The sequence below is a fragment of the Acinetobacter sp. HR7 genome (assembly GCF_000773685.1).
Taxonomy (GTDB): Bacteria; Pseudomonadota; Gammaproteobacteria; order Pseudomonadales; family Moraxellaceae; genus Acinetobacter; species Acinetobacter thermotolerans.
Window position 1 is genome coordinate 1 of the sequence record NZ_JPQO01000200.1, and the last position, 47,640, is coordinate 47,640.

Here is a 47,640-nt window from a genome sequence, read left to right on the forward strand (position 1 = left end):
CACTCATTTTTACTACATTTTGCTAATATTTGCTTAACTGACTGGCATTACCCCAATGGAGTGCTTTTAAAAGACCTGTTTCAGTCATTAACTGAGATGTTCACCAAATAAACCCAGCGCTTCTTCAGCGGTAAAAGTGTAGTGGCTATTACAGAACTGGCAGTTCATTTCAATCGGATTCTGGAATTCCAGGGTCTCACGTACTGCTTCTGCACCAATCTGCTGTAGGGCAAGGGCACAACGCTCTTTGGAACAGGTACAGCCGAATTTCAAATGTTCGACTTCCGGTAAACGTACCTGTTCTTCGTTATACAGGCGATACAGGATTTCATTGGCATCCAGACCAATCAGCTCTTCGGCTTTCAATGTTTCGGTCAGCATGGTCAGACGTGGCCACAGGTCTTCATCGACACGGCGTTGCTCTTCTTCGCTGTTACGTGGCAACAGCTGGATCAGCAGACCGCCAGAGCGTTTCAGGTCACTCGCCAATACAATATGGGTCGGAATCTGGGCAGACAGGTCATAGTATTGCATCAGGCAACCAGCCAGCGTGTCACGATCCAGCGGAACAATCCCCTGATAACGTTCACCAAATTCTGGTTCGATATTGATAAATAGCACCGGATTGGTCAGGGATTTTAAAACGGTACTGCTGTCTTCAGCGACCTGAAAACGTGGGTCTTCTTCATAATCTGCCAACGCACGGACTTCACCCAGATGGTTACATTCAGCCATGGCCCATTTAAAGGTACCCGAAGCCTGAATCTGCAGACTGATACGGCCCTTGATTTTCAGGGTGCTAGCCAGTAGCGCCGTCGCACTGAGCATTTCACCAATCAGGATTTGTACCGCAGGGGCGTAGTTACGCTGTGCCAGAATGGTTTGTAAAGTTTCCTGAAGATGCACTACTTCACCACGAACAGGGCTATCTTCAATAAAAAAGCGTTGGCGTAAATCAGACATAAAATTCTCCATAACCCTGCTTTAATGGTGGCACTATTGTAAAACACAAGTTATGACAGATCATCTGTTAAAGCATCAATTCCTGTGCCGTTTGAATTCTGTTGTTTCTGTATTAGCTTGTTGATGGTTTTGCCATGCTGATCCTGTTCAAATAGATGGCTGAGTTCAGCCATGCTGCTGTGGTGCTGTTCATATAGTGGGGCAGAACCCGGTTCAGCTTGCTGCTGAGCTGTAAGCAAAGCTTCATCGTGTTTTTTGAATTTTAAAACTGCCTGTTTGGCGTCCTCGACAGACTGAATGGTTTCGGTCAGAAATGCTTGGGTCAGCGCCAAGGCAGAGAGATAGGTTTCCCGGAAAATCTGTTCCACACCCAGTTCACTCAGCAAATGTGCATGATGACGATCCCGGGCACGTACCCATAATTTCAGATCGGGATAATTCCAGCGTAGATGACGTACGACCAGTAGCGAGTCTTCAATATCATCAATCGCAACGATGATCTGCTGTTTAGAATCAATATCAACTAACTGTAATGAAGTGGGTTCAGTTGCATCAGCCTGATAAAAGGGAATGCCTTGTTCTTTGAGTAGATTAGAGGCTTCCACGCTATTGTCCATGACGCTAAAGCTCAGACCTTGTTGATGCAGAATCCGTCCGATGATCTGCCCAAAACGGCCAAAGCCGATCAATAGAATCGGCGTAGTAGGCAGACTTTCACTCTGCTGTTCAAAGTCTGTGACCAGATAAGATGGCTTGTTCAGTCGGGGCAAAATTTGACGATCCAGCAGCCAGTATAAGAGTGGCGTAAACAGCATGGACAATGAAACTATTGCCAGCAATAGGGACAGTAATTGTTGATCCAGTATTTGATGGTTTATGGCAATGATCAAGGCAACAAAGGCAAATTCACCACCCTGTGCCAGACTGGCGGCCATCAAGCTGCTGGTGCGCCAGCTGTTTTGGTAATAACGGGCAATCGCCAGACTCAGTGCAAATTTACATAGAACCAGCAGCAAAGTACCGCCAATGATCAGTCCCGGTATGTTCAGTACATCGGGTAACTGAATCGCTAGACCGATACTAATAAAACATAATCCGATCAGTAAGCCTTGAAATGGCTGTACCGCATGATCAACATGGGATTTAAATTCAGAATCTGCTAACAGGATACCGGCAAATAGAGCACCCAGATAGAGATTCAGTCCCAGAGTTTGCATTAGAACTAGCAGCCCTAGCGTTACAGAAATCGCGACGACTGCATGTAGGTCATGACTGTGGCTACGGGCGATCCAGCGATAGAGGGGCTGCATCAAATAACGATTGCACAGGAATAACCCGGTAAAGGTCGCGATGATCGCAGCAAAATAGGCCACGCCATGTTCGGTAGAGTTCATGCCCGCAAACAGGGGAATCACAGCGATTAAAGGAATCACGAGCAGTGCCTGAATCAGCAGGCTGCTATAGCTGAGCTGTCCATGGCTGGTATTGAGCTGATCCTGACGTATCAGCTGCTGAATACTTAGGCTCATGGCAGACAAGCTGCCTGCTAGCCCAATGACCACACTACTGACCAGACTTTGCTGTAGCAATAGAGCAGCTAATAGGGTGAATACTGTCGCGGAACCAAAGACTAGGACTGCCGTTGAAATCCAGGTCGATTGCTTGATCTGGAGAAAGCGTTGTGGCTGTAGCTGCAGGCCCACCCAGAATAATAATGTCAAAATGCTGACTTCGAGTAATCTAGATTGCAGGGCAGGATCAATTTCTAGCCCTAATACACCGGAACCCAGCAACAGTCCAACCAGTAAATAGCTAAGTACCGCAGGCAATTTCAGATATCGGGCTATGGGAACGAACAGCAGGGCCATCGCCAGAATCAGGGTCATTTGCAACAGTATCGACATTTCTAACCTTAAATTTTATTTCATGTACCACAGACAGGCTTAGCTCAGCTCTTGAGGATCGACATCTAGCGTGAGTTTCATGGAAGAGGGTTTATCCTGCAGCATGGCCTGCCACCATGCCCGGACATAATAGTGCAAGCGGGCACGCTCAGCAGAGAGCAGTACCATATGCGACTGGTAACGTCCCGCCTTGCGTTCCATGGGGGCCGGAATTGGTCCCCAGATCTCTAGATCAAGGTCCTGATATTGCCTCAACAGCGCTGCATGTTTCTGTAGGAATTCAGTATTTAAGTTCTGGTCACGTGATTCACAGCGGATCATCACCGCATAGCGATAGGGTGGCATGCGGGCAATTTGCCGCTGTGCCAATGTCTGTTTGGCGAAAGCACGGTAATTTTCATTGACCAGAGTATTCAGCAAGGCATGATCGGGACGCAAGGTCTGTAAATAGACATCGCCTTTACGTTCACCACGGCCAGCACGGCCCGCCACCTGTACAATCAGCTGGGCGGTACGTTCCGTGGCTCGAAAATCGACACTCAGCAGGCCAGAGTCAATATCCAGGATTGCCACCAGCGTCACATAAGGGAAATGGTGACCTTTGGCCAACATTTGGGTGCCGAGCAGAATTGCCGGTTCGCTTTTCTGAATCTTGTCATAGATTTTCTGCCAGCTGCCGACCCGGCTGGTCGAGTCGCGATCGACCCGGATCACCTCATGATTCGGGAAGAGTTCATTCAGCTGTTCTTCAACCTTGCCGGTGCCCATGCCTAGGGTTTTTAGTTCGGTATGGTTACAGCTCGGACAATGATCCGGCATGCGGTGAATGGTACCACAGTGGTGGCAATGCAGATGCTGATAAGGCTGGCGGTGCACCGTGAAATTCGCATCACAATGCGGGCATTGCGCCTGCCAGCCGCAGCTGTCACAGATCAGTACCGGTGCATAACCACGACGGTTCAGGAAAACCAATACCTGTTCCTTTTTATCCAGCCGTTTCTGCATTTCCTGAATCAAATGCAGACTGATGCCATGCTGCTTCTGAGCAACTTTCAGGTCCAGAATATGCAGTTTTGGCATCAATGCCGCACCGGCACGCTGGTTCAGTTCCAGCACCTGCATCTTGCCATTTTCCACTAATGCATAACTGTCGATGCTTGGCGTGGCAGAACCGAGCACGACGGGACATTGCTGTAAATGTCCACGATACAGGGCCACGTCCCGAGCATGATAGCGGAAGCCTTCCTGCTGTTTAAAAGACAGGTCGTGTTCTTCATCCAGAATAATCAGGCCCAGATTCGGCATTGGGGTATAAATTGCAGAACGGGTGCCGAGTACGATCGAGGCTTTACCGGTTTCTGCGGCCTGCCAGGCTTGCAGACGTTTCGAGTCATTCAGGCCAGAATGCAGCAGGGCAATATGGCAATGGAAGCGTGATTGGAAACGACTGATGGTTTGCGGGGTCAGGCCAATTTCCGGTACCAGTACCAGCACTTGTTTGCCCTGTTTCAGTACCTTTCCCATGATCTGTAAATAGACTTCGGTCTTGCCGCTGCCGGTCAGGCCATCCAGCAAAAAAGCCTGGTATTTATTTTTGTATTTTAATACCTGCTGAATGGCATGCTGCTGTTCCGGGTTTGCAGTCAGTGGCATCTGTGCCAGCTGAACAGGTGGTGGGCTAAAATCCTGCGCTTCCAGCACACATTCACAAATACCTTTTTTCTCTAAAGCCTTCAGGGTTGCGGTATCAACACCCGCCAGATTCAATATGGTTTCTGTAGTACCGACAGGATGCAGTTTTAAAATCTTATAGGCTTCTTGCTGACGTTCGGAACGACGAACTTTGGCTTCAGCCTGATCATCCAGCAGTTTCCAGGTACGTGCCAGCAGGTTATAAGGTTTGCCTTGACGGAGTAATGTTGGTAGGGCACTTTGCACCACTTCACCAATCGGGAACTGATAATACTGCGCCGACCAGTTCAGCAGATTGAGTACTTTGGCATCAATAATCGCCCGATCATCCAGCAGCTCGGTAATGTCTTTGAGCTTGAAACTGCTATCCAATGGAGCATCTGGAGGCAATTTTTCCATAATTACCCCAACCAGATGCTGCCGACCAAAAGATACTGCCACGCGTGCGCCAACTTCGGCCTGCTGGTATTGTCCTGCACTTAGGCTGTAATCAAAACAGTCAAACAGATGTACAGGCACGGCGACACGGACGCGATAAATCGGAGCAGGGGAAACAGGCTGATCGGGCATGGGTAAATGAGGCATCCTGATGAATTTTCGTCGTGCTGAAAAGTCAGTTGTGTTAGAGTGAGCAGATAATTTATATCTAAGAATATGAATGATTTTGATGGTCTGACGCAACTGCGTTAGCGCAATTTTTGGGAAAATTAGAGCATTACAATGCCTGCATATCAATTTATCGCGCTTGATGCCTCGGGCAAGCAGCAAAAAGGCGTGCTTGAAGGAGACTCTGCACGTCAGATCCGTCAGCAATTACGTGACAAAGATCTGATTCCGGTCTCCGTCGATCCGGTCGAGCAGAAAGACAAGCACTACCGGCCACGCTGGTTTGAAAAAAGCATCACGGCTTATGATCTGGCACTGATGACCCGACAATTATCGGTGCTGGTGGCTGCCGGTATTCCGCTGGAAGAAGCGATTCGTGCCGTGGGCAAGCAGAGCGAAAAGGTGCATGTGCAGAACCTGCTGATGTCCGTGCGTTCCAAGGTGCTGGAAGGGCACAGTCTCGCGCAGGGTTTGCAGCAATCTGGACGGTTTCCGGAACTATATATTGCCACCATTGCGGCGGGTGAGCGTTCTGGACATCTGGATCTGATCATGGATCAGCTGGCGGACTATACCGAAAACCGCTTTGCCATGCAGAAAAAAATTCAGGGCGCGATGATCTATCCGATCATTTTGCTGCTGATGTCCTTTGCCATTGTCATGGGACTGATGACTTATGTGGTACCGGACATTGTCAAAACCTTTGACCAGAGTAAAGATGCCTTGCCGTGGATCACCGTGGCTTTAATGAAAGCCAGCGATTTTATTCGGATGGCTTGGCCTTTTCTATTAGCGGGTAGCGCCGTCGGTATTTTCCTGTTAATCCGTTTTCTGCGGACGACAGCAGGGCATTATGCCTTTGACCGGCTGACTCTAAAATTACCGCTGTTTGGGAAATTATCGCGTGGCATTAATGCCGCACGTTTTGCCAGTACCTTATCGATTCTGACCCGTTCTGGCGTACCACTGGTTGATGCACTAAAGATTGGTGCAGCGGTAAGTAATAACTGGGTGATTCGCGATGCAGTGAATCTGGCAGCAGAAAAAGTGACTGAAGGTGGCAATTTGGCGACTCAGCTGGAGCGTAGTGGTTATTTCCCACCGATGATGGTACAAATGATTCGCAGTGGTGAATCTTCCGGTGAGCTGGACCGGATGCTGGAGCGGGCATCGACTATGCAGGACCGCGAAGTGACCACACTGATTTCGACTTTACTGGCTTTGCTGGAACCACTGATGTTGGTGCTGATGGCGAGTATTGTATTGGTGATCGTGATTGCAGTGATGCTACCAATTGTAAATATGAATAATATGATTTAAACCGGATATGGGTAAAATTCCAATTATAGAAAGCCCAAACAGATTTTTGAAATTAAGCAATGAGAGACATTGAATGAAAAGGACTGACATGATGAATCAACAGCTAGGTTCTTCAAAAGTAGGTGCATGTATGACGCGTATCAAACATGCTTCAGGTTTTACCCTGATTGAAGTGATGGTAGTGATCGTGATTCTTGGCGTACTGGCTGCACTGATCGTACCAAATGTGATGGGCCGTGGTGAAAAAGCCAAAGTCGATACAACTGTCATTAAGCTGCAAAGCGTGGCTGGTTCACTGGACCAGTACAAGCTCGACAATGGCAAATATCCAAGCATGCAGGATGGTGGTCTAGATGCTTTAGTGAATAAACCAGCTTCAGCAAAAAACTGGCTGCCAGGTGGCTATGTCAAAGGCGGTTATCCGAAAGACAGCTGGGATAATGACCTGCAATATGTGATTCCGGGCACCAATGGTCGTCCATTTGATCTGTACTCATTTGGTGCCGATGGTCAGTCTGGTGGCGAAGATACTGATGCTGATATTTATTATCAGCCTTAACTGAGAATCATTATAAATTTCCAGTAATGGAATATATCACTTCACTTGATTGGATATCTCAATTTTAAGTGAAGTGATAATAACTCTTAATTATAAAATATAATCTAAAATTTTGAATCTTATATAAATTTTATAATAAGCTTTATTTGAGAGTTATAATAAGAATTATTCCCATATTGATTGATTACAAATATCGTAAAATATGGAGATATATAGACTTTTCATTTTTCTAAAAAAGCTCATAATGATCTCAATGGCACTTATTTAGCCAAAGGAGATGAGTATGAAAGCATTAATTTTAGGAGATGAAATAAACCAGTTTCATTGGTCAATGCTGAAATCTGTCCTTTTGGTTTTGAGTATTCTTCCAGTCAGCCAAGGGATGTTGTATCTATGGCAAAGCACTGAAGGTAGCAGCCAGATTATGGTAGGTTTCTTTGCCTTGAGCCTGATGAGTAGCCTGTTGGCTTTGTGTTTCTGGTCTGCCTTAAAAGCTAGTGTGAGCTATGTACATCAGGAAGATGTATCATCTTTTGAGCGTACCATCGTTCAACTCTATCGTTACCTGCCGATGCTGTCTTTGGCGAGTATGATGTCTTATCTCACTACACAGATTTAATCATCTCTCCCAATAAAAAAAAACCGAGGATTGCGCCTCGGTTTTTTTATAGCTCCTCCCTTTTAAAAAGGGTGAGAAGCAATGCTTCGTAAAGGAGGGATTAAAAATAAGCTATAAATTTAATCCCCCTAAATCCCCCTTTGATAAAGGGGGACTTCATAGGTGAATTACCTTCTCGACTTAAAGCTGACATCTACTTTACGCGGACGGAAACGCCATCCAATCAATAGCAACAGTGCCGAGAAGATCAGTACCGGCCAGTCGCTCAGTTTCATATACAGGGTTTCACCCTGCATGGCAGGCAACTCACCACGTAACACAGCTTCTTTGTCCATTGGTGCGCGTTTTACGATATGCCCGTTATGGTCAATAAAGGCAGTCACACCGGTGTTGGTTGCTCGGATAAACCAGCGGCCATTTTCCTTGGCACGCATCTGTACCATTTGTAAATGCTGCTGTGGACCAGCAGTCCCGGTAAACCAGGCATCATTGGAAACGGTTACCAGAAAATCACTCTGGCGGGCATTGCGACGGGTCAGGTTTGGATAAGCCACTTCATAGCAGATCGCAGAACCGAGGTGATGCTGTTTCACATTTAACGGTTTTTGATCCCGTGCACCACGCGAGAAACCACTCATAGAGGGGTCATTCTGCAAGGCAGGTAGTACCCAACTGAGCGCACCAGAAAGTGGAATATATTCCCCGAAAGGTACCAAGCGTTGTTTCTTGTATAGACCACTCGCTTCATCACCGCTGGCCATGATGCTGTTGTAGTACATCGGACGGCCTTCAGCTTTGGTCTCCGCCAGATCCCAATATGGCAGGCCCGTCACCCAGGAGGTTCCAGATTTTTCTGCCTGATTTTTCATGGCATCCAGAAAATCTGGAATATCGGTCTGGAACATGGGAATCGAAGATTCCGGCCAGACAATCAGGTCACGTCCCCATTCAGTCTTGGTCAGGTTGGCGTAGATCAGCAGGGTTTTGATCTGATATTCGGTCAACCATTTCAAATCTTGCGGAATATTGCCCTGAATCAGAGAAACACTCAGTGGTTTGCTGCCGGCCTTTTGTTCCACAAAATTCAGCTGAGAAGCACCCCATGCACCCAATAATAGAAGTACAGAAGGCACCGCCCAGAACACACGGCGATTCAGGATTTCCACCAGTGCACAGGCCAAGGTAATGACTACAAAGGACACCCCAAACACGCCGAACAGTGGTGCATAACCATCAAGGAAGCGTTCGGTGAAGGCATAGCCGGCAAACAGCCATGGGAAGCCGGTAAACACCCAGGTTTTTGCCCATTCAAATAACACCCAGAGTGGGGCAAAGGTCAGCGGAGTTTCCGGGAAAAAGCGACGGTAAAGAAAGGTCTGTACCGCGGTAAACAGTCCCATCACCAGTGCCATGATCAGGATCATCAGCACGCTGAGAGTTGAGCTGGTATCCCCATATTCATGGATCGAGGTATACAGCCAGAAGGCACCGACAAACCAGAGACCAATCCCGTATGCCCAACCAATTCCAAAAGCTTGTTTGGCAGAGCGCTGACGCAGGCAGGCATACAGCAGTGCTGGAGACAGAATTGCCAGCCACCAGTAATGATAGGGTGCCAGGGCAAGGCTAAAGATTGCACCTGCCAGAAGAGACAGCAGCAGTGGGTAAATCAGCGGAAGCTGTTTGGAGTCTTCGGACAGCTTGAGCAGTTTGTCAAAATGTGCCCTCATTGACGCACAGCCCGGATCGAGTGAATGGAGCGTGCATCTGCTTCCAGAATGGTAAATGCCCAGTTATCCAGTTCCACGACCTGACCTTCCAGATCACTCACCAGGCCAATTTCCTGTAACAGCAAGCCACCCATGGTTTCGACTTCATCATCCGGGAAATTGGCATCCAGCAGATCATTAAAATATTCAATTGGTGTTAAGGCTTGCACGATCCAAGTGTTAGCCGTTTTGGAATCATTATCTGGAACAATGTATTGTGCTTCTTCATCAGCAATATCGTGCTCATCTTCAATTTCGCCGACAATCTCTTCCAGAATATCTTCCAGGGTGACTAGACCAGAAGTCGCACCATATTCATCAATTACGATCGCAATATGGGTCTGGGTGTTTTTCAGCATACGCAGAACCTGGTCAGAACGGGCACTTTCTGGCACGAATAGAGGCTGGCGCATCAAGGCACGAATATCCACCTTAGACGTTGGTTCGGTCAGGAACGGTAACAGGTCTTTGGCCAGCAGGATGCCGACAACATTATCCGGCTGATCGGCGGAAAAGACTGGGAAGCGGGAATGAGCAGATTCCACCAGCACATGCAGGATATCCAGCAGTTGGTCATCTTCCTGCAGACTGATCATGGAAGTTCGTGGAGTCATCACTTCACGAATCTTGGTCGCTGGAAGGTCGAGTACACCTTCCAGCATCGCAACTGTATCGGGTTCTAAAAATCGACGTGAATCTTGTACTAATTTTAACAGTTCGTCGCGGGTTTCGGGTGCAGTTCCCAGCCATTTGCGTAAGCCGCGCATGCCCCACGACGGGCCTGATTCCTCGTGCATGATTTTTCCTAAAGACTCTTAATATCTAAAAAAACGTGATTTTATCATACCGCAGAAAACGTGCTTGTCTATCGCAATTATTGAGGTGCTTTGTGACCATTACAGTCAGGTCTTCTTAGCTAGAATAGCGGGGAAATGCAGGCATGGGTACAAGCACAGGTTTATGCTAAAATAGGCCCGTCTTTCTTTCTGAGCATGCTAATGTCTGACGCTGAAATTACCCCAAGCCTACAATTGAATACCCGTGGTTTACGCTGTCCTGAGCCAGTCATGATGCTGCATCAGGCGATCCGTAAGTCCAAGTCAGGTGATGTAGTTGAGGTCTTTGCAACGGATAATTCAACGTCATGGGATATTCCAAAATTCTGTATGCATTTGGGGCACGAATTATTGCTGCAGGAAGAGCGTTTGGATGAAAATGGCAATAAAGAGTTTCATTATCTGGTGAAGAAAGGCTAATTCTTTTTAATTCAGATATAAAAAATCCCTGCACTTGGCAGGGATTTTTTTATGGCTTAAGAAAAATCACAGATTTTTCTCTTGCGTGATGACCGAGCAGTGCTCAATCATCACTCATATCCAAATTACATATTAGGGTAGTTCGGACCACCCGCACCCTCAGGGGTTACCCAAGTGATGTTTTGAGATGGGTCTTTGATGTCACAGGTCTTGCAGTGTACACAGTTCGCTGCATTGATCTGGAAGCGTTTCGAACCGTCATCATTTTCCATGATTTCATAAACGCCGGCAGGGCAGTAGCGCTGAGCAGGCTCATCCCATTTTGGCAGGTTTACGTTCACTGGAATTGAAGGATCAGTCAGTTTCAGGTGAGCAGGCTGGTTCTCTTCATGTACCGTATTCGAAATAAACACTGACGACAGACGGTCAAAGGTCAGTTTGCCATCCGGTTTCGGATAATTCGGTTTGAAGTTCACTGCATCAACAGTTTTCAGCGTCTTGAAGTCTGGCACCAGGTCATGCAGGGTAAATGGAACCTTGAAGACGTTCTGGTCAATAAAGTTGAATGCACCACCGATCCATTGACCAAACTTGTGCATTGCAGGGCCGAAGTTACGCGCGCTATAAAGCTCTTCTTTTAGCCAGCTGTTGTTGAACTTGTCGGTATAAGCAGTCAGTTCTTTTTCGAAGAAGTCTTCACCTTCAGTCACACGAGCAACCGCAAGGTCACCACCTTTTTCTACACCAGCCTTAATTGCTTCAAACACTGCTTCACCACACAGCATGCCTGATTTCATCGCAGTGTGTGAGCCTTTGATCTTGGCAAAGTTCAGGAAGCCAGCATCATCACCGATTAAGCAGCCGCCTGGGAAGGTAAATTTAGGCAGAGAGTTGAAACCACCTTTGACTACTGCACGCGCACCATAAGAAATACGTTTACCGCCTTCCAGATACTGTTTAATCAGTGGATGGGTTTTCCAGCGCTGCATTTCCATGAATGGATACATATGTGGGTTTTCATAAGAAAGATCCACGATCATGCCCAGAGTCACCTGGTTGTTTTCAGCGTGGTACAGCCACCAGCCGCCTGAAGAACCGGTTTCAGATAAAGGCCAGCCGGCACCGTGCATCACCAGACCTGGTTTGTGCTTGGCAGGATCGATTTCCCACAGTTCTTTAATCCCGATACCGTAGTGCTGAGGATCAGCATCTTTGTCCAGATTGAATTTCTGGATCAGGCGTTTACCGAGATGACCACGGCAGCCTTCAGCGAATAAAGTATATTTCGCATGCAGTTCATAACCTGGAGCAAAGTTATGGGTTGGTTCACCATCTTTACCAATGCCCATATCACCAGTCTGGATGCCTTTCACTGAACCATCTTCATGGTACAGAATTTCAGCAGCAGCAAAGCCCGGGAAGATTGATACTTCCAGCTCTTCCGCTTTCTGGCCTAACCAGCGAACTACGTTACCCAGTGAGATCACGTAGTTACCATCGTTATGCATGGTTTTTGGCACCATCCAGTGCGGTGCTTCTTTATAAGTAGTTTCAGACAGGGTGAAGTAGGTTCTGTCTTCGGTCACAGGAACATTCAGCGGAGCGCCTTCTTCTTTCCAGTTCGGGAAAAGTTCATTGATCGCACGCGGTTCCAGCACAGCACCGGAAAGAATATGAGCACCCACTTCGGAGCCTTTTTCCACGACACAAACGGACAGATCATTCAGGTTGTTTTCAATTGCAAGCTGACGGATTTTGATCGCCGCAGAAAGACCCGCAGGGCCTGCACCTACGATGACTACGTCAAACTCCATCGATTCGCGTTCGATGTGCTCCATGTAGGACTCCTCATATTACATTCGGTGGCAACCAAAATCGGGGTGATCAGGTGCTGCCATGAGTATTTATAATTCCTGGACACAAAAAGCTTAGTGTCTTTAATCTTGTGGGCTAGTATAGTTTTAAACCCAGTTGAAGCCAATTGGCTGAAACATATTATTTTTCCGTCATTAAGGTCTTCTACGATGAATAACGCAGCAGAGAACAATCATTCGACGAAAAATCCAGCCATGAGCGATGATAAAAATTTAACGAATATTGCACAATACATAAAAAATGCACAGGGCAGTCACAAAAGGTCAATCCCCCCTCTAGAGCAGTGGCATCCAAAGCATTGTGGGGCAATGGATCTCAAGGTTTTTGCTAATGGAGAATGGTGGCACGAAGGTCAATTGATCAAACGCCAGGCCATGATTGACCTGTTCTCGACTGTACTGTGGAAGGAAGATGGCAAGTTTTACCTGAAAACTCCGGTTGAGCAGATCGAAATTGAAGTGGAAGATGAACCGCTGTTTGTCAATCAGGTGGATCAGGTTGAGATTGAAGGGAAGACTTATCTCCAGCTCACTACGACAACGCAGGATGTGATTATTGTAGATCAAGAGCATCCGATTTTTATGCGGGCTTTTGGTGATGAATTGCGTCCTTATGTGCATGTGCGTTTCGGCATCAATGCATTGATCCAGCGTGCTGCCTTTTTACACCTGGTGGAAATGGGGGAGCTCAGTGAAAATTCGGATGGAGCGACAGTTTTAAGCTTGAAAAGTGGAGATTTAGACTTGCAATTAAGCACCTGAGGTTTAAGCTTTGTGGCATGTCCGTCCACTTGAGCACATAGCCCCGGTATGAGCGCCATTTATCCGATTTCTTCAACACTTGATCCCGTCCTTGATGTTACTGCAGACGCACCCATTGGGATTTTTGATTCAGGAATCGGAGGACTGTCAGTGGCGCTCGAAATTGCGCGATATTTACCGAATGAGCGCTTCGTTTATTATGCCGATACTGCCAATGTACCCTACGGTCCGCGTGAAGATCAGGACATTCGTGAGCTGACTGCGCATGCAATTGAATGGCTGTATCGTCGTGGCTGTAAAGCCGCTGTAGTGGCTTGTAATACCGCTTCAGCCTTTAGTCTGGATTATCTACGTGCCCATTATGGTGAACGTTTTCCCATTATTGGACTGGTACCCGCTTTAAAACCCGCAGTCCTGGCGACCAAATCGAAAACAGTGGCAGTGCTTGCCACTCCGGCGACCTTTCGCGGCAAGCTGATTAAAGATGTCATGACCCGTTTTGCCGAGCCGGCACAGGTGAAAGTCATTCCGGTGACCTGTCTGGATCTGGTGCCCTTTGTGGAGGCCGGAGAACAGATGAGTCCCGCGTGTCTAGCGACATTACGCCTGCTTTTACAACCAGTTGTGGACCAGGGCGCGGATTATTTGGTGCTTGGATGTACACATTACCCCTTCCTAAAATCGTCAATTCAGTATATTTTTGGTCATAAAATGACATTGATTGACTCTGGTTTGGCAGTTGCGAGACAAACTGCCCGCGTTCTGATCAAAAATGAGCTATTATTTGGAAGCGAACGTGAAGAAAACGTGCGGATTGAACTGTTTGTCAGTGGTCAAAATGCTGAGCAAATGCAACCGATTATCCAGCGCCTGATTCCAGACGATATTTCGTGGTCTGTGAATAATATTGAAGCTTGAATTTAGTTTAGTTGTCAGTCAGTGAATTACATTATTTTAAAATTTGATATTTTTAATTGGGGCACGCTTGTGCAACAGCTCATGGAGTTAGAGGTGAACTGTGCACATTCGCGGTAATTGGAGAGGGTTCGCAATGCTCGATAAACGCTATCAGGTCTTTATATCGACCTCTGGTCAGGATATGCAGCCGGAGCGCATCATCTTGGCACAGACGTTGGTGGGTATGGGGTTCTTCTCCTGGGGCCTAGAGCAGCGTACACCTCTTAGTACAGCCTTTGCTCGTCGTCAGATTGATGACTGTGATTATGTGGTAATTCTGCTCGGTAGCCAGTACGGTGAACAGTCCGTCTCTGGCGTAGGTTATATGCATCTTGAATATATCTATGCAGTGAGCAAGCAGAAACCGGTGATAGTGTTTATGCATGATGACCCGGATTCACGGGATGAATCGCTGCATGATGCCAAACCGGAACTACGTGAAAAATTCAATGAATTCCGTAAACTGCTGCAAAACGAAGTTGACCAGATCTTTACCTACCGCAGCCTGCGTGACTTGGAAATGGCTGTTCGCCTGAACATGCCGCAAATGCTGGAGCGTTATCCAGTCACGGGTTGGGTTCGTCCGCAAAATACGCAAGCGTTACATGATGAAATTGATGAACTGAAAGCTAAGATCGCGCAGATGGAAGCGGATGCCGATAAAAGCGAACCGGATCCGTTCCTGACTTTGCCGAAAGTGTCGATGCATGAAGTATTTTCCTTTGAATACCGCATGCATGCCTATCAGGACGGGAATTTCAAGGAATTAAAAGTTCAGAAAAAACTGACCTGGGCAGAATTGCTGGTCATTCTTGGCGATACCTTTATCAATCCGACACCAGAAGAATTTTTCTCTAAGCGCATGAATGAATATCTGAATGAAACTGGTCTGGAAGATGCACGGGTGGAAATGCCTCGTGCCCATGCTGTTGCCCGTGCCCAGATGAACATTCGTGCCTTGCATAGTCTGAAATTGCAAATGCGTCAGAATGACTGGATTGTGCCAACCGGCCGGGATGACCGTCAGCGTCTGCTGTGGCAACTGACCTCAAAGGCGCAAAAATTGATGGAAAGTAATTTGCTGGATAAAGATCGTCTTCTTCCATATAAATCAGCATATTAATCTATACTGTAAATACATAGAAAGCTGTTAAAGTACAGAGGTTGACCCTTAAGACGGAAGATCTGCATGTTAGCCAAACCGAAAGTCACCATTATTCTGGCCAATCTCGGTACTCCGGATGCACCTACGGTTCCCGCAGTACGTGCATTTTTGCAGGAATTTCTGTCCGATCAGCGCGTTATTGAAATTCCAAAACCAATCTGGCAGATCATTCTGCGTCTGTTTATCTTGCCATTCCGTCCTAAACGCGTAGCCCATGCCTATGCAGCCGTCTGGGGCAAGGATTCACCGATGCGTGAAATCCTGTCGCAGCAGGTTGAAGCCGTTAAGGCTGAACTCATTTCACGCTATCCGCAGTTTGAACTCAATATTGTTCCTGCCATGACCTATGGCAATCCAAATATTCGGGCAGTACTGAACCAGCTCAGTGCCAATCCGCAGGATCATGTCATTCTGTTGCCGTTGTTCCCCCAATATTCAGCCACTTCGACTGCACCACTTTACGATGCTGTAGCGAAATGGGTCCTGACCCAGCGTAACCTGCCAGGTCTTTCCATCATTCGGGATTATTATCAGCATCCGCTATTTATTCAGGCACTAGCGCAAAGTGTACGAGACTATCAGGCCGTGCATGGTAAGCCGGAAAAGCTGCTGATGTCTTTCCATGGTATTCCACAGCCTTATGCTGATAAGGGAGATCCGTATGCGGATCGTTGCCGCATTACTGGAAAATTGGTGGCAGAAGCTTTGAGGCTATCTGATGATGAATATGGCATCAGTTTCCAGTCACGTTTTGGCAAGCAGGAATGGGTCAAGCCTTATACTGATGCCTTAATTGAAGACTGGGCCAAGCAGGGTGTGAAATCGATTCAGGTGATGAGTCCGGCATTTTCTGCGGACTGCCTGGAAACGCTGGAAGAATTGGCCATGCAAAATGCAGAGACTTTTAAAGCCCATGGTGGTGAGCAGTATAGTTATATTCCGGCTCTGAACAGCCGTGAAGATCATTTGCAATTGCTCAATTCCCTGCTACAGGCTAATCTTGACGCATTAACCCATACTCTTGCTCACTAATTTGAGGTTTTGCAGCCTATGCTCCAAGTCAAAATTGTTCCTGTCACTGCCTTCCAGCAAAACTGTTCTATTCTTTGGGATACAGACAGTAAAGAAGCAGTTTTGATTGATGCGGGTGGTGAGCCGGAAAAACTGAAAGCCGAAGTTGAAGCGCTAGGACTGAAAGTCAAAGCCCTGTGGCTGACCCATGGCCATTTAGACCATGCCGGAGCAGTGGGTGTCCTGAAAAAAGCTTGGAATGTACCGGTGATCGGTCCACATAAAGACGATGCTTTCTGGCTGGATATGATTCAGGAAGTATCTGCCCGTTACGGCTTCCCGATTCCGGAAAAAGTGGAAGTGACCGAATGGCTGCAGGGCGGTGAAGTGCTGAAACTGGGTGATGAAGAATTTGAAGTCCGTTTTGCACCCGGCCATACCCCCGGGCATGTGATGTTCTATAACCAGAAACATAGTTTGCTCTGGACCGGGGATGTACTGTTTAAAGGTTCGATTGGCCGTACCGATTTCCCGCGTGGTAATCACCAGCAACTTTTGGATTCGATCCAGCGCGAATGCTTTAGCCTGCCGGATGACACTCAGTTTATTTCTGGACATGGTCCAATGAGTACTATTGGTTTTGAAAAGCAGCATAATCCCTTTGTGGCGGGTACCGCGGGTTAATACCTAGCTTAGCGGATAAAAAAAGGAATCTTATATAGATTCCTTTTTTATTTCAGTTTGTGCTTAATACTGATCCTCTTCACTGCCACCATCCGCTTGAGGTGCATCCTGGGTTGGCAGTTTGTATTCCTCATTGGCCCAGGCACCAAAATCAATCAGCTTGCAACGCTCGGAACAGAAAGGGCGGAACGCATTGTCTTCCCAGGTGGTCAGTTCACCGCAGCGTGGGCAGGTTAAGGTGGTTGGCATCGACAACACTCCAACAAAAATCCAGGAATCAATTAGGCAAATATAGCCGCACTTGTTAGACTTATGCGGTTTTCCTTAGTTTGATCTGATTATGCCAATTCGTCAATTTCAAGCGCAGCGCATGCATGCCCCTCGTGATTTTCAAAGCATCAGCCCTGAACCGATTTGTGTAGAAATTGGAGCTGGCAAAGGGAAGCATGCATTGCTCTTTACCCGGAACAATCCGGAGCGTCAACTGATCGCGATTGAACGTACCCGGGAAAAATTCCTGGCGATGCAGAAGCAGCATGTGCTGGAAGGGCAGAAGAATCTACAAACCGTACATGCCGATGCCTTGCCGTGGGTGGTGCATGCGCTTTATCCGGCACAGGTGGAACAGTTTTTTATTCTGTATCCAAATCCGGAACCGCATAATCCGGCACAGCGCTGGGCCAATATGCCATTCTTTGAATTCCTGCTCTCACGTCTGCAAACGGGCGGCACAATTACCTTGGCCAGCAATATTCCGGAATATATCGATGAAGCAGAACAGCAGATGCAGGAACTGTGGAAGCTACCTTATGTGAAAGAGGGGATTCCAAAAGATTCTGCCCGTACCCATTTTGAAATCAAATATCTGGAACGGGGTGAACTGTGCCAGCAGCTGATTATTACCAAGCCGGAAGGCTATAGCACCCGTTTTGATGAATTCCAGCCTCTGCAGGGGCAAAAAATGCAACAGCTGCGGAATAAGCCATGAGCAAACGCATTGCAATCGTGGGTGCAGGGCCTGCTGGATTAATGGCGGCAGAAGTGTTGAGCCAGCAGGATTTTGAGATTCATGTCTATGAGCAGAAACCTTCAGCGGCCCGTAAATTCCTGATGGCGGGAAAAACTGGACTGAATATTTCCCATGCTGAGCCAGTAGAACAGTTCATCCAGCGTTATGATCAGCCGGAATGGCTGGCACCATGGGTGAAACGTTGGGATGCCGTCTGGATCCAGCAGTGGATGCAGGACTTAGGCATTGAACCTTATATTGGCTCATCTGGCAGGGTATTCCCAACCGAAATGAAAGCGGCTCCGCTGCTACGTGCCTGGTTAAAACGTCTGACTAAACAGGGTGTGCAGTTCCATTATCGTCATCAAGTGACACAGCTTGAGCAGAATCAGTTGTGGCTACTTGACCTAAAAACAGATGAGTCACGAACTGAATCTTTTGATGCGATTATTCTGGCCTGTGGGGCTGTGTCTTGGTCCCGACTCGGCAGTGATGGCAAATGGCAAGCTTGGCTGCAGCCGGATGACATTCAACCGTTTCAGGCCAGCAATGCCGGGGTGGAATATCCATGGTCCAAGTTTATGCAGTCGGTGTTTGGTCAGCCGCTGAAACGGGTTGCAGCCTGGGTGGAAGGCGGTGACAAGACTATGGGCGATATCGTCATCAGTCATTATGGTCTGGAAAGCGGCTTGGTCTATAAACAGGGTAGAGGTCTACGCGAACAGGTCAAACGCGGTCAGCCAATGCAACTGTATCTGGATTTATTCCCGGATCAAACAGCAACACAACTAGCCAAAAAACTGCAGCCGAGCAAAAAACAGTCTTTAAGTAATGTCTGGCGCAAGGCCGGGTTAGAGGGGGCCAAAGCCGCACTGGTACGCGAGCTGGTGCCAAAAAATCTTTGGCAGGATGCGGAACAGCTAGCGCAGCAAATCAAGCAGTTGATGATTCCTTTAACTAGTTTTCGTCCCATTGAAGAAGTCATCAGTTGTGCCGGTGGGGTAAAGCGTGAAGCACTCACTGAACAGCTGCAATTAAAATTCAATCCGCATGTATTTCTGTGTGGGGAAATGCTGGACTGGGATGCTCCAACGGGGGGATATCTGCTGACCGCCTGTATGGCCACTGGTCGTGCTGCAGGGGAAGGCGTAGTGGCTTATCTGAACGAAAAGTCTTAAATTTTCTTTAGTTTAAGATATTCACGCCCGTTCTAGGTTTGCGTTATATTGAACAAAAATCATGCATCAGGATGTTTTTGCTTATGTCTACGCAAGCGCATTATGCCGGGAGCTGTCTTTGTGGTGGAATTCAGTATGAGATTCGTGGGCCACTTGGCGATATAATGCAGTGTCATTGCCGCCGTTGCCGAAAAGCCAATGGCAGTGCTTTTGCTGCGAATAGCCCGATTGCCAAGACAGATTTTCAGCTGTTACAGGGTGAGCAGTTGCTCAAAGCTTTTAATCCGAATACTGGCGTGATCCGCTATTTCTGTAGTGACTGTGGTTCCCCGATCTATAGTGTTAGAACCGATGTACCAGACATCTATCGCTTACGCATCGGCACGCTGGATACTCCAATCGAGCAGAAGCCGGTCTGTCATATCTTTACCGGCTCCAAAGCGGAATGGGAAGACATCTGCGATGCCTTACCGCAATATACCGAGCGTCCTTAAGGCTGGATAGTTTCTAGCTTCTTATTTCCTGGTTTGGGTTTGGCCATACTGGCTACGCCAGTGGTCTAGCTGTTCCTGTGCCTGAATATATTGTCCCAAACCTTTCACGGTTTCTTTAGCATCATTCTGGCTAGCCGGTTCTGAAGCTGGCGAACTCAGAAATTTTTCCTGCTGTTCCCAATATTTATACATCAGACCCTGAATATAGCGGCCCTGTTCGGTTTTCAGTTCCAGACTCTTGAGCAGGGCCAAAGCGCCCTGTACATGATCGAGTTGACGCTGCTCGACCATCTCTTCATTCAAATTGCCTTCACTGCGGATCCGGGCCATTTCCGTTTCAATTTCATCATTCAGGGTCTGCATGCGCTGTTCATAATCATCCAGTACGGCAATATCATGCTGGTCATCCGCCGTTTTCGGGAAGTCTTTGACTGGCTCGGTCTTTAATTCCCTCATCATTTCTTCAGCCGCTCCATCCTGCTGAGTGGCTTCCTGCTTGGACGCATCTTTCTGGTTACAGGCAGCCAATAGCAGGGCAGAGACCAGCAGGCTGATACGGCTAAGATTTTGAAGTTTTGGCATGATTAATCCTTTAATAATTTATAAGCTTTTAAATTTTCTGAAAAATATAGGCATGGGTGACATACGGAAAGTCGATATGGTCTTGTGGCTGCTTGCCGGTATATTTTTCGACGATCTGTTCAAACTGCTGTTTAAGTAGCTGCTGTTCCTGTTCAGGCTGTGCGGCAATAAAACTGGTCGAGAGCAGACGTTTGGACACGACCTGCTCCACCGTGCCGGAATGAACGTGTTGCAAGGTGGTTTCTGCAAACGGCTGAAACAGGTTTTGATCCTGAAAGGCTTCGCGCCATTTTCCGCTATGGTAACGCGGTGTATCGCCTTCCATCGGCAGGATAAAGTCTGCCAGTGCCTTGACCCAGTCCACGGTAACATCACGCTGGTTCCAGACCAGTACCAGATAGCCTTGATTCTTAAGTACCCGATGAATTTCTTTCAGGCTGTCCAGATGGGCAAACCAGTGAAAGGATTGTGCACAGAATACCGCATCAATCGAGGCATCCTCTAACGGTAGTGCATCACTCATCGCTTCTAGGGTCGTAATCTCTGGATGTGCCAGCTTGAGTTGCGCTAACATTTCCGCCACAGGATCAACTGCCAGAATATTCGGGCTTAGCTGTTTTAAATGCGGCAGGAATTTACCGGTACCAGCACCGAGGTCGAGCAGTTGGGCATCTTGAGTTAATGCAAGTTGCTGTTGCAACCAGGGCATCAATGCTTCAGGATAGCTCGGTCGCACCTGCTGATAGCGTTCAGCAGCTGTACTAAAACCCTGTTTTGCAGCGGGATGCAGTGATTGTGTCATTTTTTGCGCTTTTTAATCCTGGTCTTCGCTATAAAATAGCATATTCATTTGGGCGGTAGATTTCGCCGCAGAAATTGTATTGGAAGCGTTCGTTTAACAGGCACGGGAAAGTTATGGAAAAACAAATCGTCTTTGAAGATGAGCATATACGCGCAATCTTTATGCCGGGATCATCTTCAGAACTGATCTTTTCTTTTGGAGATCTGATTACCCGTGCCAAGGGCCTAACCATTAATGCCGAGAAGTCATTACAGAAATTTGACTTCAATGTGCTCGGGATTATGCCCAAGGACAAGTCCTGGTTCCCGCAAGGTTCCATGTGGAACATGCTGGAAGCTGTGACAGAACTGATCGCGCCATTTAAAAAACGTATTGCCTATGGCGGTTCCATGGGCGGTTATGCCGCAATCAAATATTCCAATCTGCTGGATGTGCAGCGCGCCGTGGCGATGGTGCCGCAGTATTCGATTGACCCGGAAGATGTGCATGATGCGCGCTACAACATGTTCTTTCAGTCGGAACTGAATGCGGATATGCGCGTTAAGCCGGAAGATGTCAGTAGCAAACGCGAATACATCATCATTTATGACCCACACTATGCCCAAGACCGCGCGCATTACCAGAAACTGAAAGAAGTCCTGCCAGCGCATCATGTATTGCATCTGGCTTTTACCAATCACGATGCCATTGCCGTACTGGCCAGCTCGGAGCTGGTCAATGATTTCCTACTGCATGAATTTGACGCCAGCTATTTCTACCAGAAAATGCGCCGGGTGAAAAAAAACAGCAAATTCTATTACCGCAAGGTGATTGAAAACCTGCTGCCACGGCATCGCATGGCACTGGGCCGGATTCTAAAGAATAATGACCTGCAGCTGGATGCACAGTTCTTTGATGCCAGCCAGAAACAGACCATTCTGCGTGAGCTGCTCAGTAACAAGCAGGTCGATCAGTATGACCTGATGAAGCTTGGCATCCAGCTGAATTTGCCACAAGAAAACCGCCAGATCTTGCTGGACTGCTATGGGCATGGTCTGGTTTTTAATGTGATTAGTAACAAAATTGAGAGCTATGCCGATCAGGCCATCGCACTGAATCACAAGTTCCTGATCCCGATTTATGCGCGAGGGAACGGGCTATTAACCATCACCTTGAATGACGAACGTTATCTGGTAGTGATGAATGACCGGCATATTATGAAGCTGGTCAAGGAACGGGATGCACTTTCGGTCGGAATGCACCCAATTTTGATGAAACGTTATGCAGATTACTATATGTTCAGTTATAAGGAACTGAATCTCAGAACTGATGAATACGGGGCTGCGACATTCGTTGACGACAGTGACAAAAATACGCACTTTGTGACACGCAGTGAAGCGAATTAACTTAAAATAACACTAAAAAACAATAACTTGACTTATTGTTTTGTCATCATAAGATGTACTTATGCGGTACTTAAATAGACGGTATCGCACGCGGTGATTTTCGTGAAGGAGGGGTACATCTTATGCAATCCAAATCATTTGTTGCTGCATGTTTTATGTTGATGTCAGGTCTGCCTAATCTGGCTTATGCCCGGGATCACGTTCACCCAACCATTATTTTTCTGAGTGCGACCATCATCTTTCTGATGATTCTAACTGTGTATATCGTGTTTAAAATTCGCCGTTCTTTACGTAACGATTTAGACAAGCCGGCAAATTAAAATTGCCTAGATAAATTTTAAAAATCATTTAAAAAATAAAATTAAAACACTGCTTCGGAAAATATGATTGCAAAGCTGTCCTGAGTTGCTTTAAATGGTCTACCAATAAGATCTAGTAATGCGAGGGGACTGTGAAAGCGGTATATCTGGATTATAAATCCTTGGATCAAGATGATTTAAACTTGCAGGGTCTAGAGGCTGTTTTTGACGAGCTAACCCTGTATCCAAGCACTGCCAAGGCGGATGTCCTTTCTCGTGTGCAAGATGTGGATGTGATCATTACCAATAAGGTGCTGATCGATGCCGATCTTATTGCACAGTGTCCAAATTTAAAAATGATTCAAGTATCTGCCACCGGTACCAATAATGTCGATTCAGCCGTAGCCAAAGCACGTGGCATTGTCGTGTGTAACTGCCAGGCTTATGGCACGGCAGCAGTGGCGCAGCATACCATCATGCTGATGTTGAACCTGGCGACTTCCTTCCTGCGTTACCAGCAAAAAGTGCAGCAAGGTGAATGGCAGAAGACTGACCAGTTCTGCCTGCTGGATGCACCGATTGTCGAGCTGTCCGGAAAAACTTTAGGAATTGTAGGCTATGGCGAGCTGGGTAAAGCCGTTGCTAAACTGGCAGAAGCCTTTGGCATGAACATCATCGTAGGTGCATTACCGAACCGTCCGGGCGATGCTTCACGTGTGCCATTTCAGGAATTATTGCCACAGGTAGATTTCCTTAGCCTGCACTGTCCACTGACTGAAGAAACCCGTGATCTGATCAGCCATGCTGAGCTGGACGCGATGAAATCAGGTGCATTCCTGATTAACTGTGCGCGGGGTGGAGTGATCAATGAAGCGGCACTAGCTCAAGCCTTGCGTGAAGGCAAAATTGCTGGAGCAGCAGTGGATGTGCTGACTGTAGAGCCGCCAAAAGAAGGCAACGTGCTGCTCGATCCAAGCATTCCGAATTTGATTGTCACTCCGCACAATGCCTGGGGCAGTGTCGATGCACGTCAGCGTATTGTGGATCAGATGATCGAAAATATTAAAGCCTTTCAATCTGGTCAGCCGATCCGTCAGGTCAATTAAAACCAGTTTATGAAAACAAAAATGCTGATCCGAGGATCAGCATTTTTTCTGGTTTTCAGGTGTGACGTATTTTTTTAACAGGTTAGCAAATTCCATCTGTACTAGTTCAGAATTTGGATTGAACACAGTTTCCTGATAAATCCGTTTCGATTCCGGTGCCTTCTGATCAGGAAATTCCTCAAAAGAAGTCCGATATTGCGTTTCAAACATATAGCTCAGACGGTTTTGATGGAAATAGGTAGTTCTGAAGTTATAAGCAGTTTCACCATAAATGCTAATCTTTAACTTACACATGCCAGCCAACTGATACAGGTCGGCATTATTTCCGGATGCTGACTGAAACTGCTCTTCATCCAGATGTTCGATATGCTGGATTTTCTTGCCTTCTGCCTCATGGCTATATTCATTTTTGCCATTAAACAGGCTGCGTTGTGGTCGTGGTGCCTCACCATTTAAAGCGGTGATGGAAGTGAGGAGGGTTTCGCTGGAAAACAGCAGAACCAGGTAGAGGATACCGACACCGGTGAGAATGCCGACTATAAAGCTGAGGAGAATCTTTTTCATTTTTATAATCTTCTTGTGGGGTGCCTAAGTATCAGTCTAAATCCAGCTTCTGAGATGTTCAATGCTGCAAAATAAAAAGCCCATAAAGGGCTTTTTTTGAAGAGATTTTTTACAGATCGGTCACGGCATAACTGGTGGCACCACCTGAGCTGGACTCTTGCTGCGGTGCTGTGCTTTGGGTTGCAGAAGAAGATTGGCTTAGAGGCTGTTGCTCAATCGGTGCTGGCTGCTCCGGACTGCCGAGCCAAACGTCTTTGGTTTTCTGAATTTTCTGGCCAGTTTGCTGTGCTGCTTGAGTTGCGGTCTGGTCTACTTTTTCAATGGTGGTTGCAGCGGTAGATTTGGTGCTGTTCCAGGCACGGTCAACTTTTGGTCTGACTTTCTCTACCCCTTTTTCAGCTGCCTGACCGACTTTTTCAGCGGTATTGATCACGCCTTCCTGAGCTTTATAAGCAAAGACATGCAGCAGGTTTGGATTATCGCCATACGGTTTGATTGGCTTGCCTGAGCCTTGCTGCTCGGTGCTTTCACTAGCTTGAACGTTTTGAATCACAATAGGTGCGCACAGCAACAATGCGGTGCCGAGGATCATGCTTTTTTTCATCATCATTTTTTTCATGGTCATAGGGTAGTCGACCTCATCATTCGCTGGTGGTCTTTAATTGCTGTATTTCAGTGTAATGGAAAGGGATGTAAAAACAATGGATTTTCTGTGCAATTCACTTAACTGAGCGCGTGCAAAAGGAAGCAAGTTGTTTTGGTTTTGAAGAAGAAAAATCAGTGAATTTTTGTGGGAAGAATTAAAGGGGGGAATGCCCTGTATTAGTATTCAATACAGGGCGGTGACGCTTAGTCACATTGTTCGATCGCTTCTTTGGCAAAGTGGTTGCGCAGTGCCAGGAAGTTCTTCTGCACGGTCTCGCTGTGCAGGTCAAATTTTTGTGCAGTACTGGTTTTGTCGCGCTGGAAGGTTGCTGAACCAGCGTCAATTAAAGTCAGACCTTTAAATGACCATTGTTCGATCACGCGGCCTTCTTCAAGCTGGCCTTTAAATTCGATGACGCATTTGTCCATGAATTTGGTCAGTTTTGCACTGTTATTGGCGGTTTCAGGATAAACGTCAATATTTTGAACTTCCTGTAATACCCCAAGTTCCAGTTGTGGAATGGTTGGCTGTGATGTACATGCTGTAAGTGCGATACCCGCAAGAGTCGTCATAATGAGAGTTTGAAATTTCATGTGCTTCTTTCTTGTAGAGTGTTGTTAAGGTGAGTATAGGCAATTCAGATGAAATTGCCTATGATCTAAAAACTAATTTTTAAACAATAATCTACCCTTATAGATATGAATCACCTACTAGACTTATTAGATCAAATAGAAAATTTAGAAGATCAGTTACGTGATCATATTAATCGGGGAGTTCTTCATTACCAATTATTAAATGATAAGCATAAGTGGTGGATGCTATGTAGTGCTTTAGATGTTTTGGGCGATACATCTATAGCCTTTAAAGATTATTTGCAAACGGAGTTCCCTAAAGAAACAGGGCTGAAATACATTTATTGCTATGGAATTTTGCAATGTTTCATTCTTCAACAAGATAGTTTGAAGCATCTATATGAAGTATTTGCAGTTCAGTGGGAAGTAACTAGTGAGTTGAAGCAAATTCGTAAAGTTAGGAATGCTTCGATAGGTCATACAGTTTTAAACAATGAAGGAGGAAGAAGCGAAAAGGATAGGAATGAATTTAATAATTTTATTTCCCGTATCACTATTAATAAATTTGGTTTTGATCTACTGAGATATTCAAAAAAGACGAAAGATACAGTTTATGAAGAAATTCATATTCATGAGTTGCTTACGAAGCAACTGGATGAAGTGATTGTTCTATTAAGACGACTAATAAAAGAAATCATTACTATGGAAAACGAAGAAAAAAAGAAATTTGAAAATGAAAAAATAGTTGATTTACTGCCAATTTCTTATTGGTTTGAAAAAATTCATAGCATTTATGATGAGCAAAATAAGTTATTTGCTTATACAGCTTTGGATCATATCCAAAAGCAATATTTAGAGTTGAAACAGTCTTTAGAAAATAGATTATTGCAGGGTGAAGACTGGTTTAATGAAATTAAAGAAAATCAATGTTAGATAATGATGAGCATACTGCACGTATATGTAATTTTTATCTTGATGAAAAGAATGATTATTTCAAAAGATTAATGGCGGAAATTGATGAAAAGTATGAAATAAGAAATGATCTCTAAAGCGGATTTTTTTAAATAATAAGTCTATGTGAAAAATACTCTATCTCAAAGCATGCTTGATCCGAGAGTAGAATCTAAATATAAAAACTAGAAAGAAAGATATGAAAAGTTTTACTCAGATTTTTGCAATATGTATGTTGCTTGTCTTACCCATCATTACGCATGCGGATGGGGTTATGCCATTAGGCCAACTATTCGTGATGAGATTCTTTATCTTGGTTGTGATTGCATTCCTAGCGCTGTTATTGGGTGGGGAGTTTGATGTTAAAGACGATAAAAATCAGGATAAAGACAAGTAAGAAATTATTTTCACCATAATAAAAAAAACCCGCTCTAAAGCGGGTTTTTTTATTGAATCAGAACTTAGTGTTGAAGCACTGAAATATCTGCAACTTTAGTGAACAGGTCACGCAACTGAGCAAGCAGACGTAAACGGTTTGCTTTCAGGTTAGCATCATCCGCCATTACCATGACACCGTCAAAGAACGCATCTACTGGCGCACGCAGGGCAGCCAATGCAGACAACGCCGCAGTGTAATCTTTAGAAGCAAATAGTGGCTCAACCACTGGTGTGATTTTTTGCAGTTCAGCGAACAATGCTTTCTCAGCATCTTCAACCAAGTTTGCTTCAACCACAGCACCTTCAGGTGCTGCTTCTTTGGCAAGGATGTTCGCAACACGCTTGTTCGCAGCAGCAAGCGCAGCAGCTTCAGGCAATGCACGGAAGTGATTTACCGCATTTACACGCTTGTCAAAATCAAGTGGAGATTTTGGTGACAACGCTTGAACAGCCTGGATCACATCAACATCAACGCCTTGGTCTTCGTATTTCGCACGGTAACGACCTTCCAGGAATGTAACTGCATCCGCCAGAGTCTTATCGTGGTCTTTCAATATGTCGCCATACGCAGCCAATGCCAACTTGATCAGGTCTTCAATAGATACATCCAGTTCATTTTCAGTCACCAGACGTAGGATACCAATGGCAGAACGACGCAGCGCAAACGGGTCTTTAGAACCTGTAGGTGCCTGCCCGATACCGAAAATACCAGTCAAGGTATCTAGACGGTCCGCAAGGGCAACGGTTGTACCTGTTTTAGTCTTAGGCAGAACATCACCTGCGAATTTAGGCAGGTACTGTTCACCCAACGCTTCAGCCACTTCGAGGTTTTCACCTTCAAGACGTGCGTAGTAAGTACCCGCGATACCTTGAAGTTCTGGGAATTCGCCCACCAGCTCAGAAGTTAAGTCGCATTTCGCAAGTAAAGCTGCTTTTTCAGCATCTTCCGCTTTGGCACCAGTAATCGGCGCCAGTGCGACAGCCAGTTTGGCAATACGTTGAGATTTGTCCCAAAGTGTACCCAGTTGTGCCTGGAATACCATATTGGCCAGTTTCTCTTTGCGAGAAGCCAGTGGCTGTTTCTGGTCTTGCAGGAAGAAGAACTCGGCATCAGACAGACGTGGACGAACCACTTTTTCATTACCTTCAATGATCTGGCTTGGGTCTTTAGACTCAATGTTCGAAACGGTAATGAAGTAAGGCTGTAATTTATTTTCAGCATTCACCAGACAGAAATATTTCTGGTTGTCCTGCATGGTGGTGATCAGGGCTTCTTGAGGAACCGCAAGGAAGCGTTCTTCGAAGCTTGCACGTAATGCTACAGGCCATTCCACCAGTGCAGTGACTTCGTCACGAAGATCCGCAGGAACGATGGCAATCGCATTCACTTCATCCGCCAGCGCTTTTACTTGCTGGTCGATGATGGCTTGACGCTCTTCAAAAGACGCTACCACTTTCGCAGCGCGTAGGGCATCCAGGTAAGCATCAGCATTTGCCAGGGTAATCGCTTCAGGAGCGTGGAAACGGTGACCATAAGTCACGTTGCCTGCTTTGTGATCCTGAATCGTTGCATCAATCACTTGATCATCTTTCAGCAAGACTACCCATTTTACTGGACGTACGAATTCGGTACGGCTTGCTGCAGAACGCATGCGTTTTGCGATTGGCAACTGATCCAGTGAATGTTGCAGGATTTGTGGCAGTAAAGCGTCCAGGCTTTGACCTTTGACATCTTTCAGGTAGCAAACTTTTTCAACTTTACCGGCCTGGAAAGTAGATATCTGATCAATGGTGATGCCTTGACCACGCATAAAGCCTTCAAGCGCTTTGGTTGGTTTGCCGTCGCTATCATAAGCGGCTTGCACAGCAGGGCCGTCAAAACGTTTTTGAGTGTCGGCTTGCGCACCATCTACATTCACGATTTTCAAAGCCAGACGACGTGGCGCTGCATAGGCTTCGATCGCATCGAAAGCCAGACCCGCATCTTTTAAGCCTTTTTCAGTTTCGGCTTTTAACGCGTCACGTAATTTTTTCAGGCTTTTTGGTGGAAGTTCTTCACAGCCAAGTTCAAATAAAACTGTATGTTTAGACATTATTTGTTCTCCGCTGATTTTTCTGCTTGAGCAGCTTCGGCTTCCACTTGAGCTTTAAGCTGGGCCAGGACTTCGTCACGTAGGTGTGGTTCTGCCATTGGGAAACCAAGTTTCGCGCGTGCAGCCACATAGCTTTGTGCAATTGAACGTGCCAGAGTACGGACACGCAGGATATAACGTTGACGTTCAGTCACAGAGATCGCGCCACGTGCATCCAGCAGGTTAAAGCTGTGTGATGCTTTGACTACCTGTTCGTATGCAGGCAATGGCAGTTCAGCTTCCATCAGGCGAGTTGCTTCTGATTCATAGAAGTCGAACAGTTCAAACAGTTTGTCGACTGGTGCATATTCGAAGTTATAAGTCGATTGTTCCACTTCGTTTTGATGGAACACATCGCCATAGGTCACTGTACCGAACTGGCCTTTGGTCCAAACCAGATCGTAAACCGAGTCTACGCCTTGCAGGTACATGGCCAGGCGTTCCAGACCATAAGTGATTTCACCGGTTACTGGGTAACATTCAACACCACCAACTTGCTGGAAGTAAGTGAACTGAGTCACTTCCATACCGTTCAGCCAGACTTCCCAGCCTAGACCCCAAGCACCCAGTGTTGGAGATTCCCAGTTATCTTCCACGAAACGGATGTCGTGAACGAGAGGATCAATCCCGATCGCTTTTAAAGAATCCAGATACAGCTGCTGGATGTTGTCCGGGTTTGGCTTCAGGACTACCTGGAACTGGTAGTAGTGTTGCAGACGGTTCGGGTTTTCACCATAACGGCCATCTTTAGGACGACGTGATGGCTGAACATAAGCGGCATTCCAGGTTTCTGGACCGAGCGCGCGAAGGAATGTTGCAGTGTGGAATGTCCCTGCACCCATTTCCATGTCGTAAGGTTGTAAAACGACGCAGCCTTGCTCCGCCCAGTAGTTTTGTAAGGCAAGAATTAAGCCTTGGAAGGTATCAATATGCGATATGGCGCGACTCATGGTCATCCACTTAAAATTAGAGAAAAATTGCGCTCAATTATAAGGATTTTAAGGGGGAGTGGCAAAGGTTAAACCGCTGTTCGGCAGTTTTTATCGAGAATAAGATAAATGCACGACAGTGGATGAATACAGTCATAAATTACATTGTGATTCTTTGAAAATGGGTCGGTCTCATGAAAATTTTTCATCTAATAAAAAGATTGCAATGAATAAGATAGAAAAAATGAATATTTTTTGCTCTTTATTTTGATTTAATTTCTTTAAATGAATTAAAAACTTACATTTTTATAAGCAAAAAAATGATTATTTAAAGATGTAAAATTAATACATCTTTAAGATGGAGAGTTTTATAATGCCGCGACTCCCCAAAACAACAATTCAGGCCAACCGTGTTTCATAGCTCTTCAGAATGGCTACTCAGCCTTAAGCCGAATTTTAAGATTCTTCCTGTCAAAGACCGACTCCTGTGTGGCCTTGGTGCACTGATTGGTCTGGCACTTTCGTCCCTGATCAGCTGGTGGGTGCTGGGTGATTTTCAAGCCTGGTATATTGCGCCGATGGGAGCTTCATCGGTACTGCTGTTTGCTGTACCTGCCAGTCCATTGGCACAGCCGTGGAATATGGTGGTCGGGAATACCATTGCCGCGATTGTCGGGGTGACTTGTACTTTGCTATTCCCAAGCTTAACACTGGCATTCAGTTTTGCCGTATCGATTGCGATTATCCTGATGCTGAGCACAGATTCGCTGCATCCACCAAGTGGTGCGGTAGCGATTACCGCAGTGCTGGGTGGCGATGCCGTGCATGAGCTGGGTTATGCCTTTGTGTTCTATCCGGTCTTGCTGAACTCGGTATTGTTGATGGTCGTGGCGATTGTGTTTAACCGGATGCTGGGGAAGGCCTATCCGCAGCAGATCCAGATCAATACCCGTTCCAAAGACCCGACACCAACCCAGAAAGTCACCATTCAGCCACAGGATATTCAGGCGGTGCTGGATCAGCAGACCCAGTTACTGGATATCAGTGAATATGACCTGCAAAAAATCATTCTGGAAGCGCAGAGCAAGGCCAGCGAACGTGCCGATAGCCCGTTCCTGTGTCAGGACATTATGAGTAAGGATGTGGTGAGCCTGCAGGAAACTGATGATATTCAGCATGCTCTAGCCAAATTCAGACAGATGAACCTGATGAGTCTGCCGGTGATCAATGCCGAGAAAAAACTGGTCGGCACGCTGGCCATGTATCAGGTGGTGGAATGGTTCCAGCGGGCCAGTGATATCCGTAGCGGCTGGGAATCTGAAGTGGGGCATATCATGAGCCGCAAGGTGGTAACAGTGCAGCCAAACCAGCCAATCAAGGATCTGGTGCCGTATTTTGTAGAACGCTCATTTAACTATATCCCGGTACTGAGTGAAGAGAGAGTCGTGGGCATTATCAGCCGTGCCGATATGATTGCTGCGCTGCATCAGGAGCTGAATGCATTTAAGTTGAGTGCCTGATCTGGACTGATTCCCAAAATAAAAAAGCACGCCGTGGCGTGCTTTTTTATGCGCTGAAGTTACAGGAAGAACCAGTAAATAAATAGTGAAACGATGAATACGCACATGATATTCAGCACGACACCCACCTTCATCATTTCAGACTGCCGGATATGACCGGAACCAAACACAATCGCATTTGGTGGTGTAGCCACAGGCAGCATGAAGGCACAGGAAGCACCAATACCAATCACGATCACCAGAATTTCCTTCGGCATCCCCATCTGGTCGGCAATGGCCGCGAAAACTGGTACCAGCAGGGCAGCAGAAGCCGTGTTACTGGTAAATTCGGTCAGGAAGATAATGAAGGCTGCCACGACAAAGATAATGAGCAGAGGGGAAGCATCACCAAAGGCATTGGCCAGGGTTTGACCCAGTACCAGCGAGCTGCCGGAATCTTTTAGAACCGCACTTAAGGTCAGACCACCACCAAACAGGAACAGCACGCCCCAGTCGGTATTGTCTGCCACCTGTTTCCAGGTGGCTGTACCTAGAATCACCACCATACAGGCGGCCAGAATCGCGATCCAGGTATCTGGCTGGCTGATGCCAAAGTTTTCAGTCAGCTTTTTACTGAAAATCCAGGCCAGTGCAGTACAGATAAACAGCACCATCGTCGCAATACGGGTGCGATTCCATGGAATGTCTTCAGTGACAAAATTTACTTTATGATTCAGCTTCGGACGTAGCACCAGATACAGGCTGACCAGCATGGCAGGCAGGATGATGAACATCATTGGCAAGCCGATTTTCATCCAGTCTGCGAAGGTATAGTCTAAAGCCTTGGCAGCAATCGCATTTGGCGGTGAACCCACGATAGTGCCCAGACCACCAATACTGGCGGAGTAGGCAATCCCCAGCAGAATAAAGACAAAGGTTTTGCGGTCTTTTTCTTCATCCAGATGGCTGAGTAAGCCCAGGGCTAGCGGTAACATCATGGCTGCGGTGGCGGTATTGGAAATCCACATCGACAGTGCAGCAGTCACAATGAAGATCGCCAGTACGGCAGCACCCAAGTGACCACCAGACATCGAGATAATCCACATGGCGATTTTTCGGTCCAGCTTCTGGATATGCAGTGCCGACGCAAGCGCAAAACCACCAAAGAACGGGAAGATGGTTGGGTCTGCAAAGGTGGTCAATGCAGCCTGTGTGGTGATCGGTACCAGTTCATCCCCTTTGGCCATGGGCATGGCCAGGATCACGGCCAGGATCGGCACAAGTAGGGCGGTAATGGTGATATGAATCGCTTCGGTTAGCCAAAGGATGCCAATGAAGCACAGCAGGGCCAGACCTTTATTGGCATTCTGGTCATAGGGCAAAATCTGGTACAGGCCAAAGGAGACAATGGCGGCGATAATAATCAGCACCCATCCTTTGACAAGCCCCTTGGGTATGGCATCGGTGGGAGTGGCGAGGTTTGGGCTTGTCATAAGCACCCTCCGTAGTGTTATCTAGCTAATTTTTATTAAGAATATATTGCTACTATATAGGCTTTTCAGTGCAGAGGAAGTAGATCACGGCAAAAATAAATTGTTCGAATGTTGTAATAGGCCGACGCTTTGCCAAAGGGTCTCCACGCCCAGCACCATCAGTAGACTGAGAATCAGGAGCTTGAAATGATGTTGGGACAGGCGATGCCGGATTTTGCTGCCGATCCAGACTCCGAACAGGGCAAAAATTGTAATGCCCAGTAGCAGGGACTGCTGTTGCGGGTTGATCTGAACCAGAATGGGAAATAGCAGCAATAACTGGATCAGTTTGCTGGCAATAAAGTTCAGGTTGCTGATAATCACAATATCGGTTTTGCTGAGCTGGCAGCTAAGCAGATACATCATCAGGAAGGGGGCCATGGCATTGGTGGCACCACCAATCACTCCGGCAAGCAGACCAAAACATAACATGCTGATCACATGGGGACTGGTTTTAAAGGATTTATCCCGTAGCTGATCCAGAACATAAAAAAGAATGACCAGACCCAGCAACAGTTTCAAATAGCCTTCATTCAGCCACAGCAGCAGTTGGACACCCAGCAAACTGCCCAGCAGACTGCTTAAAATCAGCGGCCAGTACAATTTCAGATAATGGCGAATGCTTTGCAGCAGGCTATGCTCTGAATCTGAATTCAGCATCAGCAAGTTGAGCATCAGGCAGGGCAGAATTACCAGTGTCACCGCCAGGTTTAAAGAATATTGTGTTGACAGTACTGCTGTGCTCAGCATTGGAAAGCCGAAACCGCTCAAGCCATGCAATAGCGCGGCAAGGGCACACAGGCACAACACAATCCATTCTGCTTGACTCATCCTGAATCCATTTTTTACTTGGTGTTTTATTTAACTTATCGATAAAACAGGCTTTTGGCAAAGCCTGAAGAAATAATTTAACAATCTGATAGGTTTCCCAAAAAACAGGCAAAAAAATGCTGTGGTCATTAGGGGAAATGCCACAGCAGAAAAGGGGTAAACGGACTAACTTTGATTAAGAATAAACTTCAATCAACTTCCTTTAAGAGTAACTTACAGCGGATCTTTGTTGATATCCCGGATTGGTCGCTGATACCCCATGGATTGATAGGGGGTATGTTCAACCATTTCCTGTTTTTTAGGGATCACCAGCCACAACACCAGATACACCAGAATCCCTGGAAAGGCCGCGCTCATAACGGATATCAGCACGAAAATCACGCGCAATAAATTTGCATTCCAACCAAAACGTTCAGCAATACCACCCATTACACCAGCAATCATGTTTGAGCGGTTAGAGCGATATAAACCAGTATTGGCCATCCAGGTCTCCTTAAAACTTGGGAAGAAAGAACAACAATGTTCTTAAATAAATATGGAGATTCATTCTGCTTTTTAAAGTGTCTGAATTCAGTTTATTGGTAAAGTTATGTAAAGGGCGATTAAGTATTTTTCCATAAATCATTAACATGAAGCCGAGGGGACTGGAATTCAATAATAACGTTATGTCCATCACTTTATAAAAACATCTGCAAGTATGTAATCTGGTTGAAATTAAATGAAATTTAAGCTTTTAAATGGAGTGAAAGTGCTGAGCTACGTGTCCAGTGCTGCGCTGCTCAGCATGCTGACCGTTGCCGGATGTGAAAAGCATTCCGGGAAGCCGATTAGCGATGCTGATCTGGCCTTGATTCCGAAAGAAGGTGTGCCGGTATCGATGGCCAATCAGGAGATGACATCTGAAAGTGCGGCAGCCAAAAAACTTACCGATATTGCCGGTCAAGCGACCATGCCTTTGCGGGATGATTCAACAGTTGGACCTGTGCCGGATTATGCCAAGGATTTTGTCGGGCGTTATTATACCGAAGTGTCCTGTAATGACGGTTTCTCTCCGTGTAGTGGTGGCAAGGCGATTTTTGTGCTGACTTTGGCTCAGGATGGCACCGTGTATCGCAGCATCCTGCAGCATGGCAAGGTGTTTACTTTCCAGAATAAGGTTGAAGCACCCAATTCAACCTATACCAAAGACCGTTGGGAAATGAACCCAAGCCTGAAGGAATTGAAGGTTTACCGCAAAGAAGGACTGGTGCTGTATTACGATGTCAAAGATGACACCACCTTGGTGATGAATATTGCGAAAACCCAGCAAGAAAACCAGCAGGAACTGATGGAAATGCATTACAAACTGCCACGAATTTCGTATCAGCTGACCAAAGATGTGAGGAATACTTTGCCTTAAAGGGTGAGATGGGAATATTGATAAAAATTAAAAAGCTAAAATAAGAATTATTAGAAAGTATAAAAAATATTTGTTTTAAATCAATCAAATAATCTTGGTGGGTTGTGTGGGGTTCGAACCCACGACCAATAGATTAAGAGTCTACTGCTCTACCAACTGAGCTAACAACCCTGAGTAAGGATTAGTGAACTTAAAGCAAAGCTTTAAAATTTCACCCGACCACAAGAAAAAATCTAAGACTTTTTCACAGTACATTCAAGTACTGTAGGTTTGCAATCGGTAAGCAAAATTTCGAGAATGGCAATACAAAACCGGGAATGGTTTGTTGTCTTGGTCGGAATATGCAGGTTTCGTTATCTTCGCAGACTGGAAGAAAGAAGCCCTAAGAAAGAATGGTGGGTCGTCCGCGACTCGAACGCGGGACCAACGGATTAAAAGTCCGCTGCTCTACCAACTGAGCTAACGACCCATTCGGATAATCAAAGTAGCTTTGATTGAAATTTCTAAAAAGAGTTTTTAGAAATGATGGTGGGCCGTCCGCGACTCGAACGCGGGACCAATGGATTAAAAGTCCACTGCTCTACCAACTGAGCTAACGGCCCATCAAGGGATATCAAATTTAATGGTGGGTCGTCCGCGACTCGAACGCGGGACCAACGGATTAAAAGTCCGCTGCTCTACCAACTGAGCTAACGACCCATATCATTTGATGGAGCGTATTGTAGCAAGATATGAAATCAGCGCAAGTAAAAAATAACAAAGTTGCCCATGTTTGATTATAAATACAACAATTTGAATTTATGTACACAAAAAATAGGCAACTTCAGCGTTTAGAAACGATATTGATAGGCCTGGATATTGGCAAAGATCTCAGGAGTTACATCGGTATAGGCATCGGTTCCTGGCAGCCAGACCAGCAGGCGCTCATCGGTTTTGCTTGGATCAAATGCTTGCTCTTTCAGTTTATTTTTCTGGTATTTAAAGGTACCAGTGGTCTCAACCTGTTTCTGTACCCGCAGGAATACCGGGACTGCATAAGCGGGCAGGCATTTCTTGAAACAGCTTAGCATTTCTTTCAGATCAGCCTCGTTCAACTGCGTATCTGGCTTCAAAGTAATCGCAGCCATACCGGCACGGCCATTGGTATTGGGAATTTCCACACCATAAACCACGGCTTCCACGATCTTGTCGTACTCGGTTAGCATGTTTTCCACTTCGGTTGTCGAAACATTCTCGCCTTTCCAGCGAAAAGTATCACCGAGACGATCGACAAACTGAGCGTGGCGGAAACCGATATCACGCACCAGGTCTCCGGTGTTGAAATAGGCATCGCCTTTGCAGAACACGTCTTTCATGATCACGGACTTGTTTTTTTCCGGGTCGGTATAGCCATCAAATGGTGAACGACGGGTAATTTTACCTATTAACAGACCAGTTTCGCCTTTTTTGACGCGTTTGCAGCGGCCTTTGGCATCACGGATTGGCTCGTTTTTATCCTTATCGAATTCAATGATCGCATACGGCGTTGGTGAGAAACCGACGGTGTTGTCAAAGTTGAATACATTACTGAAGCCAACGTTGCCTTCACTAGAAGCATACAGTTCCAGCACTTCTTCAATGCCAAAGCGTTCCTTGAACTTATCCCAGATATTTGGACGCATGCCATTCCCGATCATCTTTTTGACGCGGTGGCCTTTTTCCAGCTCAAATGGTGGCGCATCCATCAGGTAGCGGCATAGTTCACCAACATAGCCGATGGCAGAGGCATCGAATTTTTTCACGTCTTTCCAGAAGGAAGAAGTCGAGAATTTACGGCGAATGGCAAAAGTACCGGCACCGGCAATCACGCCACACCAGCACACCACCATACCAGTCGCGTGATAGAGCGGCAGGGTGCAGTACATCACGTCATCTGGTCCCAGATTCAGCACATGACCATAAGTCCCATAAGCCAGTGTCCAGCGGCTATTGGTGAAGATCACCGCTTTAGGCAGGCCTGTGGTACCTGAAGTATAGATATAGAACAGGCCATCCTTACCTTGCACAGTGTGGGTGGTCGATGGATTGAATTTCGGGAAGCTGTCAATCACTTCGGCCAGATTGACAAAACCTTCGGGTGCAGTGCCAACATCTTGTCGGGTCGGCTGATCTGCAAACCATTGGAAGCGGTCAGCGGCAATATTCAGGTCATTACGAATTTCTTCAACTGCATGACGGCATTCTTCACCAACAATCACAGCAATCGGTTTAACCAGATTAATGCTATGGGATAGTACTTTACCGACTTGAGAGGTGTTGAGCAGGGCAATGGTGACACCAAGTTTGGCCAGACCAATCACGCTGGCGACCATTTCCGGACGGTTCTCGACCATCACCGCAACCACATCACCTTTTTTTGCGCCGAGCGACAGGTAGTAATGCGCAATCTGGTTGGCCCAGCCATTCAGTTCTGAATAGCTAAAACGCTGGTCTTCAAAGTGCAGAGCAATCCCGTCCGGATTACGCTGCACCGCTTTTTCAAACGCCAGGCCCAGACCGGCAGGAGTATTCGGGGTACGTAAATAGGCCTGTTTCAGTCCATTTACCAGGTTCGGTACTTTTTTCAGGAAAGCAGGGATTTTGGCAGCGACATCAGCAATACCAATCAGATCATGTTGTGTGGTTTGGCTCATGGTAATCCTATTTCTTCTACGTATCCGATACGCGCAATAAATATGCAGTAACTGTCCATTGTATTTTTAATCGTTGATTCCAAGAGTAATCAACCTAATTTGACAGAATCTAGCAAAAAAAACCTAGCCACCGGAATGACTAGGTTTTTTTAGTTCACTGCAATTCGGCAAATTATGATTCAGTTGCAGTATTGGCTTTTTTCGGTGGACGACCACGTGGACGACGTGGGCGGGCAGGCGATTTCTCAGCTTTCGCTGGTGCTGCTTCCACTGTTTCAGCCTTTGGCTTAGCTGTTTCAGCTGCATTTTCTTCTGCAACTGGCGCTGCTTCTGCTGTTGATTGCTCAGCTTCCGCAGTTGCTGGTTCAGCCTGTTCAGCCAATTCTAGCTGTGCAGGAGCTTCAGCTACCTGTTCAGTCTTCAGCGCCTCTACAGTTTCAGCAGGCTCTGCTGCAACTGCTTGAGCTTCTGCAGCCGGTTCAGCTAGCGGCTGTTCAGCTTGTGCTTCAGCTTTTTCTTCAGTTTGTTGAGCTGCCTGTTTAGCCTGCTCAAGTGCTTGTTCTGCAGCAAGTTTTGCCAGACGACGACGTTCACGTGGATCATTCGCTACACGTTTGGTTGCTACAGGTTTAGGTGGAGTCAGATCCAGTACCGGAGCTGGCTCTGGTTCAGGCTGAGCTTTCGCTACTTCTACATCACGCGTTACGGGTTTCTTCTCAACAACTGCTTGAGCCGCAAGGCTTTCGTTGTACTGTTGAGTGAACTTGTCCAGTGCACGGTTGAAGGTTGCCATCAGGCCGAACTGTTCGATCAGCACTGAGCAGTCTTCACCGTAAACATGACGGATCAGCGTGCCGACAGTGTATTGACCAAGGGTTGGTACCTGACTTGGACGCACTTGTTCAACCTGAGCCTGCTGACCTTGTGCGGCACGACGGTCACGACGACGTTGACGTGGGTCATTGCTGGCACGGGTTTTTTCCGCAGCTTTCGGCGCTGCCTGTTCAAGTGCAGCCGCTGGAGCAGGTGGTTCAGTCAGTTCAACCGCTTCAGTTTTCTGTTCCAGTTCTGCTGCCATGGTAGCTACCGCTGGCGCCTTTTCAGGTGCAGTTTCAGCTGGAGCAGCAACCACAGGTGCAGTACCGTTCAGTGCCACGATTTCGCTTTGACCCTGGTCAATGTTCACGACCATCGCAGTTGCAGTTACTTCCTGACGCGGTGCATCAACAAGTTCGACACGCACTTGCTGTTCATTCACGACCGGAGCTTCAACCACTGGCGCTGGCGCAGCAGCTTGCTCGTTCAGCACGCTTTGATCGCGGTGGCGATTTGGACGTTCTGGACGTGGCTGGTTACGGCGGTCACGACGTGGCACATTTTGCTGTTGCTCATTGCCCTGATTATCACCTTGTTGTGCAGACTCGTTATGGTGCTGACGGCGAGAACCACGTTGTTTATTTTCACGTGCTTCCTGGCGTTGTTCCTGGCGAGACAACTGAACCACTTCTTCATGCACCTGATGTTGTGCATTGTCGTGCTGCTGAGAATCACGTGGCTCTTTGTGCTTGTTACGCTGTTTCTTGTTGCGTTGTGATTTCTCATGTTCAGCTTTTTCAGTCTGATCGCGTTCAGGTTTGTGGACTACAGTCGATGGTGCCAGATAAGCATTGCTAGCCGCTGCAGGTGCGACTGCTGGAGCTGCCTGGACTGGCGCTGCTGCTGTAGGTGCAGCAACCTGACCGAACTGACCACGACTTACTGCGCCGCTGTTGACCATCTGTTCAATCGCTGCTGCGGCATTGTTTGCAGTACGGGATTGATCAATTGTGGTTGCCTGTTTTTGTACAAACAGGTTTTCTAGCCATGCACATGGGCTGGCAGTTGGAGCAGTAGCAGCTTGTGCAGGTGCTGGTTGTGCTGCAGCAGGTGCCTGCTGTGCATTCTGGTTATTGCGGCGTTTGTTGTTTTTGCCGTTTTGCGGTTGTGCTGGAGCCGATGCAATAGCAAGTGCGTGCTGTTCTTCTTCCAGATGCCATTCAGAAGCTTCGTAGCCCAACTCTTTTTCGCTTGAACGGGTTGCTTCAGTGCGTTCATAACTGGTTGGTGCAAAGCCTTCTGGGTTATAAGAAATCTCGTAATGTGGAGTTTCTAAGTGAGGGTGAGGCAGTACAGTCACACGAACATTGGAAGTCTGTTCCAGATATACTAGGCTGTGACGTTTTTCATTGAGCAGGAATGCCGCGATTTCTACTGGTACTTCAACCTGAACTTCACCATGACGTTCACGCAGGGCAATTTCTTCCACTTTACGCATGATTGAAAGGGATAGAGAACGCAGGTCACGAACCATACCGGTACCATGACAACGTGGGCAAACATAGCCAGTTGCTTCTTCAAGTGAAGGACGCAGACGTTGACGGCTCATTTCCATCAGGCCGAAACGTGACAGCTGGCCGAACTGGATCCGTGCACGGTCGCTTTGCGTTGCTTCACGCAGTTTCGCTTCTACCATACGCTGGTTGCGGTCTTTGGTCATGTCGATAAAGTCGATCACCACCAAGCCACCGATATCACGTAAACGTAACTGGCGTGCAATTTCTTCTGCAGCTTCAAGGTTGGTGTTCAGCGCGGTGTCTTCAACGTCCTGACCACGGGTTGATTTTGCTGAGTTGATGTCGATTGAAACCAATGCTTCAGTCTGGTCAATCACGATCGAACCGCCAGAAGGCAGTTTTACTTCACGTTCATAAGCAGTTTGAATCTGGCTTTCGATACCAAAGTGAGCGAATAAAGGCTCATTTAAAGTATAGGTTTTCAGCTTGTCTAACTGGCGTGGCATGACCGCTTTTACGAAGTTATAGGCTTCGTTGTAAGCTTGTTCAGAGTCAATCAGGATTTCAGCAACATCATCACGTAAATAGTCACGGATGGCACGAGTCACCACACCTGCTTCCTGATGTACCAGCATTGGTGATGGACCAGAGTTAGCCGTGCTTTGGATTTGCGCCCAAAGGTCTAGCAGATGTTGCAAGTCAAGTTGCAATTCTTCTTGCGTACGGCCAATACCTGCAGTACGTACGATCACGCTCATACCACGTGGTACGTTTAAAGACGCCAGCATTTCTTTCAGTTCTTCACGCACTGAACCGGAAATCTGACGGCTGATACCACCACCTTTCGGGTTGTTTGGCATCAAGACCAGATAACGACCAGCAAGTGAGATGAAAGTAGAAAGAGCAGCACCTTTGTTGCCACGTTCTTCTTTTTCAACCTGAACCAGAAGTTCTGTGCCTTCAGTAATCAGTTCACGGATATTTGAAGTCTGGCGAGGATCTGCCTTGAAATAAGAGCTTGCGATTTCTCGCATTGAAAGGAAGCCTTGGCGGCCTGCACCGTATTCAACGAATACTGCTTCCAAAGAAGGTTCTACGCGAGTGACGTGACCTTTATAGATATTCGATTTTTTTTGTTCACGGGTACGATTTTCTAAATCGAAATCGTAAAGACGCTGACCAGTGACAAGTGCAACGCGAATTTCTTCGGCATGTGTTGCATTAATCAACATACGTTTCATGGGTGTAACACCTTATAGTGATACACACCAAAAAATCGCTATTCACGTAGCGAACATCAAACATCACGGATCAATGGCTCAGATCGCAAATGTTTTGGCATCGTGGTCTGAGTCTTTTATTCCCGGCGTCTATTTTGATATAGATCAGCTTCGGTTTTTTGATTCACGTATTGATGATGGCAATACGGCTTCAATCTTTAAACGATTAAAGTCACCTGAACGCTTCACTGGCGGACGAGCGGTGCATTGGATGTGAGTAACTTTCACTGTCACATTGCTCGAAGAGCATCTCTTCTTTGTAGATAGAGTGTCTTGATACGGAATTATCGTCGTATCTTTACAAACTGTGCAGATCCAATGCATCAGACGCTGTAGCCTGAAGTCGTTTTCCAGGGTGCGACTAATCTGATGTGTATCAGTTTACGTTTAAAAGCCAACAAAGTTGGCAGCATATTTTTTCCGGCAAACTGATTTATGTACCCGAGGTACAATTAAACGCAACAGTTTGCTTTTTTGCCGATATAATAAGCCTTCGGCGTCGGCATAATTCTTTTGGGACCTTCCCGTATTATGTGAGGCTTTAATTGAATGATCATGCACAGAATTAGACCTGGCAGTCACTCACTTTCACTCACAAACGATGGTTTCCGTGCGCTGACTATATCAAACCTTGCATCATCTGCCTATGGGCTAAGCTTATGTTTCTTGTGTAAAGCATAGCCTAAGTGATCAATATTTAATCAATTTCAATCAATTTTTAGGTCATAGTAACTGTATGAATTCTACGCAACAATGGCAAAACGTCACGTGGTTTGAGGTGGATGAACACCAAGACGGACAGCGAATCGATAATTTCCTGTTTAGTCGTCTGAAAGGTGTACCCAAAAGCCGCATCTATCGTTTGATCCGTGAAGGCCAGGTTCGCGTCAATAAAAAACGGATTAAGGCAGAAACCAAACTGAATATTGGTGACCAGATTCGTGTCGCCCCCATCCGTTATGAACAAAAAGATGAGTCTGCTGCGCCAGTGTCTGACAAAGTTGCGCAAGGTCTTTTAGCCCGAGTGGTATATGAAGATGAAGGTCTGATGGTGGTGAACAAGCCATCCGGTATTGCTGTACATGGTGGTAGCGGTGTGGCTTATGGTCTGATCGAAGGCTTGCGTGCCGCGACTGGTAAAAAATATCTGGAATTAATTCACCGCATTGACCGTGACACTTCCGGTCTGGTAATGATCTCGAAAAAGCGCAGCACCTTGAAAACGCTGCAGGATATGTTGCGTGAACACAAAATCCGTAAAACTTATGCTGCCATTGTCAAAGGGCAGGTAACGCTGGACAAGCAACTGATTGATGCACCTTTACACCGTTATGAACTGTCCAATGGTGAACGTCGTGTGCGTGTCTCTAAAGAAGGGAAAGAGTCGAAAACCCAGTGGAACGTGGCAGAGCGTTTTATGCATGCGACACTGGTGTATGCCTCTCCGCTGTCTGGTCGTACCCATCAGATTCGTGTGCATGGACTCAGTATTGGTCATCCACTGGTTGGGGACGAGAAATACGGTCACCAGACTGAATACAATGGTCCAAAGCCACGTCGTTTGTGCCTGCATGCGATGCGTCTGGAAATTCCGGGTTATCCGGTGATTGAAGCGCCATTGCCGGAAGATATGCAGAGTCTGGTAGCGCAGTTAAGAGCGCAGAAGCCGGATTAATCTTTCTTCATAAGATTATCTCCATCTTCTAAGGATATTGAAGGCGACAGGGATGTCGCCGTTACGCTGTGGTATAGGGATGTACCATCAGCGTAACAAAGGATTTTTTGCTACTTTTCATCCTTGAAAAGTAGGTAATACCTACGCGAAAACAGTTGATCATTGAAGCTAATGATGGTTATGAATTAATTTAACCTCTCCCTAACCATCTCCTAGAAGGAGAGGGGCGGTTGCGATAGCTTATTTCATGTTTTGAATTTTCCCGCAAGAAGTAATGAAGCTTTTCTTACTGACTTAAATATAGGAACCTTATATGAATTCACCTGTAAAACTGGTCATTTTTGATTGGGATGGCACTTTATTTGATTCAGTGGGTCAGATCGTGTCAAGTTTACAGTTTGCCGCGCAGCAGTTTCAGCAACCTTTAACTGATGCAGATGCGAAAAGCATTATTGGCCTTGGTTTACCAGAAGTAGCACAGCGACTGTTTCCCGACGTGCCAGAATTACATGCCGATATTTTGCAGGCCTATTCAGAACATTATGTGGCGAACTCAGTCAATGATGCCTGGTTTGAGGGCGTAGCTGAGATGCTGTATAGCTTAAAAGGTGGAGGCATCAAACTAGCAGTGGCAACCGGTAAAAGCCGTAAAGGATTGGATCGAGTACTTAATCAGACCAAAAGTATGGATCTGTTTCATGTGACTCGTGCTGCCAGTGAAACTCATTCCAAACCACACCCGCTGATGCTGGAAGAAATTCTGACTGAAACTGGAGTGCAGGCGCATGAAGCGATTATGGTCGGTGATACTTCTTATGACCTGGAAATGGCCATGAATATTGCCATGCCGAGTGTTGGCGTGGCTTATGGTGTGCATACACCAGAAACTTTAGCGCAGTTTAATCCGCTGTCGATTGTCAACGATGTCAGCAGTTTGCATGAGTTTTTATTGGCTAAAGTCCAATGGAAGGAAGCGATTTAATCTGGTATTCTGCTTTTCATTAAGAAACAGGTATTCTAGTAACCGGGAATGCCTGTAACTGGGTTAAATTCGTGCTTTTAGTCTCATCTTTTAGTCTAATGCTGCAAACTTGACCAAATTAAACCAAGAATATTGTTGATGATTTCACTCGGAATTTTTCTAGAGAAAATAAATAAATCACTGTTTTTATTAAATTAATATAATAAATATTTATAGTTAATAGCTATAGCAAAAAATAAAATAACTATTGGCATTCGTTTCCTAATTTTCCCATTCTTAGACTGTTTATTTTTATGCTCTTTTCAGGATAGGTCTATTTCCCAAATTGCAGATGCTCGTATCGCGGTTTGTTGAGGTCTATTTCTGGATTTCAGCATAAGCCTCATTTTTGCAGTTTAAGGAAACATTGATGTCGAATTCTGCTGTTGTTGAATCAGTTGCACAAGCATTACGTAGCGCTGAATTATCAAAAACTGCGATCGCACCGATCCGTCCACAACTTGGTGGTGAAAGTGCTGACGTGGATATCGCATACGCCGTTCAGGAAGTAAATACAGAGCGTGCATTGTCTGAAGGTCGCCGTTTGGTCGGTCGTAAAATCGGTTTGACATCTAAAGTTGTTCAAGCGCAACTCGGTGTAGACCAACCTGACTTCGGTATGTTATTTGCCGATATGGCCTATGGTGATGGTGAAGCGATTCCTGCAGGTCTATTGATTCAACCGAAAGTTGAAGCAGAAATTGCATTGGTGATCAAAGAAGACTTAACCAAAGCAAAACACACGTATGCAGACATTATCAGTGCAACTGATTATGCATTGCCTGCGGTAGAAGTGGTCGATAGCCGTATCGAAAACTGGAAAATCAGCTTGATCGATACTGTGGCTGATAATGCATCTTCTGCTGCATTCGTTCTGGGCTCTAAGCCTGTCAAACTGAAAAACCTTGATCTTGTGAACTGCAAGATGGTCATGACACGTGGCGACGAAGTGGTTTCTCAAGGCGTGGGTAAAGCATGTCTGGCAAACCCATTAAACGCTGCTGTGTGGCTGGCAGACGAAATGGTACGTCGTGGCCGTCCATTGCTGAAAGGCGACATCATCCTGACTGGTGCTTTGGGTCCAATGGTTGTCGCACAACCAGGCGACGAATTTAAAGTTGAAATTGAAGGCTTCGGTTCTGTAACAGCTGCTTTTGCTGCTGAATAAGGGAATATAAGAGAGTACATTCATGAAAAAGATTAAATGTGCATTGATCGGTCCAGGTAACATTGGTACTGACTTGCTTTATAAACTGCAACGTAGCGAATGGTTAGAACCAGTATGGATGGTGGGTATTGACCCAACTTCTGAAGGTCTGGCGCGTGCAGCGAAAATGGGCCTAAAAACCACTGCTGAAGGTGTAGATGGTCTGCTTCCTCACGTAGTTGAAGATGACATCAAAATCGCATTTGATGCAACTTCCGCTTATGTACACGCTGAAAACAGCCGTAAGCTGAACGAGCTTGGCGTGTTAATGATCGACTTGACTCCAGCTGCAATCGGTCCTTACTGCGTACCGCCAGTGAACCTTGAAGCATTGCTTGAACAAGGCGAAGTGCCAAACGTAAACATGGTGACTTGTGGTGGTCAGGCAACAATTCCTATGGTTGCAGCAATTTCTCGCGTTCAGCCTGTGAACTATGGCGAAATCATCGCGACTGTATCGACTAAGTCTGTAGGTCCAGGTACGCGTAAAAATATCGATGAATTCACTCGTACAACTGCAGGTGCGATTGAGAAAGTCGGCGGTGCGAAACAAGGTAAAGCGATCATCATCATTAACCCGGCTGAGCCACCACTGATGATGCGTGACACTGTTCACTGTCTAGTAGAAGGTGAGCCAGATCAGGCAGCGATCACTGAATCTGTATACGCGATGATCAAAGAAGTTCAAAAATACGTACCAGGTTACAAGCTGGTCAATGGTCCAGTATTTGATGGCAACCGCGTATCGATCTTCCTTGAAGTTGAAGGTCTGGGTGACTTCCTGCCGAAATATGCAGGTAACCTCGACATTATGACTGCAGCAGCTGCACGTACCGCAGAAATGTTTGCAGAACGTGTTTTAAATGCAGTTGAAGCTTAAGGAGCACCTTCATGTCTAAGATTATTATTAATGATATGACTTTACGTGATGGTATGCATCCAATGCGCCATCAAACTACACCTGAGCAAATGGTTGCAATCGCAACTGCTTTGGATGATGCCGGTGTGCCTTTAATTGAGGTCACTCACGGTGACGGTCTTGGCGGTAACTCTGTGAACTATGGTTTCGCAGCAGCGACTGACGAAGAATATTTAAAAGCGGTGATTCCAAACCTTAAACAAGCCAAAGTGTCTGCACTTTTACTTCCTGGTATTGGTACTGTTGATCACCTGAAAATGGCACATGATGTAGGTGTAGCAACCATCCGTGTTGCGACTCACTCTACTGAAGCGGATGTTTCTGAACAACATATTACTGCTGCTCGTAAACTGGGTATGGACACTGTGGGCTTTCTGATGATGGCGCACATGGCTTCTCCAGAAAAACTGCTTGAAGAAGCACAAAAAATGGTGTCTTACGGCGCTAACTGTATCTATGTGACTGACTCTGCAGGTTATATGCTGCCTCAAGACGTAACTGACCGTGTTGGTATCTTGCGTGGCAACCTAGGTTCAGACATCGAAATCGGTTTCCACGGTCACCATAACTTAGGTATGGGTGTTGCCAACTCTGTTGCTGCAGTTCAAGCCGGTGCAACACGTGTTGACTTGGCATCTGCTGGCCTGGGGGCTGGTGCAGGTAACACTCCACTTGAGTTGTTTGTGGCAGTTGCAAACCGTATGCAAATCGAAACTGGCGTGGACCTGTTCAAAGTTCAAGACGTTGCAGAAGATCTGATCATCCCAATGATGACTCACCAGATCCGTGCGGACCGTGATGCAGCAACTTTAGGTTATGCTGGTGTTTACTCTTCATTCCTGCTATTTGCTAAACGTGCTGAAGCAAAATATGGCGTATCTGCTCGTGAAATTCTGCTTGAGCTTGGTCGTCGTGGCACCGTTGGTGGTCAGGAAGATATGATTGAAGACTTGGCACTAACTATGGCAAAAGCTAAAGAGCTGCAAGCTTAATAGTTAAAAGCTAAGTTTAAAAAAGCGTCCGAAAGGGTAATGCCAGTCAGTT

45 protein-coding genes and 4 tRNA genes are annotated in these 47,640 nt (G+C 46.4%); 26 read left to right on the forward strand and 23 right to left on the reverse strand.

Annotation, left to right across the window (positions count from 1 at the left end; all coding sequences use genetic code 11):
• Positions 1 to 87 precede the first annotated feature (87 nt).
• From hslO to GW12_RS12105, 3 genes are read right to left on the reverse strand one after another with little or no spacing between them, the layout of a single operon-like run.
• Positions 88 to 963: an Hsp33 family molecular chaperone HslO gene (gene hslO / locus GW12_RS12095; protein WP_034587856.1), complete on the reverse strand. Its 876-nt coding sequence runs from the start codon at positions 961 to 963 to the stop codon at positions 88 to 90.
• Positions 964 to 1,013: 50 nt separating this feature from the next.
• Positions 1,014 to 2,867, reverse strand: a complete 1,854-nt coding sequence (locus GW12_RS12100) for a cation:proton antiporter (protein WP_034587857.1) — start codon at positions 2,865 to 2,867, stop codon at positions 1,014 to 1,016.
• Between the two features lie 39 nt (positions 2,868 to 2,906).
• Positions 2,907 to 5,129 carry a primosomal protein N' gene (locus tag GW12_RS12105; protein ID WP_034587858.1) on the reverse strand — a complete coding sequence of 741 codons (2,223 nt, stop codon included), beginning with the start codon at positions 5,127 to 5,129 and terminating at the stop codon, positions 2,907 to 2,909.
• A gap of 150 nt (positions 5,130 to 5,279) precedes the next feature.
• Between GW12_RS12105 and gspF the strand changes: the two genes are divergently transcribed.
• The 3 genes from gspF (at position 5,280) to GW12_RS12120 (ending at position 7,663) form a co-directional block, all read left to right on the forward strand.
• Positions 5,280 to 6,485 carry a type II secretion system inner membrane protein GspF gene (gspF, locus tag GW12_RS12110; RefSeq protein WP_034587860.1) on the forward strand — a complete coding sequence of 402 codons (1,206 nt, stop codon included), beginning with the start codon at positions 5,280 to 5,282 and terminating at the stop codon, positions 6,483 to 6,485.
• Positions 6,486 to 6,576: 91 nt separating this feature from the next.
• On the forward strand, positions 6,577 to 7,044 hold the full coding sequence (gspG, locus tag GW12_RS12115; RefSeq protein WP_052127923.1) for a type II secretion system major pseudopilin GspG: 468 nt from the start codon (positions 6,577 to 6,579) through the stop codon (positions 7,042 to 7,044).
• Positions 7,045 to 7,327: 283 nt separating this feature from the next.
• The gene (locus GW12_RS12120; protein ID WP_034587861.1) at positions 7,328 to 7,663 is read left to right on the forward strand and encodes a hypothetical protein; all 336 of its coding nucleotides are present in this window, start codon (positions 7,328 to 7,330) and stop codon (positions 7,661 to 7,663) included.
• 167 nt (positions 7,664 to 7,830) lie between these two features.
• On the opposite strand, the gene lnt is transcribed toward GW12_RS12120, so the two are convergent.
• Positions 7,831 to 9,393 carry an apolipoprotein N-acyltransferase gene (gene lnt / locus GW12_RS12125; protein WP_034587863.1) on the reverse strand — a complete coding sequence of 521 codons (1,563 nt, stop codon included), beginning with the start codon at positions 9,391 to 9,393 and terminating at the stop codon, positions 7,831 to 7,833.
• A complete protein-coding gene (locus GW12_RS12130; RefSeq protein ID WP_034587865.1) occupies positions 9,390 to 10,229 on the reverse strand; it encodes an HlyC/CorC family transporter in 840 nt (279 codons plus the stop codon). Before GW12_RS12130 ends, lnt begins: the two co-directional genes overlap by 4 nt.
• 201 nt (positions 10,230 to 10,430) lie before the next feature.
• Here GW12_RS12130 and tusA point away from each other — a divergent pair, with 201 nt between their 5' ends.
• Positions 10,431 to 10,688 (forward strand): sulfurtransferase TusA, encoded by a 258-nt coding sequence (gene tusA, locus GW12_RS12135; RefSeq protein ID WP_034587933.1) that lies wholly within the window; start codon positions 10,431 to 10,433, stop codon positions 10,686 to 10,688.
• 125 nt (positions 10,689 to 10,813) lie between these two features.
• On the opposite strand, the gene GW12_RS12140 is transcribed toward tusA, so the two are convergent.
• Positions 10,814 to 12,526 carry an electron transfer flavoprotein-ubiquinone oxidoreductase gene (locus tag GW12_RS12140; RefSeq protein WP_034587868.1) on the reverse strand — a complete coding sequence of 571 codons (1,713 nt, stop codon included), beginning with the start codon at positions 12,524 to 12,526 and terminating at the stop codon, positions 10,814 to 10,816.
• 186 nt (positions 12,527 to 12,712) lie between these two features.
• Between GW12_RS12140 and GW12_RS12145 the strand changes: the two genes are divergently transcribed.
• The 5 genes from GW12_RS12145 (at position 12,713) to GW12_RS12165 (ending at position 17,141) form a co-directional block, all read left to right on the forward strand.
• Complete coding sequence (locus GW12_RS12145; RefSeq protein ID WP_034587871.1) at positions 12,713 to 13,324, forward strand: DUF1285 domain-containing protein; 612 nt, start codon at positions 12,713 to 12,715, stop codon at positions 13,322 to 13,324.
• A 48-nt stretch (positions 13,325 to 13,372) separates the two neighbouring features.
• Positions 13,373 to 14,242, forward strand: coding sequence for a glutamate racemase (murI, locus tag GW12_RS12150; RefSeq protein WP_034587873.1), 870 nt, complete (start codon positions 13,373 to 13,375; stop codon positions 14,240 to 14,242).
• 133 nt (positions 14,243 to 14,375) lie between these two features.
• Entirely contained in the window at positions 14,376 to 15,404 is a 1,029-nt protein-coding gene (locus GW12_RS12155; protein WP_034587875.1) for a DUF4062 domain-containing protein, read from the forward strand.
• A gap of 66 nt (positions 15,405 to 15,470) precedes the next feature.
• Positions 15,471 to 16,478: a ferrochelatase gene (gene hemH, locus GW12_RS12160; protein WP_034587877.1), complete on the forward strand. Its 1,008-nt coding sequence runs from the start codon at positions 15,471 to 15,473 to the stop codon at positions 16,476 to 16,478.
• A gap of 18 nt (positions 16,479 to 16,496) precedes the next feature.
• Complete coding sequence (locus GW12_RS12165) at positions 16,497 to 17,141, forward strand: MBL fold metallo-hydrolase (RefSeq protein WP_034587878.1); 645 nt, start codon at positions 16,497 to 16,499, stop codon at positions 17,139 to 17,141.
• 63 nt (positions 17,142 to 17,204) lie between these two features.
• Here GW12_RS12165 and GW12_RS12170 read toward each other — a convergent pair whose 3' ends face one another.
• Complete coding sequence (locus tag GW12_RS12170) at positions 17,205 to 17,390, reverse strand: DNA gyrase inhibitor YacG (protein WP_034587880.1); 186 nt, start codon at positions 17,388 to 17,390, stop codon at positions 17,205 to 17,207.
• An 85-nt stretch (positions 17,391 to 17,475) separates the two neighbouring features.
• Here GW12_RS12170 and GW12_RS12175 point away from each other — a divergent pair, with 85 nt between their 5' ends.
• The 3 genes from GW12_RS12175 (at position 17,476) to GW12_RS12185 (ending at position 19,822) form a co-directional block, all read left to right on the forward strand.
• A complete protein-coding gene (locus tag GW12_RS12175; protein ID WP_171077711.1) occupies positions 17,476 to 18,129 on the forward strand; it encodes an SAM-dependent methyltransferase in 654 nt (217 codons plus the stop codon).
• A complete protein-coding gene (locus GW12_RS12180; RefSeq protein WP_034587883.1) occupies positions 18,126 to 19,328 on the forward strand; it encodes a TIGR03862 family flavoprotein in 1,203 nt (400 codons plus the stop codon). The genes GW12_RS12175 and GW12_RS12180 overlap by 4 nt, the downstream gene beginning before the upstream one ends.
• A gap of 83 nt (positions 19,329 to 19,411) precedes the next feature.
• Positions 19,412 to 19,822 (forward strand): GFA family protein, encoded by a 411-nt coding sequence (locus GW12_RS12185; protein WP_034587885.1) that lies wholly within the window; start codon positions 19,412 to 19,414, stop codon positions 19,820 to 19,822.
• Between the two features lie 21 nt (positions 19,823 to 19,843).
• Here GW12_RS12185 and GW12_RS12190 read toward each other — a convergent pair whose 3' ends face one another.
• Both GW12_RS12190 and GW12_RS12195 read right to left on the reverse strand, forming a co-directional pair.
• The gene (locus GW12_RS12190) at positions 19,844 to 20,404 is read right to left on the reverse strand and encodes a hypothetical protein (protein ID WP_034587888.1); all 561 of its coding nucleotides are present in this window, start codon (positions 20,402 to 20,404) and stop codon (positions 19,844 to 19,846) included.
• A 28-nt stretch (positions 20,405 to 20,432) separates the two neighbouring features.
• Positions 20,433 to 21,206, reverse strand: a complete 774-nt coding sequence (locus GW12_RS12195) for a class I SAM-dependent methyltransferase (RefSeq protein WP_034587889.1) — start codon at positions 21,204 to 21,206, stop codon at positions 20,433 to 20,435.
• A 113-nt stretch (positions 21,207 to 21,319) separates the two neighbouring features.
• Here GW12_RS12195 and GW12_RS12200 point away from each other — a divergent pair, with 113 nt between their 5' ends.
• From GW12_RS12200 to GW12_RS12210, 3 genes are all read left to right on the forward strand, one after another.
• The gene (locus tag GW12_RS12200) at positions 21,320 to 22,591 is read left to right on the forward strand and encodes a hypothetical protein (protein ID WP_034587890.1); all 1,272 of its coding nucleotides are present in this window, start codon (positions 21,320 to 21,322) and stop codon (positions 22,589 to 22,591) included.
• Between the two features lie 122 nt (positions 22,592 to 22,713).
• A complete protein-coding gene (locus GW12_RS12205; RefSeq protein WP_034587891.1) occupies positions 22,714 to 22,911 on the forward strand; it encodes a hypothetical protein in 198 nt (65 codons plus the stop codon).
• A gap of 131 nt (positions 22,912 to 23,042) precedes the next feature.
• Complete coding sequence (locus GW12_RS12210) at positions 23,043 to 23,996, forward strand: 2-hydroxyacid dehydrogenase (protein ID WP_034587892.1); 954 nt, start codon at positions 23,043 to 23,045, stop codon at positions 23,994 to 23,996.
• A 36-nt stretch (positions 23,997 to 24,032) separates the two neighbouring features.
• Here GW12_RS12210 and GW12_RS12215 read toward each other — a convergent pair whose 3' ends face one another.
• The 3 genes from GW12_RS12215 to GW12_RS12225 form a co-directional block, all read right to left on the reverse strand.
• Positions 24,033 to 24,560 (reverse strand): hypothetical protein, encoded by a 528-nt coding sequence (locus GW12_RS12215; RefSeq protein WP_034587894.1) that lies wholly within the window; start codon positions 24,558 to 24,560, stop codon positions 24,033 to 24,035.
• Positions 24,561 to 24,669: 109 nt separating this feature from the next.
• Complete coding sequence (locus GW12_RS12220; RefSeq protein WP_034587935.1) at positions 24,670 to 25,170, reverse strand: hypothetical protein; 501 nt, start codon at positions 25,168 to 25,170, stop codon at positions 24,670 to 24,672.
• Positions 25,171 to 25,409: 239 nt separating this feature from the next.
• Complete coding sequence (locus GW12_RS12225; protein WP_034587898.1) at positions 25,410 to 25,799, reverse strand: hypothetical protein; 390 nt, start codon at positions 25,797 to 25,799, stop codon at positions 25,410 to 25,412.
• 105 nt (positions 25,800 to 25,904) lie between these two features.
• Here GW12_RS12225 and GW12_RS12230 point away from each other — a divergent pair, with 105 nt between their 5' ends.
• The 3 genes from GW12_RS12230 (at position 25,905) to GW12_RS15780 (ending at position 27,126) form a co-directional block, all read left to right on the forward strand.
• Complete coding sequence (locus GW12_RS12230; protein WP_034587899.1) at positions 25,905 to 26,711, forward strand: hypothetical protein; 807 nt, start codon at positions 25,905 to 25,907, stop codon at positions 26,709 to 26,711.
• Positions 26,705 to 26,827: a hypothetical protein gene (locus GW12_RS16130; protein ID WP_264673531.1), complete on the forward strand. Its 123-nt coding sequence runs from the start codon at positions 26,705 to 26,707 to the stop codon at positions 26,825 to 26,827. The genes GW12_RS12230 and GW12_RS16130 overlap by 7 nt, the downstream gene beginning before the upstream one ends.
• Before the next feature lie 101 nt (positions 26,828 to 26,928).
• Entirely contained in the window at positions 26,929 to 27,126 is a 198-nt protein-coding gene (locus GW12_RS15780) for a hypothetical protein (protein WP_034587900.1), read from the forward strand.
• A gap of 64 nt (positions 27,127 to 27,190) precedes the next feature.
• Here the strand turns inward: GW12_RS15780 and glyS are convergent, their stop codons facing one another.
• Entirely contained in the window at positions 27,191 to 29,260 is a 2,070-nt protein-coding gene (gene glyS, locus GW12_RS12240) for a glycine--tRNA ligase subunit beta (RefSeq protein ID WP_034587905.1), read from the reverse strand.
• The gene (gene glyQ, locus GW12_RS12245) at positions 29,260 to 30,249 is read right to left on the reverse strand and encodes a glycine--tRNA ligase subunit alpha (RefSeq protein ID WP_034587908.1); all 990 of its coding nucleotides are present in this window, start codon (positions 30,247 to 30,249) and stop codon (positions 29,260 to 29,262) included. The genes glyS and glyQ overlap by 1 nt, the downstream gene beginning before the upstream one ends.
• A gap of 389 nt (positions 30,250 to 30,638) precedes the next feature.
• Here glyQ and GW12_RS12250 point away from each other — a divergent pair, with 389 nt between their 5' ends.
• Positions 30,639 to 31,748: an HPP family protein gene (locus tag GW12_RS12250; protein WP_034587909.1), complete on the forward strand. Its 1,110-nt coding sequence runs from the start codon at positions 30,639 to 30,641 to the stop codon at positions 31,746 to 31,748.
• A gap of 59 nt (positions 31,749 to 31,807) precedes the next feature.
• Here the strand turns inward: GW12_RS12250 and GW12_RS12255 are convergent, their stop codons facing one another.
• The 3 genes from GW12_RS12255 to GW12_RS12265 all read right to left on the reverse strand — a co-directional run bounded on the left by GW12_RS12255 (position 31,808) and on the right by GW12_RS12265 (position 34,573).
• The gene (locus tag GW12_RS12255) at positions 31,808 to 33,220 is read right to left on the reverse strand and encodes a DASS family sodium-coupled anion symporter (protein WP_034587910.1); all 1,413 of its coding nucleotides are present in this window, start codon (positions 33,218 to 33,220) and stop codon (positions 31,808 to 31,810) included.
• An 84-nt stretch (positions 33,221 to 33,304) separates the two neighbouring features.
• Positions 33,305 to 34,090, reverse strand: coding sequence for a TSUP family transporter (locus GW12_RS12260; RefSeq protein ID WP_034587911.1), 786 nt, complete (start codon positions 34,088 to 34,090; stop codon positions 33,305 to 33,307).
• 213 nt (positions 34,091 to 34,303) lie between these two features.
• Positions 34,304 to 34,573, reverse strand: coding sequence for a PspC domain-containing protein (locus tag GW12_RS12265; protein WP_034587912.1), 270 nt, complete (start codon positions 34,571 to 34,573; stop codon positions 34,304 to 34,306).
• A 235-nt stretch (positions 34,574 to 34,808) separates the two neighbouring features.
• On the opposite strand from GW12_RS12265, the gene GW12_RS12270 reads away from it, so the two are divergent.
• Entirely contained in the window at positions 34,809 to 35,489 is a 681-nt protein-coding gene (locus GW12_RS12270; RefSeq protein WP_034587914.1) for a hypothetical protein, read from the forward strand.
• Between the two features lie 95 nt (positions 35,490 to 35,584).
• On the opposite strand, the gene GW12_RS12275 is transcribed toward GW12_RS12270, so the two are convergent.
• The 6 genes from GW12_RS12275 to GW12_RS12300 form a co-directional block, all read right to left on the reverse strand.
• Positions 35,585 to 35,660 (reverse strand) — tRNA-Lys (locus GW12_RS12275).
• A 222-nt stretch (positions 35,661 to 35,882) separates the two neighbouring features.
• Positions 35,883 to 35,958, reverse strand: a tRNA-Lys gene (locus tag GW12_RS12280).
• 57 nt (positions 35,959 to 36,015) lie between these two features.
• Positions 36,016 to 36,091 (reverse strand) — tRNA-Lys (locus GW12_RS12285).
• 21 nt (positions 36,092 to 36,112) lie between these two features.
• Positions 36,113 to 36,188: transfer RNA gene (locus GW12_RS12290), tRNA-Lys, on the reverse strand.
• 131 nt (positions 36,189 to 36,319) lie between these two features.
• Complete coding sequence (locus tag GW12_RS12295; RefSeq protein WP_034587916.1) at positions 36,320 to 38,161, reverse strand: long-chain-acyl-CoA synthetase; 1,842 nt, start codon at positions 38,159 to 38,161, stop codon at positions 36,320 to 36,322.
• Positions 38,162 to 38,333: 172 nt separating this feature from the next.
• Positions 38,334 to 41,735: an Rne/Rng family ribonuclease gene (locus GW12_RS12300; RefSeq protein WP_034587917.1), complete on the reverse strand. Its 3,402-nt coding sequence runs from the start codon at positions 41,733 to 41,735 to the stop codon at positions 38,334 to 38,336.
• Between the two features lie 73 nt (positions 41,736 to 41,808).
• On the opposite strand from GW12_RS12300, the gene GW12_RS15785 reads away from it, so the two are divergent.
• From GW12_RS15785 to dmpG, 6 genes are all read left to right on the forward strand, one after another.
• The gene (locus GW12_RS15785; protein ID WP_161788392.1) at positions 41,809 to 41,991 is read left to right on the forward strand and encodes a hypothetical protein; all 183 of its coding nucleotides are present in this window, start codon (positions 41,809 to 41,811) and stop codon (positions 41,989 to 41,991) included.
• Positions 41,992 to 42,510: 519 nt separating this feature from the next.
• Complete coding sequence (locus GW12_RS12310) at positions 42,511 to 43,449, forward strand: RluA family pseudouridine synthase (RefSeq protein ID WP_034587919.1); 939 nt, start codon at positions 42,511 to 42,513, stop codon at positions 43,447 to 43,449.
• A 313-nt stretch (positions 43,450 to 43,762) separates the two neighbouring features.
• Positions 43,763 to 44,431 carry an HAD-IA family hydrolase gene (locus tag GW12_RS12315; protein ID WP_034587921.1) on the forward strand — a complete coding sequence of 223 codons (669 nt, stop codon included), beginning with the start codon at positions 43,763 to 43,765 and terminating at the stop codon, positions 44,429 to 44,431.
• A gap of 409 nt (positions 44,432 to 44,840) precedes the next feature.
• A complete protein-coding gene (locus GW12_RS12320; RefSeq protein ID WP_034587924.1) occupies positions 44,841 to 45,638 on the forward strand; it encodes a 2-keto-4-pentenoate hydratase in 798 nt (265 codons plus the stop codon).
• A 22-nt stretch (positions 45,639 to 45,660) separates the two neighbouring features.
• Positions 45,661 to 46,557 (forward strand): acetaldehyde dehydrogenase (acetylating), encoded by an 897-nt coding sequence (locus tag GW12_RS12325; RefSeq protein WP_034587926.1) that lies wholly within the window; start codon positions 45,661 to 45,663, stop codon positions 46,555 to 46,557.
• A gap of 11 nt (positions 46,558 to 46,568) precedes the next feature.
• Positions 46,569 to 47,588, forward strand: coding sequence for a 4-hydroxy-2-oxovalerate aldolase (gene dmpG, locus GW12_RS12330; protein ID WP_034587928.1), 1,020 nt, complete (start codon positions 46,569 to 46,571; stop codon positions 47,586 to 47,588).
• The last annotated feature ends 52 nt before the right edge of the window (positions 47,589 to 47,640 follow it).

What these genes read in the sequence shown, in the direction of transcription:
- hslO (WP_034587856.1), bottom strand. Translation starts at nt 963, where the DNA reads ATGTCTGATTTACGCCAACGCTTTTTTATTGAAGATAGCCCTGTTCGT.
- GW12_RS12100 (WP_034587857.1), bottom strand. Translation starts at nt 2,867, where the DNA reads ATGTCGATACTGTTGCAAATGACCCTGATTCTGGCGATGGCCCTGCTG.
- GW12_RS12105 (WP_034587858.1), bottom strand. Translation starts at nt 5,129, where the DNA reads ATGCCCGATCAGCCTGTTTCCCCTGCTCCGATTTATCGCGTCCGTGTC.
- gspF (WP_034587860.1), top strand. Translation starts at nt 5,280, where the DNA reads ATGCCTGCATATCAATTTATCGCGCTTGATGCCTCGGGCAAGCAGCAA.
- gspG (WP_052127923.1), top strand. Translation starts at nt 6,577, where the DNA reads ATGAATCAACAGCTAGGTTCTTCAAAAGTAGGTGCATGTATGACGCGT.
- GW12_RS12120 (WP_034587861.1), top strand. Translation starts at nt 7,328, where the DNA reads ATGAAAGCATTAATTTTAGGAGATGAAATAAACCAGTTTCATTGGTCA.
- lnt (WP_034587863.1), bottom strand. Translation starts at nt 9,393, where the DNA reads ATGAGGGCACATTTTGACAAACTGCTCAAGCTGTCCGAAGACTCCAAA.
- GW12_RS12130 (WP_034587865.1), bottom strand. Translation starts at nt 10,229, where the DNA reads ATGCACGAGGAATCAGGCCCGTCGTGGGGCATGCGCGGCTTACGCAAA.
- tusA (WP_034587933.1), top strand. Translation starts at nt 10,431, where the DNA reads ATGTCTGACGCTGAAATTACCCCAAGCCTACAATTGAATACCCGTGGT.
- GW12_RS12140 (WP_034587868.1), bottom strand. Translation starts at nt 12,526, where the DNA reads ATGGAGCACATCGAACGCGAATCGATGGAGTTTGACGTAGTCATCGTA.
- GW12_RS12145 (WP_034587871.1), top strand. Translation starts at nt 12,713, where the DNA reads ATGAATAACGCAGCAGAGAACAATCATTCGACGAAAAATCCAGCCATG.
- murI (WP_034587873.1), top strand. Translation starts at nt 13,373, where the DNA reads ATGAGCGCCATTTATCCGATTTCTTCAACACTTGATCCCGTCCTTGAT.
- GW12_RS12155 (WP_034587875.1), top strand. Translation starts at nt 14,376, where the DNA reads ATGCTCGATAAACGCTATCAGGTCTTTATATCGACCTCTGGTCAGGAT.
- hemH (WP_034587877.1), top strand. Translation starts at nt 15,471, where the DNA reads ATGTTAGCCAAACCGAAAGTCACCATTATTCTGGCCAATCTCGGTACT.
- GW12_RS12165 (WP_034587878.1), top strand. Translation starts at nt 16,497, where the DNA reads ATGCTCCAAGTCAAAATTGTTCCTGTCACTGCCTTCCAGCAAAACTGT.
- GW12_RS12170 (WP_034587880.1), bottom strand. Translation starts at nt 17,390, where the DNA reads ATGCCAACCACCTTAACCTGCCCACGCTGCGGTGAACTGACCACCTGG.
- GW12_RS12180 (WP_034587883.1), top strand. Translation starts at nt 18,126, where the DNA reads ATGAGCAAACGCATTGCAATCGTGGGTGCAGGGCCTGCTGGATTAATG.
- GW12_RS12185 (WP_034587885.1), top strand. Translation starts at nt 19,412, where the DNA reads ATGTCTACGCAAGCGCATTATGCCGGGAGCTGTCTTTGTGGTGGAATT.
- GW12_RS12190 (WP_034587888.1), bottom strand. Translation starts at nt 20,404, where the DNA reads ATGCCAAAACTTCAAAATCTTAGCCGTATCAGCCTGCTGGTCTCTGCC.
- GW12_RS12195 (WP_034587889.1), bottom strand. Translation starts at nt 21,206, where the DNA reads ATGACACAATCACTGCATCCCGCTGCAAAACAGGGTTTTAGTACAGCT.
- GW12_RS12200 (WP_034587890.1), top strand. Translation starts at nt 21,320, where the DNA reads ATGGAAAAACAAATCGTCTTTGAAGATGAGCATATACGCGCAATCTTT.
- GW12_RS12205 (WP_034587891.1), top strand. Translation starts at nt 22,714, where the DNA reads ATGCAATCCAAATCATTTGTTGCTGCATGTTTTATGTTGATGTCAGGT.
- GW12_RS12215 (WP_034587894.1), bottom strand. Translation starts at nt 24,560, where the DNA reads ATGAAAAAGATTCTCCTCAGCTTTATAGTCGGCATTCTCACCGGTGTC.
- GW12_RS12220 (WP_034587935.1), bottom strand. Translation starts at nt 25,170, where the DNA reads ATGATGATGAAAAAAAGCATGATCCTCGGCACCGCATTGTTGCTGTGC.
- GW12_RS12225 (WP_034587898.1), bottom strand. Translation starts at nt 25,799, where the DNA reads ATGAAATTTCAAACTCTCATTATGACGACTCTTGCGGGTATCGCACTT.
- GW12_RS12230 (WP_034587899.1), top strand. Translation starts at nt 25,905, where the DNA reads ATGAATCACCTACTAGACTTATTAGATCAAATAGAAAATTTAGAAGAT.
- GW12_RS16130 (WP_264673531.1), top strand. Translation starts at nt 26,705, where the DNA reads ATGTTAGATAATGATGAGCATACTGCACGTATATGTAATTTTTATCTT.
- GW12_RS15780 (WP_034587900.1), top strand. Translation starts at nt 26,929, where the DNA reads ATGAAAAGTTTTACTCAGATTTTTGCAATATGTATGTTGCTTGTCTTA.
- glyS (WP_034587905.1), bottom strand. Translation starts at nt 29,260, where the DNA reads ATGTCTAAACATACAGTTTTATTTGAACTTGGCTGTGAAGAACTTCCA.
- glyQ (WP_034587908.1), bottom strand. Translation starts at nt 30,249, where the DNA reads ATGAGTCGCGCCATATCGCATATTGATACCTTCCAAGGCTTAATTCTT.
- GW12_RS12255 (WP_034587910.1), bottom strand. Translation starts at nt 33,220, where the DNA reads ATGACAAGCCCAAACCTCGCCACTCCCACCGATGCCATACCCAAGGGG.
- GW12_RS12260 (WP_034587911.1), bottom strand. Translation starts at nt 34,090, where the DNA reads ATGAGTCAAGCAGAATGGATTGTGTTGTGCCTGTGTGCCCTTGCCGCG.
- GW12_RS12265 (WP_034587912.1), bottom strand. Translation starts at nt 34,573, where the DNA reads ATGGCCAATACTGGTTTATATCGCTCTAACCGCTCAAACATGATTGCT.
- GW12_RS12270 (WP_034587914.1), top strand. Translation starts at nt 34,809, where the DNA reads ATGAAATTTAAGCTTTTAAATGGAGTGAAAGTGCTGAGCTACGTGTCC.
- GW12_RS12295 (WP_034587916.1), bottom strand. Translation starts at nt 38,161, where the DNA reads ATGAGCCAAACCACACAACATGATCTGATTGGTATTGCTGATGTCGCT.
- GW12_RS12300 (WP_034587917.1), bottom strand. Translation starts at nt 41,735, where the DNA reads ATGAAACGTATGTTGATTAATGCAACACATGCCGAAGAAATTCGCGTT.
- GW12_RS15785 (WP_161788392.1), top strand. Translation starts at nt 41,809, where the DNA reads ATGGCTCAGATCGCAAATGTTTTGGCATCGTGGTCTGAGTCTTTTATT.
- GW12_RS12310 (WP_034587919.1), top strand. Translation starts at nt 42,511, where the DNA reads ATGAATTCTACGCAACAATGGCAAAACGTCACGTGGTTTGAGGTGGAT.
- GW12_RS12315 (WP_034587921.1), top strand. Translation starts at nt 43,763, where the DNA reads ATGAATTCACCTGTAAAACTGGTCATTTTTGATTGGGATGGCACTTTA.
- GW12_RS12320 (WP_034587924.1), top strand. Translation starts at nt 44,841, where the DNA reads ATGTCGAATTCTGCTGTTGTTGAATCAGTTGCACAAGCATTACGTAGC.
- GW12_RS12325 (WP_034587926.1), top strand. Translation starts at nt 45,661, where the DNA reads ATGAAAAAGATTAAATGTGCATTGATCGGTCCAGGTAACATTGGTACT.
- dmpG (WP_034587928.1), top strand. Translation starts at nt 46,569, where the DNA reads ATGTCTAAGATTATTATTAATGATATGACTTTACGTGATGGTATGCAT.